This is a genomic window from Ralstonia pickettii (assembly GCF_000607165.1).
GTDB lineage: Bacteria > Pseudomonadota > Gammaproteobacteria > Burkholderiales > Burkholderiaceae > Ralstonia > Ralstonia holmesii.
Genome location: NZ_JFZG01000020.1, coordinates 112,921 through 169,336 on the forward strand (window position 1 = coordinate 112,921; position 56,416 = coordinate 169,336).

A 56,416-nucleotide genomic window follows, 5' to 3' on the forward strand; every position below is an offset into this window, starting at 1 on the left:
ACAGCAGGATGAATCGCCTGCAGCACGCGGTTGTCGGGGGCGAGCGTCTCCAGCCGGAAGCCGGTATCGCGATTGTTCGGCATGCGCCGCAACTGTACGGAGATACGCGTACCGCCTGGCCCCTCATACATCAGCATGGCCGTAGGCGCATCAGCCACCACCGTCTGGCGCCCGCCGATGAGCCGGTAGCCGAGCGACGTCAGGTCGGGAACACGCAACTGCGCATCCAGGCGCCGCGACAACCATGTGACGAGATGCGCCTCTTCATCGGCCGGCACCTCCACCATGTGTTTCGACTCGGGAGAAAAGACGACGTGCGATACGAGCGCATCGTTGGCGAAACGCTGCATGGGCATGGTGCGCTCGACGGCACCTCGGCCAAGCCAACCGGCGCCCGAGCCAATGGCCAGGCACGCAACACCCAGCGCCACGACACTCCAGCCACGCACCGCGCCAAAGCCGCTGGCCGTGGGGCGACGTGCTGCCGCGAGGATCTCCGCCGGAATGCGGCGCTGCGGCACCGGTTCGTTGAGCAGCGGATCGAGCGCGTGGTGCAATTGCGCGTCCGTCTTGCGCCAGCCCGCGACCTCGGCCGCTGCGACCGGGTGCGCGGCAAGATAGGCCTCCACGGCAGCGCGTCGCGCCGCGGGCAAGCGGCCGTCGGCATAGGCGTGGAGTTCGTCGATATGAATGGAATTGGAGGACATGGCGAGCCTCACTTCACGCGGTGCAGCGCTGCGCTGCTCCCGTCGCCAGATGCCGCCGATGCCCGCGCCGCCTCGGGCGAACCGTCGAGCGCCACACGCATCCGCTCACGCGCCCGCGACAGCCGCGACATCACCGTGCCCACCGGCACGCCCAGCACGTCGGCGGCTTCCTTATAGGCGAACTGCTCCAGGCCGACGAGCAGCAATACCGCCCGCTGGTCTTCGGGCAGCGTCGCCAGCGCACGCAGCAGATCACGGCGCAAGCCGGGGTCTTCGTCGACGGGGATATCGGGGGGCGAGTCGCTCAGCTCGAGCCGATCGGGCCGGCGCACGGCGTTCAGATGCAACCGATGCATGATGGTGAGCAGCCAGGCAAACAAGCCGTCGCCCTCGCCCTGCGCGCCAATCTGCCCGATGGGCCCGAGCCTGGGCCGCAACTGGAAGCGCCAGCGGTAACGCCAGGCGCGTTCCAGCGTGTCCTGGACAAGATCGTCTGCACGGCTGGCATCCCGCATCAGGCCGCGCGCGTGTCGGCGCAGGCGTGGCGTAAGCGCGATCAGCCGGCTGGCCAGGTCGGACATATGGGCGCGAGCGAAGGCGGCGTGCTTACGGCTTGGCGATGTGCCACGCGTTCATGAAGCCGTCTCCGGTCTGGTCGCCCGGCATTTTGTCCTTGGTCCAGAGGTAAAGCGGCTTGCCGCGATAGGCCCACTGCTTCTTGCCATCGTCGCGCGTGATGATGGTGTAGTCGCCAGACGGCTTGTCGGCGTCATTGGCTGCCAGCGGCGGCCAGTTCTCAGCGCACTTGCCGTTGCAGGCGCTCTTGCCGGCCGTGGCGTCACGGTCAAACGTGTAAAGCGCCATGCCGTGCTGATCCGTAAGCGTGCCGTTGGTCACCTTGACGGCCGACGGCGTAGACGACGCGCCCATGCCCATGCCCATGCCGCTGCAGCCTGCCAAACCCAATGCGGCAAGCAGCGCGGCGCCGGCCAACGCGGCGCGCGGATTGAACAACTTCTGGGAAGCTGCAGACTGGCTCATCTTGTTCTCCTTGGATGGAGGGGCGCGCCGATCGCGCCCTCACTGAGCAGTAAACACGCTAGGCGCGTCTTTATTCCAGTCTGCAGAAAGTTTTTTGTGACTGACGACTTACAGTTCACCGTAGCTGTGCAGCCCCGAGAGGAACATGTTCACGCCCAGGAAGGCGAACGTCGTGACCAAAAGGCCAATCAGCGCCCACCATGCCGCCATGCGACCACGCAAGCCCTTCATCAGGCGCATGTGCAGCCACGCGGCGTAGTTCAGCCAGACGATCAGCGCCCAGGTTTCCTTCGGGTCCCAGCTCCAATAGCCGCCCCAGGCGTCAGCCGCCCACAGCGCACCGAGAATCGTGGCGATGGTGAAGAACGCAAAGCCCACGGTGATGGCCTTGTACATCACGTCGTCCAGCACTTCGAGCGACGGGAGGCGATCGGCCAGCACGCCGCGCTCCTTCAGCAGATAAGCCGCGCCCACCATAGCCGATAGCGCGAACGTGCCGTAACCGATGAAATTGGCCGGTACGTGGATCTTCATCCACCAGCTTTGCAGTGCCGGCACCAGCGGCTGGATCTCCTGCGCGCTGCGCGACACCGTGTACCACAGCAGAAAGCCGACCGCCGCCGACACCACCAGCATCACGAACGGCCCCAGCGCGCGCGTCTTGTAACGCTGCTCGTAGTACAAATAGAACAGCGACGTGATCAGCGTAAAGAGGATGAACACCTCGTACAGATTCGAGATGGGGATGTGGCCAATGTCTGCGCCCACCAGGTACGACTCATACCACCGCACCAGCATGCCGGTCAGGCCGAGCACCACGGCTGCCCAGCACAGCTTGCTGCCGATCGACCCACCCGCTTCCCAGCGCAGCAGAAAACCCGTCCAGAAAAACAGCGTGGACAGGAAGATCAGCGCACTCATCCACAGGATGGCCGACTGGCTGGCAAGGAAATACTTGAGGAAGAAGGCGTGCTCGGCGCGGGCGAGATCCGGGCCATTGGCGCCGGCGTATTGCGAGATACCGAACAACGACAACACGGCGATGCCAATCATCAGCACGCGCACCGGCTTCCACGTCCAGCCCAGCCATGCGAAGGCGGGCACGGCGGCGACGAGAATGCCGCGCTCGTAGCCATCCATGTAAGCGCCATAGCGGGAAAAGGCATAACCAGCGCCGGCCGCCAGCATTGCAGCAAACAGCCAGTCAAACCAGCCTAGGCGGCGGAAATACGATGGGCGTTGCAGCGCGCCCAGATCGGCGCTCGCCATGGTCGTTTGGGGATTGCTCGCTTCCATCACCGGCTCACTTCGTTGGTTTGGGGTCGACGCTCGCTGCACCGGCGGCATCGGGGGCGCCTGGGGCTCCAGCCGCGGCGCGGATATCGTGCTTGAGGCGCTCGAACTCGCGGTCAAAGTCGAGCGTACGGCGCATGGTCGACATGGCGGTCAGCACATGTGCGCCGGAGGCGCTTTCGTTGGCCTGACCGGATTGCGGTCGGATCCACAGCCACCAGCGGCGCTCTCGCACGTAGAACATCGAGAAAACGCCCAGCACCAGCAGCAACGACCCAAGATACACGATGTTTTTGCCCGGCGCACGTGTGAGCTGGAAGACGCTGGCTTGCACCTGCTGGAAGTCGGTCAACTGCAAATACACGGGTGCGCCGTAGAAGACATTGTCCGACAGCGCGTTGATGGCGCTCTGCAACCACTGGCTGCTGGCGGCATCCACAGTGGGTGCCGGTTGGCCGTCCTGCGCGCGGGCCAGTTGCCACAACTCCCACATGGAGCTGTTGATGATCTTCATCAGTACATCGGCGGCCTTCTCGCGCTCGCCTTCGGGCACCGATTTCTGCAGGAATGTAGCGACTGCGGCAAAACCGCCCTCTGCACCGGCGGCCCCATCCTTCACATCGGCAGCGCCAGCAAAGAGGTCGAGCGCGCGACGCGCACTTTCCATCAGCTGATTGCGCAGTTCCGCACGCTGCTCGCCAGGCATGGAGAGCAGCGCGAACCGGCGCGCCGCTTCGCCCCGCATCGCCGGATTTTGCAGCGCAGCGCGCAGGCGCATCCAGTCACGGACGGTGCCTTGTGCATCGGCAGGAATGCGCAGATAGCGGAACGGCTCGTCGGGCTGAGAGCGCATGCCGGCCAGGAATACCGATTGCCCGTCCAGCGTGACCGGCAGCATGTAATTGCTGAATTCGTGCGCTTGGCCGTTGGCGTCGCGCAGCTTGTACTGCACGGAAGGGCCGACGTTGCGCAGATCGCGGTCGCGCGTCATCTTGGTGACGTTGCCAAGCTCCGCGCGCAGACCAGTTTCCGCCCCGCCCTTCTTGCCCACGCCGCGTGCGTCCTGCTTGCCCGAGGCGTCCGTCACGGTTTCGACATTCATCAGGCGGAAGTCAGAGAACTCGACCGTGTAGTCGCCCCCCTTGCCGGTGAGCTTCGAGCTCTCGCCCACGACGCCCGACATATCGAACGTCTTGGCGTTGTCACCGTGCATCGGGAAGCCGGTCAGCTTGAGTTTCGAGCCGCCATCTTCGAAGCTCGACTGGTAGATCGCCACGCCGTCATACACGAAAGGCTTGTTCACCTCCACGCGCGCAGCGGTCTGCTTGCCGGTACGGCGGTCGGTCACGACGATGTCGCTGGCGAACAGCTTTGGCATGCCGGTCGAATAATGCTCAACAGTGAACTTCTTGAGCGTGATCATGAACGGTAAGTCTTGGATCAGCGCGCCGTCAGCGATGTTCAGGATCGCCGTGCTGACGCTCGAACCTTCCGGCACGAACGCGTTACCGCGGAAGCCCGGGTTCGACGCCGAGAGCCGATGCTCCGACCCGATGTCGCTGATGACCGCATTGCCTTTGATGGGCGACTTGCCGCCAAACCACATCTGCGCGCGGATCATCATGTCGCCGTCCAGCAACCCGCCGATACAGATCACGACGATGGCCGTGTGCGCCAGGATGTAGCCGATCTTGTTGCCCGCCCCCGCCTTTGCGGTAATCAGCGTCGCACCACCCTCGCGCGCGAATGCCTTGATGCGGAAACCACGGTTCTGCGCGAGCGCCGCCAGGCGTGCGGTCACGGTTGCGGTATCGGCGGGGGAATCAAATTCGTCGCGGTGATGGAACGCGCGCAGGCTGCCTTCGCGCACGTTCTCGCGCCAGGAGCGCATGTCGGCCAGCATCTTGGGGGCATTGCGCACGATGCACAGCGAGGTCGACACCACCAGGAACGCCAGGATCAGCAGAAACCACCAAGCGCTATAGACCGTGGGCAGCGTCAGCGAGCGGAACACATCGGCCCAGAAAGGCCCGAACTGGTTGACGTAGTTCGGGTACGGATCGTTCTGCTTGAGCACCGTGCCGATCACGCTGGCAATGGCGATCACCGTCAGCAGGCTGATGGCAAAGCGCATCGACGACAGCAGCTCGACCGTTTCGCGCAGCGCGCGGCGGCGGGAGCGAATCTGGACGCCGGAAGTGGAGACCGAAGACATGCGGGAAGACAACCTGTTCAGAAATGAAAACAGGGTGGCGATGCCAGGCGCATTGCCACCCTGTTCTTCTTGTTGATTGTGCGACCGTCACATGACGGCCAGGTGCGGCAGATTAGCGCAGGCCCGCAATGTAGTCGGCCACCGCCTTGATCTGCTGGGCCGTCATGCGACCCGCCAGATCGCGCATCTGTACGCTGTTCTTGCGGGTGCCGCTTTGGAACGCAACTAGTTGAGCTTCTGTGTATTCAGAGAATTGACCTGCGATACGCGGATACTGCGCCGGAATGCCGGCACCCGTCGGGCCGTGACAGCCTGCACACGCTGCGATACCGCGCTTGGCGTCGCCGCCGCGATACAGCTTCTGGCCCAGCTCGATGGTGTCCTTGCTCTTGGCCGAACCAGGCTTCCAGGCCGCTTGCTTGCCCAGGTAGGCGCCAATATCCTTCATGTCCTGATCCGACAGCGCGCCGGCGTACAGCGACATGACCGGCTGGTTACGGTCGGTCTTGGCCTTGAAATCCTTGAGCTGCTTTTCGATGTATTCGGCGTGCTGGCCAGCCAGCTTCGGGTTGACGTTCATGGCGCTGTTGCCGCCGGCGCCGTGACAACTGGCACACGCGGGCACGCCATTGGCGGGCACACCGTTGTTGAAGATCGTCTCGCCGCGCGCGGCGTCGCCCTTGGCGACTTTTTGCTCTTCGGCATGGGCTATGGAGAAGACCGATGCCAGGGACAGCGCTGCGACAGCAAAAACGTTCGCGATGCGGTTCATTCGCACACCTTGTTTAGATTGTTTTCGAATGCTGCGTGCGCCGCCCAATGTGGGACCCTGCGGCGCGGGGCGCCCCCTTCTCCTCGTGCCAGACCAGCGCATGAAAACGGACCGGCCCGGGCCTCGGGGCGGTCCTGCGACGGATCTGGTGGGGACGTCCGTAAACCGGCGTATTGTACAATAACACCTCTGCAATGCGACCTCGCGGCGCAGCAACCACGCAGTTCTGAACTGCAGTTTACAGGTACTGCCGCGCATGTCGCTCCTGCATCAAGCCCGTTTCTTCATCACCGTCAATCATCTGCGTGATTTACCGGCGACCGCCGTGCCGGAAGTTGCGTTTGCGGGCCGCTCCAACGCAGGCAAATCCACCGCGATCAACATCCTGTGCAATCAGAAGCGGCTGGCGTTTTCCAGTAAGACGCCCGGCCGCACGCAGCACATCAACTATTTCTCGGTGATGCCCGCCAAGGCGGAAGACCCGCTCGGCTTCCTGGTCGACCTGCCCGGTTACGGCTATGCCGAAGCACCCGGCGAAACCAAATCGCACTGGGTTCACCTTTTGGGCGACTACGTCAAGGCACGCCAACAGCTCGCCGGCCTCGTCATCATGATGGACGCGCGCCGGCCGTTTACAGACCTCGATTGCCAGATGGTCGAGTGGTTCCTGCCGACAGGCAAGCCGATCCATGTGCTGCTCACGAAAGCGGACAAGCTGACCAACAACGACGCCTCGCGCGCGCTCATGGCGGCACGCAAGGTGCTGGCCGATTACCGCGCGCAGATCGACGGCGATGTGTCGCTCACGGTGCAGTTGTTCTCCAGCCTGAAGCGCCGCGGCATCGAAGAGGCGCAGCGAATTGTCGCAGGCTGGCTGTGCCTGCCGGAGGCGCTGGAACCGGAGCCGCACGCCGAGCAGGCAAAAAAAACCCCGTCGCCAAACACGCAACGGGGGTAACGACCCCATCGAGCCATCGATGGGAACCCGCGTCAGGGAGGAGCCGCGGGGGACGCTGCATCAGCGTCGCTGGCGCATTGTCCGTGCATAGGATGGATAATCGCGACAAAGGTTTCGAAACTTCACAGTGTGTTCTTAGGGTCTGCTGAAATGATCGCGAGCTTCCCCGACCATCGTCCGCGCCGCATGCGCCGCGACGATTTCTCCCGCCGCATGATGCGCGAATCGCGCCTCACTCCCGACGACCTGATCTACCCCGTCTTCATCCTCGAAGGCACCAATGTGCGACAGGCCGTGCCGTCGATGCCAGGTGTCGAGCGCGTGTCAATCGATGTATTGCTGAGCGTGGCCGAGCAGTGCGTGCAGCTTGGCGTTCCGGTGCTTGCGCTCTTCCCCGTTATCGAGCCCTCGCTCAAAACGCCGGATGGTATCGAGGCCACCAATGCCGATGGCTTGATCCCGCGCGCGGTAAAGGCGCTCAAGGCGCGCTTCCCTGAATTGGGCATCCTGACCGATGTGGCGCTCGATCCGTACACGAGCCATGGCCAGGACGGTGTGCTCGACGCCAACGGCTACGTGCTTAACGAAGAGACGGTGGATATCCTGATGCGCCAGGCCCTGGTGCAAGCCGAGGCTGGCGTGGACATCGTCGCGCCGTCGGACATGATGGACGGCCGCATCGGAGCGATTCGCCTGGCGCTGGAGAATGACGACCACATCCACACGCGCATCATGGCCTACGCGGCGAAGTACGCTTCGGCGTTCTACGGCCCGTTCCGTGATGCGGTGGGCTCGGCGGCCAATCTGGGCAAGAGCAACAAGATGACTTACCAGATGGACCCGGCCAACTCGGACGAAGCACTGCGCGAAGTGGCGCTCGACATCGCCGAAGGGGCCGACATGGTGATGGTCAAGCCCGGCATGCCATATCTCGACATCGTGCGCCGCGTGAAAGATGAGTTCCGCTTCCCGACCTACGTCTATCAGGTCAGCGGTGAATACGCGATGCTGAAAGCCGCCGCGCAGAACGGCTGGCTGGATCACGACAAGGTCGTGCTGGAATCGCTGCTGGCATTCAAGCGCGCCGGCGCGAACGGCATCCTGACGTATTTCGCATTGGACGCCGCACGCCTGCTGCGCGCGTAATCAGGCCGTCGGCTTGACTGCCTGCGTCGTGCCGATCGCGCGGCGCAGGCTTTCCAGGAAAGTGTCGGCGCGCTCAAAACCAACCACACGCGCTTTCAGTTCGCGACCCTGCGCATCGAAGAAGATCGTGCCGGGCGGACCGAACAGGCCAAAGCGCTTGAGCAGCGCTTGGTCATCAGCGTTGTTAGCCGTCACGTCAGCCTGCAGCAGCACCACATCTGCAAGCGCCTTGCGCACCCGCGCATCGGTAAAGGTCAGGCGCTCCATCTCTTTGCAGCTTACGCACCAGTCGGCGTAGAAATCGAGCATCACCGCACGACCCGATGCGCTCGCGTTGCGCACTTCGGCATCGAGTTCGGCGATGCTCTTCACGCGCTTGAATGTCACGCCGTGTGCTTCGGCTTGCGCGGACGTGCCCGCCGATGCGCGAATCAATCCGCTCAGCGGTTGCAGCGGATCGCGGCCCCCAGCGGCGACGCCAACCAGTTGCGCCGCACCCGCCAGCGCGAGCAGCACACCCGCGACCTTGCCCAAGCGCTGCACGTTGCCCGCGCCATCCGGCAGCGAATCGAATGTCCGCAGAAACACGGCCGCACCGATCAGCAACCCACCCCACGCGACCATCACCGCCCAAGCCGGCAACACCGGCTGCACGATCCACAGCGCCACAGCCAGCAGGATGAATCCGAACACCGCCTTGGTGACGATCAACCAATGACCAGCGCGCGGTAGCAAGTTGCCCGCCCCCACACCTACGAGCACGAGCGGCACGCCCATGCCGACCGACATCGCAAACAACGCCATACCGCCGACCGCGGCGTTGCCGGTCTGCGCGATATAGGCCAGCGCGCCCGCCAATGCCGGCGTCACACACGGGGACACAATCAACGCCGACAGCGCACCCATCACGACGGCTCCCACAATCTCGCCGCCGCCATGCTTGCTGGAGGCTTTTGTCAGGTGATCGCGCCAAGCTGCCGGCAATTGCAGTTCATACAGCCCGAACATCGACAGCGACAGCGCCACCATCAAGACAGCAAACGCGCCCAGCACCCACGCGTTCTGTAGCGCAGCTTGCAGGCCCTGCCCGGCCAAGCCGGCTGCCACACCCACGGCGGTATAGACGACTGCCATACCGAGCACGTAAGCAACCGACACGATGGCTGCGCGCGAACGCGTCGCGTGCTCGCCAACCACGATCGCCGACAGGATCGGCAGCATCGGCAGCACGCACGGCGTAAAGGTCAGCAGCAGCCCGAGTCCAAAAAACAACGCCGCAATCGCTCCCAGATTGCCGCTGCCGAGCGTGCTGGCGATGCGGCCGAGGGCGTCACCGGAGCTGGCGTCGCCACCGCCTGCGGAAGACGCGCCCGGCAACGAGGCGGCGGGCTCCACCAGGAAACGGCTCTTCATCGGCGGATAGCACAGGCCCCGATCCGCACACCCTTGCGACGTGACGATCAGCGTGAAAGGCGCCGTGGCGTTCTGCGCTTTCACTCGGAATGCAACGTCATGCCGATAGGTCTCTACGTCCTTGTTGAACGTCTCGTCAAACTTGACCTTGCCTGCCGGCATGTCAGGGGGTGCCAGCGTGACGGTCGCCGGGTCCGCCGCCACCGCGAAGCGTTCGCGGTACATGTAGTAGCCGTCGGCAATGGCGAACTTGACTTCGACAGTCTGGCCGTCGACCTGCGTGGCGGAGAAGCGGAATGCCTGCTCGGGTGGCAGGAAATCGTCAGCAGCATGCACGCGCATGGGCAGCGTCGCCACTGCGACGAACAGCATCACCAACTGCACCACACGTCGCACGGACACGAACGAAGAGAAGGTCATATCAACGGCAATCAAACATCAATTGGAAGGCAGGCACGTTTCGTCGGCCACCCACGCAAGATACGCCGGCAAGCCCGCAGCCACCGGCACAGCGATGATCTCAGGGACCTCGTACGGATGCGCCTTGCGTAGCGCGACTTCCAGCGCGGGGTAGGCTGCACGCGTTGTCTTGATCAGCAGCGGGATCTCGGCGGCGTGCTCGATCGCACCATTCCACCAGTACGCCGACGCGCAAACCGGCAAACGGTTGACGCACGCTGCGGCTCTGGATTCCAGCACGGCCTTTGTTATGCGATCCGCACTGTCAGCGTCGGGCAGGTTTGTCAGCACCAGCAGCACTTCGGTTCCGTCAGACATAGATACTCCACGGTTGCGCGCCAACTGCTAGAGCACCGAAAGCGGACAACAAAAAAGCCAGGATACGAATCCTGGCTTCATTGTAATGCGCGCGACAGCACGCATTCTCTAGCTTGCCCGGCGCGACGCCATGTCGCACCGGCAAACCTAGGCTGACCTTACTCGGCAGCGCCGTCGACTTCCACAGCCTCGGCAACTTCCGGACGGTCGAGCAGCTCGACCAGAGCCATCGGCGCATTGTCGCCCTGACGGAAGCCGAACTTCAGGATACGGGTGTAGCCGCCCGGACGGGTCGCGAAACGCGGGCCCAGTTCGTTGAACAGCTTGGTGACCATGTCGCGATCGCGCAGGCGGGCGAATGCCAGACGGCGGTTGGCTACGGTGTCCTTCTTGGCCAGCGTAATCAGCGGCTCAACAACCTTGCGCAGTTCCTTGGCCTTCGGCAGCGTGGTCTTGATCAGCTCGTGCTGCAGCAGCGAGTTGGACATGTTGCGCAGCATCGCGAGACGGTGCGACGAGGTGCGGTTCAGTTTCCGCAAACCATGACGGTGACGCATGATGATTCCTTCTTAAGAGTGTTTGACCAGCTCTTCTATCGCCGCCGCTCGTACAACGCTGCGTGGCGCGGGCCGGTAGCTTTAACAATAAGCCACCCAAACAGCGATGGCAGGAAGACCGGCCGATACTTGCGCACCGGCCGACAATTGCAACTTACTTCTCGAGACCTGCCGGCGGCCAGTTCTCGAGCTTCATGCCGAGCGTCAGGCCACGCGATGCGAGGACTTCCTTGATCTCGTTGAGCGACTTGCGACCCAGGTTCGGGGTCTTGAGCAGTTCGTTCTCGGTACGCTGAATCAGGTCGCCGATGTAATAGATGTTTTCGGCCTTCAGGCAGTTGGCCGAACGCACCGTCAGCTCCAGATCGTCGACCGGACGCAGCAGGATCGGATCGATCTGCGGCGCGCGGGCGGCGGCGGCCTCGGCGGCGCTCTCGGTACCTTCCAGCGCGGCGAACACCGACAGTTGATCAACCAGGATGCGAGCCGACTGGCGGATCGCTTCTTCCGGCGAGATCACGCCATTGGTCTCGATGTTCATCACCAGCTTGTCGAGATCGGTACGCTGCTCAACACGTGCAGACTCAACCGCATACGACACACGGCGCACCGGCGCGAACGAGGCGTCCAGCACGATGCGGCCGATAACCTTGCTCGACTCATCGCCGAACTTGCGCACGTTGCCCGGCACATAGCCGCGGCCTTGCTCGACCTTCAACTGCAGATCAAGCTTGCCGCCAGCCGACAGGTTGGCGATCACGTGACCAGGATTGATGATCTCGACATCATGCGGCAGCTCGATATCAGCGGCCGTCACCACACCTTCGCCTTCCTTGCGCAGCGACACCGTGACTTCATCACGGTTGTGCAGCTTGAACACCACGCCCTTCAGATTGAGCAGCAGGTTGACGACGTCTTCCTGCACGCCATCGATGGTGGAATATTCGTGGACGACCCCTGCGATCGTGACTTCTGTCGGGGCATAGCCGACCATCGACGACAGCAGCACGCGGCGCAGCGCGTTACCGAGCGTGTGGCCGTAGCCTCGCTCGAACGGTTCCATGACGACCTTCGCGTGATGATCGCCAAGCGGCTCAACCGCAATAATTTTGGGCTTCAGGAGTGCTGTTTGCATTAGGTTGTCCTATTTCAATACCCTCGGCTCGTTACACCGATAAGGCTGACGGATTGGACTGGAAAGGTTCCATCGCAGAACGTTGCGACGGAAGACGCACATGCCGCAATCGCGTTGCGGCACGTAACGATTCGGATTGGATCGGCACCTGAGTACTGTTGGCGCACGAACACAATGTCGTTGATGATGGGCGCCCCAAAAGGCGCACGAGCCCGCACCTGAGGTACGGGCGCCGTCATTAACGCGAATACAGTTCGACGATCAGGCTTTCGTTGATATCGCCAGCGATATCTGCGCGATCCGGGGCTTGCTTGAAGGTGCCTTCCATCTTCTTGGCGTCCACAGCAACCCAGATCGGGAAGCCAGTCTGTTCAGCCAGCGTCAGCGATTCGGCAATACGCACTTGCTTCTTCGACTTCTCGCGGATAGCAATCACGTCGCCCGACTTGACTTGAGCCGACGGCACGTTCAGAGCTTGACCGTTCACCAGGATCGCCTTGTGCGACACCAGCTGGCGCGCTTCAGCGCGGGTCGAGCCAAAGCCCATGCGGTAGACGACGTTGTCCAGGCGCGATTCCAGCAGTTGCAGCAGGGTTTCACCCGTGTTGCCCTTGCGGCGATCGGCTTCAGCGAAGTAACGGCGGAATTGACGCTCCAGCACGCCATAGATGCGCTTGACCTTCTGCTTTTCACGCAGTTGGTTGCCGTAGTCGGAGGTGCGAGCACCGGACGTGCGGCCGTGCTGACCAGGCTTGCTGTCCAGCTTGCACTTGTCGGCGAGCGAGCGGCGTGCGCTCTTCAGGAAAAGGTCAGTACCTTCGCGGCGAGACAGTTTCGCCTTGGGACCGGTATAGCGTGCCACGTTATGTTCCTTCGTTATCAGTCATCCGTGGCACACGGCCGCGGATGGTCCGCCTGCTCAGCCCTAGCAACAGGGCCGCAGCGAACAGTGGGCTTATGAAAAGACGAAACCCGCCTTCCGGAGAACCCGGAAGACAGGCAAGCGGGCAAGTATAGCACCCGCAGACCGACCTCGCCAGCAACTGGCGCGGCCGGTCGAATCACTTAGATACGACGACGCTTCGGCGGACGGCAGCCGTTGTGCGGAACCGGCGTCACATCCTCGATCAACTGGATCTTGATACCCAGATTGTTCAGTGCACGCACAGCCGATTCACGACCCGGGCCCGGGCCCTTGATGCGCACTTCCAGGTTTTTAATGCCTTGGTCCTGCGCCACGCGACCAGCACTCTCAGCTGCCACCTGAGCGGCAAACGGCGTCGACTTACGCGAGCCCTTGAAGCCTTGGCCACCCGACGTCGCCCACGACAGAGCATTGCCCTGGCGGTCGGTGATCGTGATGATCGTGTTGTTGAACGACGCGTGAACGTGCGCGATGCCGTCGGCGACGTTCTTGCGAACCTTCTTGCGCGCGCGCTGGGCGGCGGTATTCGCTGCTTTTGCCATAGTTCTTATCCTTTACCCGACGGATTACTTCTTGAGCGCGACGCCGGCCTTGCGCGGACCCTTACGGGTACGGGCATTCGTGCGAGTACGCTGACCACGCATCGGCAGGCCCTTGCGATGGCGCACGCCACGGTAGCAGCCCAGATCCATCAGGCGCTTGATGTTCATCGTCGTCTCACGGCGCAGATCGCCTTCGACGAGGAACTTCTCAATTTCCTTACGCAGCGCGTCCTGGTCCGGATCCGTCAGGTCCTTGACCTTCTTATCGGTCGGGATGCCAGTAGCCTCGCAAATCTTCTGAGCGCGCGAGCGGCCGATACCGTAGATCGCCGTCAGGCCAATCACGGTATGTTTGTGGTTGGGGATGTTGACCCCTGCGATACGTGCCATTCGTCAATCCTCTTTGCGAAATTAGCCTTGGCGCTGCTTATGACGCGGGTCCGACGAGCAGATCACACGCACCACGCCCTTGCGCTTGATGATTTTGCAGTTGCGGCAAATGCGCTTAACAGAAGCCAGCACTTTCATGATTTTCCTCTTCCTTCAATTCCAGTCCGCTCACTTCGCCCGGAATACGATGCGCGCGCGGGACAGATCATACGGGGTCAATTCGACCGTCACCTTGTCCCCGGGCAAGATGCGGATGTAATGCATACGCATCTTGCCGGAAATATGGCCTAACACTACGTGGCCGTTCTCTAGCTTGACGCGAAACGTTGCGTTGGGGAGGTTTTCCAGCACCTCGCCCTGCATCTGGATCACGTCATCTTTAGCCATGTCCCTTCAGGTTCGTGCGATCACTCCTAGCGGAGTGTCAGGTTTCCCTTGAAATTCGCCTTCTTCATCAAAGACTCGTACTGCTGAGACATCACGTAGGACTGCACTTGCGCCATGAAGTCCATCGTGACAACTACGATGATCAACAGGGACGTCCCACCGAAGTAGAACGGCACGTTCCAGCGCAGCACCAAGAACTCCGGCAACAGACACACTAGCGTGATGTAGATCGCACCTGCCAGGGTCAAACGCACCAGAATCTTGTCGATATACCGCGTGGTTTGCTCGCCCGGACGGATGCCCGGAATGAACGCCCCACTCTTCTTCAGGTTATCCGCCACTTCCCGGCTGTTATAGACCAGCGCGGTGTAGAAGAAACAGAAGAAGATGATCGCCGCCGCATACAGCAGGATGTACACCGGCTGACCCGGCGACAGCGTTGCCGCTAGGTCCTTGACGACCCGTGCAACCGGATTCGTCGAGTTGCCAGCTGTAAACCAGCCCGCGATCGTGGCCGGGAACAGAATGATCGACGATGCAAAAATCGGCGGAATCACCCCAGCCATATTCAACTTCAGCGGCAGATGCGACGACTGTCCGCCATAAATCTTGTTACCAACCTGCCGCTTGGCGTAGTTGACGAGGATTTTGCGCTGGCCGCGTTCAATGAACACGACCACAAACGTCACCGCACCAATAATCGCCACCACCAGGATCGCGGAGAAAATCCCCATCGAGCCCGTACGCACCAGCTCGAACAAGCCGCCGATCGCGTTCGGGAGTCCTGCAGCAATTCCGCCAAAAATAATGATCGAGATACCGTTGCCCAGACCACGCTCGGTGATTTGCTCACCCAGCCACATCAGGAACATCGTGCCCGTCACCAGCGTAATCACTGCAGTGGCCCGGAACATCAGACCAGGATCCAGCACCAGACCCGGCTGCGCCTCGAGCGCCACTGCAATCCCCAGCGCCTGGAATGTTGCCAGGACGACCGTACCGTAGCGCGTGTACTGCGTAATCTTGCGCTGGCCGGCTTGGCCTTCCTTCTTCAACGATTCCAGCTGCGGCAGCACGATCGTCAGCAGTTGCATGATGATCGACGCCGAGATGTACGGCATGATCCCCAGCGCAAACACCGTGAAACGCGACAGCGCGCCGCCGGAGAACAGGTTGAACATCCCGAGGATGCCGCCCGACTGCCGTTGGAAAAGCTGCGCCAGTTGATCCGGATCGATACCCGGCACAGGAATGTGCGCGCCGATCCGGTACACCAGCAATGCCAGAACCAGGAACACCAGCCGACGGCGAAGATCGCCGTACTTGGCCGTGTTCTTGGCCTGGGCCATCACATTAGGTTTCGCCGTGGCCAAACGGATGCTCCGTCAGTGTGAAACAGCAGGCTATTAGGCCAGCGAGCCACCAGCCGCTTCGATTGCAGCTTTCGCTCCAGCCGTCGCGCCGATGCCCTTTAGGGTCACCTTCTTGTCGATTTCGCCCGACAGGATCACCTTGGCGCTCTTGACCATCTCGCCAACGAGGCCGGCTTGCTTGAGGGACAGCAGATCGATTTCTTCGATCGGCAAGCCCGCCAGGTCGCCCAGACGCACTTCAGCGGTGAATTCCTTGGTCAGCGAGGTGAAACCACGCTTGGGCAGACGACGATGCAGGGGCATCTGGCCGCCTTCGAAGCCGACCTTGTGGAAACCACCCGAACGCGACTTCTGACCCTTGTGACCACGACCAGCCGTCTTGCCCAGGCCCGAACCAATACCGCGACCAACGCGGCGCTTGGCGTGCTTGGAGCCGGCTGCCGGCTTCAGGTTATTCAGTTGCATGCTCTTCTCCGTCTTGCCTTAGCCGATGACCTTGACCAGGTAGGACACCTTGTTGATCATGCCGCGCACTGCGGGCGTGTCCTGCAATTCGGACACCGAGTTCATGCGGCGCAGGCCCAGGCCGCGCACCGTGGCGCGGTGGTCTTCGCGCGTACCGATCAGGCTGCGCACGAGTTGGACTTTCACGGTTTTCTGCGACATATCGTTCACCTATCCCTTCGGCTTAGCCGAGGATCTCTTCGACCGACTTGCCACGCTTGGCGGCAACTTCGGCCGGGGTGCTCATCTTGCGCAGGCCATCCAGCGTTGCGCGCACCATGTTGTAAGGATTGGTCGAACCGTGCGACTTGGTCACGATGTTCGTCACGCCCATCACTTCGAAGATGGCGCGCATCGGACCACCGGCGATCACGCCAGTACCGTCCTTCGCGGGCATCATCTGCACCTTTGCGGCGCCATGCTTGCCAACCACTTCGTGCTGCAGCGTACCGTTCTTCAGCGGAACCTTGACCATCTTGCGACGGGCTTCGTCCATTGCCTTCTGCACGGCCACGGGCACTTCCTTAGCCTTACCCTTGCCCATGCCGATACGGCCGTCGCCGTCGCCGACCACAGTCAGAGCAGCGAAACCGAGAATCCGGCCGCCCTTGACCACCTTGGTCACACGGTTGACCGCGATCATCTTCTCGCGAAGACCGTCGTCGCGTTCGTCCCCTTGGACCTTAGGTTGAATTTTTGCCATGACGATATCCTCTATGCCGGCTTAGAACTTCAGGCCAGCTTCGCGTGCCGCGTCGGCCAGAGCCTTCACGCGACCGTGATAACGGAAACCCGAGCGATCGAACGCCACGGCTTCGATGCCGGCAGCCTTCGCCTTCTCAGCGATACGCTTACCCACCAGGGTGGCAGCAGCGGTGTTGCCACCGTTGCCGTTCAGTTCCTTGCGGACTTCGGCTTCCGCAGTCGAGGCCGAAGCCAGGACCTTGGTGCCATCTTCCGAGAAGACCTGCGCATAAATGTGCAAGTTCGTACGGTGCACAGCCAGACGGGCGACGCTCAGTTCCGCAATTTTCAGGCGGGTCTGACGTGCACGGCGCAGACGCGAGTCATTTTTGTTCATGATGTGCACCCTTACTTCTTCTTGGTTTCCTTCAGGATCACACGCTCATCGGCGTAGCGTACACCCTTGCCCTTGTAGGGCTCCGGCGGACGATAACCACGCACTTCAGCGGCGACCTGACCAACTTTTTGCTTGTCCGAACCCTTGATGATGATCTCGGTCTGCGTCGGCGTTTCCGCCTTCACGCCTTCCGGCATCTCATGGATCACGTCGTGCGAGAAACCGAGTTGCAGTTTCAGAGCGGTGCCCTGAACCGATGCACGGTAACCCACACCGACCAGGTTCAGCTTGCGCTCGAAGCCCGTCGTCACACCCTTGACCATGTTGGCCGTCAGGGCGCGCATCGTACCTTGCAACGCATTGGCTTCACGCGACTCATCTGCCGGCGCGAACGTGATCGTGCCGTTGTCGGTGGTGACCTTGACCAGCGAGTGAATCGGCTGCGTCAGGCTGCCCAGCGGGCCCTTAACGGTCAGCAGACCACCAGCAAAATTGACTTCCGCGCCCTTGGGCAGCGCGATGGGAGCCTTACCTACGCGAGACATGGTTCCCCTCCCTTAGGCGACGTAGCAAATGACTTCGCCACCGACACCGGTTGCGCGGGCACGGCGGTCCGTCATCAGACCCTGCGGGGTCGAGATGATGGCGACACCCAGGCCGTTCATCACTTGCGGAATTTCATTACGGCCCTTGTACACACGCAGGCCAGGCTTCGAGACGCGCTCCAGGCGCTCGATGACCGGGCGGCCAGCGTAGTACTTCAGACCAATCGTCAGCGTGGACTTACCACCCTGCTCGGTCACGGCGAATTCGTCGATGTAGCCTTCGTCCTTCAGGACTTTGGCGATTGCCACCTTCAGCTTCGACGACGGCATGACCACCGACGCTTTTTCCACCGCTTGCGCGTTGCGGATACGCGTCAGCATATCGGCGATCGGATCGCTCATGCTCATACTGTTTCTCCTGTAGCCTGTGCGTGATTACCAGCTGGCTTTCGTCAGACCCGGGATCTCGCCCTTGAAGGCGATCTCGCGGAGCTTGTTACGCGCCAGGCCGAACTTACGGAACGTACCGCGGGGACGACCGGTGATCGAGCAGCGGTTGCGCTGACGAGTCGGATTTGCGTTGCGCGGCAGCGCTTGCAATTTCAGACGCGCTTCGTAGCGCTCTTCTTCCGACTTGCTTTGGTCGGCCACGATGGCTTCGAGAGCGGCGCGCTTCTCAGCGTACTTGGCCACGAGCTTGGCACGCTTCTTCTCGCGTTCGATCAGAGACAATTTAGCCACGGTAACCCCTTAATTACGGAACGGGAACTTGAACGCGTTGAGGAGCGCCTTCGCTTCCTCGTCGTTCTTCGCAGTCGTCGTGATGCTGATGTTCAGACCACGGAGTGCGTCGATCTTGTCGTATTCGATCTCGGGGAAAATGATCTGCTCTTTCACACCGATGTTGTAGTTGCCACGACCGTCGAACGCCTTGCCAGACACACCACGAAAGTCGCGCACGCGGGGCAGCGACACAGTGATGAAGCGATCTAGGAATTCGTACATACGTTGGCCACGCAGCGTGACCATCGTGCCGATCGGGTAACCCTGGCGGATCTTGAAGCCAGCGATAGCCTTGCGGGCCTTCGTCACGATGGGCTTCTGGCCAGCGATCTTGATCAGGTCGCCCGTGGCGTGCTCAATGACCTTCTTGTCATTGATGGCTTCGCCAAGACCCATGTTCAGGGTGATCTTGGTGATGCGCGGCACTTCCATCACGGACTTGTAGCCAAACTGTTTGATCAGCTCGGGCACAACCTTTTCTTTGTAAAACTCTTGCAGACGTGCAGTCATGCTCAACTCCTCTCTATTGCCCAGAATCAAGCGCCGACGGCAGCACCGGTGGTCTTCAGCACGCGCGTCTTCACGCCGCCTTCAACCTTGATGCCGACGCGCGACGGCTTGCCATTGGCATCCACGAGCGCAACGTTCGAAATATGGATGGGCATGACCTTGTCGACCACACCACCCGTTGTACCCAGCATCGGGTTCGGGCGCACGTGCTTCTTGGCAACGTTCACGCCTTCAACCGTCACATGCTCGGCTAGCACGGCCAGCACGGTACCTTGCTTGCCCTTGTCTTTACCGGTACGGACGATGACGCGATCGCCCTTGCGAATCTTGTTCATGCGGCCTCCGATTACAGCACTTCCGGCGCGAGCGACACGATCTTCATGAAGCGCTCGGTACGGAGTTCGCGAGTGACCGGCCCGAAAATGCGGGTGCCGATCGGCTCAAGCTTGGTGTTCAGCAGCACGGCGGCATTGCCGTCGAACTTGATGAGCGAGCCGTCAGGACGGCGCACGCCCTTGGCGGTACGCACCACCACGGCGTTGTAGATATCGCCCTTCTTCACGCGACCACGCGGGGCAGCATCCTTGACGCTGACCTTGATGATGTCGCCGACGCTGGCGTAGCGGCGCTTCGAACCGCCCAGCACCTTGATGCACATGACTTCACGCGCACCCGTGTTATCGGCCACTTCGAGCCGGCTTTCTGTCTGAATCATGGTGTTCTCGTCCCAACTTAATTCGCCAAACGCACAATGCGCAGAGGCGATCAGTCTTGGTCCCGCCGGCTGCTGGCATTGCGCCAACTGCGATTGGGTTGATCAACTTGAAGTCGGTAGCTGCCCGACGGCGATTGCCGCCTGGCCCATTCGCTTTTCCCCTCACCCGAGCCACCAGCAGATTTGCCGGCCACCCTCTCAAAGGGAAAGACCGAGACTATATCACATAATCTCGGCCTTGCAACAGCAAACTACTCCGCTGTTGTTTTAGATCACGCGTGCAGCTTCAAGCAGACGCGACACCACCCACGACTTAGTGCGGGAGAGCGGACGCGATTCCGTGATCTCAACCTTGTCGCCTTCGTTGTACTGGTTGGCTTCGTCGTGCGCATGGTACTTCTTCGAGCGCACCACGTACTTGCCGTACAGCGGATGCTTGACGCGGTTTTCGATCAGGACCGTGACGGTCTTGTCCATCTTGTTGCTGACAACGCGACCGACGAGCGTGCGCTTCAGGGACGTTGCGGCTTCAGTCATTTCTGGTTCCCCTTCTGGCCCAGCACGGTGCGGACACGCGCAATGTCACGACGCACCTTCTTCAGCTGGCTGGTGTTCTGCAGCTGTTGCGTCGCTTTTTGCATGCGCAGGCCAAATTGGGCCTTCAGCAGCTCGGAGAGCTCCTGGTTCAGCCCGGCGACATCTTTGTCGCGCAGTTCGGATGCTTTCATGGTGTGTGCTCCTTACGTTCCGACCTGACGCACCACGAAGCTGGTCGCGATCGGCAACTTGGCAGCGGCCAGGCGAAATGCCTCGCGTGCCAGTTCTTCGCCAACGCCGTCCATTTCGTACAGCATCTTGCCCGGCTGAATTTCAGCCACGTAGTATTCCGGGTTGCCCTTACCGTTACCCATACGGACTTCGGCAGGCTTCTTCGAGATCGGCTTGTCCGGGAAAATCCGGATCCAAATGCGGCCACCACGCTTGATGTGACGGGTCATCGCACGACGCGCCGACTCAATCTGACGCGCGGTCAGACGGCCACGGCCCATCGCCTTCAGACCGAATTCGCCGAACGAGACTGCGTTGCCACGCGTCGCGATACCGGTGTTACGGCCCTTCTGCTCCTTGCGGTACTTCCTGCGCTTAGGTTGCAGCATGTTTATTCTCCAGTCTTGGCGTCGGCGCCACGACGGGCACCCGCACCAGCACCGCGGCGCTGACCGGCCGGGCGACCTTCGCCCTCACGGCGACGACCTTCCGGGCGACCCGGACGCTTGCGACGCTCTTCTTGCGGCTCTTCCACGACGGGTGCGTCGTTGCGACCAAGGTGGTCACCCTTGTACACCCACACCTTGACACCGATGATGCCGTAGGTGGTTTCCGCTTCGGAGAAGCCGTAGTCGATATCGGCGCGCAGCGTGTGCAGGGGCACACGGCCTTCGCGGTACCACTCGGTACGGGCGATTTCGATGCCGTTCAGACGGCCCGAGCTCATGATCTTGATGCCCTGGGCACCCAGACGCATCGCGTTCTGCATCGCGCGCTTCATTGCGCGACGGAACATGATGCGGCGCTCGAGCTGTTGCGTGATCGAATCTGCGATCAGCTGTGCATCGACTTCCGGCTTGCGGATTTCTTCGATGTTCACGTGCACGGGCACGCCCATGCGACGCTGCAGTTCAGCCTTCAGCAGCTCGATGTCCTCGCCCTTCTTGCCGATCACCACGCCCGGACGCGAGCTGTAAATGGTGATACGAGCATTCTTGGCCGGACGCTCGATGACCACGCGGCCCACCGACGCGTTCTTCAGCTTCTTCTTCAGAAACTCGCGAACCTCGATGTCTTCCTTGAGCATGCCGGCAAACTGGGTGTTGCTCGCGTACCAACGCGATGCCCAGTTACGGCTGACAGCCAGACGGAAGCCAGTCGGATGAATCTTCTGTCCCATCGTGACCCCTTAGTTGCCCAGCGTCACAGTGATGTGACAGGTTTGTTTCTCGATGCGGTTGCCACGGCCCTTCGCACGCGCCGTGAAGCGCTTGAGCGACGTGGCCTTGTCGATGTAGATCGACTTGACCTTCAGCTCGTCGATATCGGCGCCTTCATTGTGCTCGGCGTTCGCGATGGCGGACTCAACCACCTTCTTCACGATGCCAGCCGCCTTCTTCGGGCTGAACGTCAGCACGTTGAGCGCGCGCTCGATCGACAGGCCGCGAATCTGGTCAGCAACCAGGCGCGTCTTCTGTGCGGAGATACGGGCGCCGCGATGAATCGCTTTAACTTCCATGATTGCCCCTTATCGCTTCGCTTTCTTGTCGGCAGCGTGGCCCTTGAACGTACGCGTGAGCGCAAATTCGCCGAGCTTGTGGCCAACCATGTTTTCCGTGACATACACGGGCACGTGCTGACGACCGTTGTGAACAGCGATCGTCAAGCCGATGAAGTCCGGCAGAATGGTCGAACGACGCGACCAAGTCTTAATGGGCTTCTTGTCCTTCGTTTGCACCGCCGCCTCAACCTTCTTCAGCAGGTGGGCGTCAATGAAAGGACCCTTTTTTACGGAACGAGTCATATCTAAGCTCCTACCTACCGATTAACGCTTGTGACGGCGCTGAACGATCATGCTGTCAGTGCGCTTGTTACGACGGGTGCGGTAGCCCTTGGTCGGCGTGCCCCACGGGGACACCGGATCACGGCCAGCAGCAGTCTTACCTTCACCACCACCATGCGGGTGATCGACCGGGTTCATCACCACACCGCGAACGGTCGGGCGAATACCGCGCCAACGGGTTGCACCGGCCTTGCCAATCTGGCGCAGGCTGTGCTCTTCGTTGCCGACTTCACCGATGGTCGCGCGGCACTCGATGTGCACGCGGCGCACTTCACCCGAGCGCAGACGCACTTGAGCGTAGATGCCTTCGCGAGCCAGCAGTACAGCAGACGTGCCGGCCGAACGGGCAACTTGAGCACCCTTGCCCGGCAGGATTTCCACGCAGTGGATCGTCGTACCGACCGGAATGTTGCGGATCGGCAGGTTGTTACCGGCCTTGATCGGCGCTTCCGAGCCGTTAGCGATGGCTTGGCCAACCACAGCGCCCTTCGGGGCGATGATGTAGCGGCGCTCGCCGTCAGCGAACAACACGAGCGCGATGTTGGCGCTACGGTTCGGGTCGTACTCCAGGCGTTCGATCTTGGCCGGAATACCGTCCTTATCGTTACGCTTGAAATCGACGACGCGGTAGTGATGCTTGTGACCACCGCCCTTGTGACGGGTGGTGATGTGGCCGTTGTTGTTACGGCCCGACTTCTGGATTTGCTTTTCCAGCAGCGGAGCGTGCGGCGCGCCCTTGTGAAGGTCGGGGTTAACGACCTTCACCATCGAGCGGCGGCCCGGCGATGTCGGCTTGGTTTTGACGAGTGCCATGATTACTTGGCCTCCGCTTCAAAATTGATTTCCTGGCCCGGCTTCAGCGAAACATAGGCCTTCTTCACGTGGTCACGACGACCCATGAAGCGACCGAAGCGCTTTTGCTTGCCCTTCTGGTTCAGGATCTGGACAGACTCGACTTCGACCTTGAACAGCAGTTCGACAGCTGCCTTCACTTCGCCCTTGTTGGCGTCGCGAGCCACTTCGAACACGACCTGTTCGTTCTTCTCGGCCACCAGGGTTGCCTTTTCAGACACCACAGGCGCCAGCAGCACCTGCATCAGGCGATGGTCGTTCTTGGCAACTTGCGTCATTTCAGCAACTCCTCGATCTGCGCGACGGCTGCCTTGGTCACGAGCACCTTCTTGTAGTGCACGAGCGACAGCGGGTCGGCGTGACGCGGCTCAACCACGAGCACATGCGCCAGGTTGCGCGATGCCAGGAAGAGGTTTTCGTCCAGGTTATCGGTAATCACGAGCACCGAATCCAGGCCCATGGCGCGGAACTTGTCGGCCAGCAGCTTGGTTTTGGGCGCGTCGACAGACAGGCTGTCAACGACGTTGATGCGACCTTCACGGGCAAGCTGCGAATAAATCGAGCGCATGCCGGCGCGGTACATCTTCTTGTTGACCTTCTGCGAGAAGTTTTCTTCCGGGCTGTTCGGGAAGATACGACCACCCCCGCGCCACAGCGGGGAGGAGCTCATACCTGCACGGGCGCGGCCCGTACCCTTTTGGCGCCACGGCTTCTTGGTCGTGTGCTTGACCTCTTCACGATCCTTCTGCTTACGGTCACCGCTGCGAGCGTTGGCCTGATAAGCGACGACGACTTGGTGAACGAGGGCTTCGTTGTAGTCACGGCCGAACACTTCCGGCGAGGCAGCAACGCCAGCGCCGAGTTGACCGTTGTCCTGGAGCAGCTTCAGTTCCATGCGTTTGCTCCTTATGCCTTCTTGGCGCGGGCCTTCACGGCCGGCGTGACGATGACTTGACCGCCCTTGGCGCCCGGAATCGCACCCTTGACCAGCAGCAGCTTGCGCTCTGCGTCGATCTTGGCGATTTCCAGATTCTGAACGGTACGGGTGACGTCACCCATGTGACCAGTCATGCGCTTACCCGGGAACACGCGACCCGGATCCTGCGCCATACCGATCGAGCCCGGCACGTTGTGCGAGCGCGAGTTACCGTGCGAGGCGCGGCCCGACGAGAAGTGGTAACGCTTGATGGTACCGGCGTAGCCCTTACCAATCGTCACACCCTGGACGTCGATCTTCTGACCGACTTCGAAGAGGTCGACGCTGATGTTCGCGCCAGGCTGGAATTCAGCGGCACGAGCGGCATCCACTCGGAATTCTTTGATGACTTCGCCCGCTTCCACGCCGGCTTTGGCGAGATGACCCGCCAGCGGCTTGGTGACGCGGCTGGCGCGTCGGGTGCCGAAGGTGACTTGAACCGCGGTGTAACCGTCGGTCTCGTCCGTCTTGATTTGCGTCACGCGGTTGTCGCCGACCTCGAGCACGGTGACGGGAATCGAATCGCCGTCGTCCGTGAAAATACGGGTCATGCCAACCTTGCGACCTACAAGGCCAAGGCTCATGGTTTGCTCCATTCCCAGCTGCGATTGGCCGGGGCTGATTGATACTACGAATCTTGAACTGGACTGCGCCTAAAGAGACAGCGCGAGGCCAAAACGGCCAGCCCACTCCCCTGACTAAAGGGGTAGCCCTACAATATATCCCGGTTACGGACAACATGCAAGAGCGTTTGCCGAATGATGGTCCGGACATCGTGCGCAATGCAACATTCCGCGCCCAAAAGCAAAACGGCGAGCACTTAGCTCGCCGTTTGCCCGTTACCGGAGTGATCCGGCAGCGTTGTCTTGCTTATTGCAGCTTGATCTCGACGTCCACGCCAGCCGGCAGGTCCAGCTTCATCAGCGCGTCGACGGTCTTGTCCGTCGGATCGACGATGTCCATCAGGCGCTGGTGCGTACGGATCTCGAACTGGTCGCGGCTGGTCTTGTTGACGTGCGGCGAACGCAGAACGTCGAAACGCTGGATGCGGGTCGGCAGGGGCACCGGGCCCTTAACGATCGCGCCGGTGCGCTTGGCGGTTTCAACGATTTCAGCGGCCGACTGGTCGATCAGACGATAGTCGAAAGCCTTCAGGCGGATACGGATCTTCTGGTTCTGCATGATGTTTCCTTAAAGAGCATGGCGGCCGGGCCGCCTGTAGATTGAAAGAGCGATGCAACAGGCGATGCGCCGCCCCCTTACGAGGAACAGCGCATCGATCCGCCTTTTACTTCAGGATCTTGGCAACGACGCCAGCACCCACGGTACGGCCGCCTTCACGGATAGCGAAGCGCAGACCTTCTTCCATGGCGATCGGGGCGATCAGCTTGACGGTGATCGACACGTTGTCGCCCGGCATGACCATTTCCTTGCCTTCCGGCAGGGCGATCGAGCCAGTCACGTCCGTCGTACGGAAGTAGAACTGCGGACGGTAGTTGTTGAAGAACGGCGTGTGACGGCCACCTTCGTCCTTCGACAGGATGTAGACCTCGCCCGTGAATTCCGTGTGCGGCTTGATCGAGCCCGGCTTGGCCAGCACTTGGCCGCGCTGGACGTCTTCGCGCTTCGTACCACGCAGCAGAATACCGACGTTGTCGCCTGCTTGACCTTGGTCGAGCAGCTTGCGGAACATTTCCACGCCCGTGCAGGTCGTCTTGTCGATCTTCGGCTTGTCGCCGTCCATGGCGATACCGACGATTTCGATTTCTTCGCCGACCTTGACGACGCCGCGCTCGATACGGCCGGTCACCACGGTGCCGCGACCCGAGATCGAGAACACGTCTTCCACCGGCATCAGGAACGTGCCGTCAACAGCGCGCTCCGGCGTCGGGATGTAGGTGTCCAGTGCGTCGGCCAGATTCATGATGGCCACTTCGCCCAGTTCGCCCTTGTCGCCTTCCAGCGCCAGCTTGGCCGAACCCTTGATGATCGGGGTGTCGTCGCCCGGGAAGTCGTACTTCGACAGAAGTTCGCGCACTTCCATCTCGACCAGCTCCAGCAGCTCGGCGTCGTCCACCATGTCGCACTTGTTCAGGAAGACGATGATGTACGGCACACCAACCTGACGGGCCAGCAGGATGTGCTCACGCGTTTGCGGCATCGGGCCGTCAGCGGCCGAGCACACCAGGATGGCGCCGTCCATCTGGGCGGCACCGGTGATCATGTTCTTGACGTAGTCGGCGTGGCCCGGGCAGTCAACGTGCGCGTAGTGACGGTTAGCCGTTTCGTACTCGATGTGCGCGGTGTTGATCGTGATGCCGCGCGCCTTTTCTTCCGGCGCTGCGTCGATTTCGTCGTACTTCTTCGCGGTACCACCGAACTTGCTCGACAGCACGGTTGCGATCGCTGCGGTCAGCGTCGTCTTGCCGTGGTCAACGTGACCAATCGTACCAACGTTCACGTGCGGCTTGGTCCGCTCGAACTTTTCCTTTGCCATGTCAGCTCCTCAATTCGGAATCGGCTAATTACTAGATTTGGATGCGGGCGGCACGCACACGCGCGCCGCCCAAAACACGTGGATTACTTCGTACCCTTGGCAGCCATCACAGCTTCGGCGATGTTCTTCGGTGCCTCAGCGTATTGCTTGAATTCCATGGTGTACGTGGCGCGGCCTTGCGTCTGCGAGCGCAGCGACGTCGAATAACCGAACATTTCCGACAGCGGGACTTCGGCCTTGATGATCTTGCCGCCGCCCACCATGTCGTCCATGCCCTGCACGATGCCGCGGCGGGACGACAAGTCGCCCATCACGGTACCCGTGTAGTCTTCCGGCGTTTCCACTTCCACAGCCATCATCGGCTCGAGCAGAACCGGGGTGGCGCGGCGCATGGCTTCCTTGAAAGCCATCGAGCCGGCCATGCGGAACGCGTTTTCGTTCGAGTCCACGTCGTGGTACGAACCGAACGTCAGCGTGACCTTCACGTCCACCACCGGGAAGCCCGCCAGAATACCGGCCGGCAGCGTGTCGACGATACCCTTCTCCACCGCCGGGATGTATTCGCGAGGAATCACACCGCCCTTGATGGCGTCGACGAATTCGAAGTTCTTGCCAGCCTTCTTCGCCTCGTCATCCGCCGGTTCCAGCGTGATGACAGCGTGGCCATACTGACCACGACCGCCGGACTGCTTGACGAACTTGCCTTCGACGTCTTCAACCTTCTTGCGGATGGTTTCGCGGTAGGCAACTTGCGGGGCGCCAATGTTGGCTTCCACGCCGAATTCGCGCTTCATGCGATCGACCAGAATTTCGAGGTGCAGCTCGCCCATACCCGAAATGATGGTCTGGCCCGATTCTTCATCGGTGCGCACGCGGAACGACGGATCTTCAGCAGCCAGGCGGTTCAGGGCGATGCCCATCTTTTCCTGGTCAGCCTTGGTCTTCGGCTCGACAGCCTGCGAAATCACCGGCTCCGGGAACACCATGCGCTCGAGAATGATCGGAGCGGTCGGATCGCACAGCGTGTCACCCGTGGTAGCGTCCTTCAAACCCACTGCAGCGGCGATGTCGCCTGCCAGCACTTCCTTGATTTCTTCGCGCTGGTTGGCGTGCATCTGCAGAATACGGCCCAGACGCTCCTTCTTCTGCTTCACCGGGTTGTACACGGTGTCGCCCGAGTTGATCTTGCCCGAGTAGACGCGGAAGAAGATCAGCTGACCAACGAACGGGTCGGTCATGATCTTGAACGCCAGCGCCGAGAACTTTTCGTTGTCGTCTGCCTTGCGCTCGAGCTTCTTCTCTTCGTCGTTTTCGTCAATGCCTTGAACCGGCGGAATGTCGACCGGCGACGGCAGGAAATCGATCACGGCGTCGAGCATGCGCTGCACGCCCTTGTTCTTGAACGCGGTGCCGCACAGCATCGGCTGGATTTCGCAGGCGATGGTACGGTCGCGCAGTGCCTTGACGATCTCAGCACGGGTCAGCTCTTCGCCGCCCAGGTACTTTTCCATCAGCTCTTCGCTGGCTTCAGCGGCCGACTCGACCATCTTCTCGCGCCACTCATTGCACGTGTCAACGAGTTCCGCAGGGATGTCGGTGTATTCGAACTTCACGCCTTGGCTGGCTTCGTCCCAAATGATCGCCTTCATTTCCAGCAGATCGACGACGCCTTGGAAACCATCTTCAGCGCCGATGGGCACCACGACGGGCACCGGGTTGGCCTTCAGACGGGTCTTCAGCTGGTCGTAGACCTTGAAGAAATTCGCGCCGGTACGGTCCATCTTGTTGACGAACGCCAGACGCGGCACCTTGTACTTGTTGGCCTGACGCCAGACGGTTTCCGACTGCGGCTGCACGCCACCCACTGCGCAGTACACCATGCACGCGCCGTCCAGCACACGCATGGAACGCTCCACCTCGATGGTGAAGTCCACGTGGCCCGGGGTGTCGATGATGTTGAAGCGGTGCTCAGGGTAGTTGCCGCCCATGCCCTTCCAGAAGGCGGTGGTAGCAGCAGACGTAATGGTGATGCCGCGCTCTTGCTCCTGCTCCATCCAGTCCATGGTGGCAGCGCCATCATGCACTTCACCGATCTTGTGGTTCACACCGGTATAGAACAGGATCCGCTCGGTCGTGGTGGTCTTGCCGGCGTCGATGTGAGCGGAAATACCGATGTTACGGTAGCGCTCAATGGGGGTCTTACGAGCCACGGTTAATCCTCAGATTCGTCAACGGGGCGCCGGCCCGTGGCCAAGCGCCCCTAATACAAATGGGCGAGATGTGCGCACACAGCCCGCCCAGCAACCAACAACGTCTCGCGTCGCTTAGAAGCGGAAGTGCGAGAACGCCTTGTTGGCTTCAGCCATGCGGTGCACTTCGTCGCGCTTCTTCATGGCGCCGCCGCGGCCTTCCGAGGCTTCGAGCAGCTCACCAGCCAGACGCAGGGCCATCGACTTCTCGCTGCGCTTCTTCGCAGCTTCCCGCAGCCAACGCATCGCCAATGCCAGACGACGCGACGGCCGGACTTCGACCGGCACCTGATAGTTGGCGCCACCAACACGACGGCTCTTCACTTCGACCACCGGCTTGATGTTGCCGATAGCCAGCGTGAACACCTCGATAGGCGCCTTGCCTGCTTTCTTCTCGATCTGGTCGAACGCACCGTAGACGATACGCTCAGCCACCGACTTCTTGCCGTCCAGCATCAGGACGTTCATGAACTTGGCGACTTCCACATTGCCGAACTTCGGGTCCGGCAGAATTTCCCGCTTGGGGACTTCACGACGACGTGGCATCTTCTTTCCTTCTCTGTTCAGTTGAGAACCGCTTCGGTTCTCCGGCCACCAACTAGCTTGTCTTCCAACAATCTGAGCCGGGTGACCACTTACTCGACGGTGCCAGTGCGGTCAAAAAACGCACCGTTGTACCGCCTGCTCATGACAAGACCGTGACCGCAAAAGCGGCGCGATCTCACGGACGACTTAGGCCGCCTTCGGACGCTTCGCGCCGTACTTCGAACGCGCTTGCTTACGATCCTTGACGCCTTGCAGGTCAAGGGAGCCGCGCACGATGTGGTAACGCACACCCGGCAAGTCCTTCACACGGCCGCCGCGGATCAGCACGACGCTGTGTTCTTGCAGGTTGTGGCCTTCACCGCCGATGTACGAAATGACTTCGAAACCGTTGGTCAGGCGCACCTTGGCGACCTTACGCAGTGCCGAGTTCGGCTTCTTCGGCGTCGTGGTGTACACGCGGGTGCACACGCCGCGACGCTGCGGGCAGTTCTCAAGTGCCGGGCTCTTGCTCTTCAGCTTTTCCGAGACGCGGGGCTTGCGAACCAGTTGATTGATGGTTGGCATTGTTCAATCCAGCTTGGTTTTTGAAAAATCGCCGGTTCACGTAACGTGAACGCCTCATTTGCGAGGCGGACGGCGCAATCGGGTTTTATGGAAGTGGCGAGCAGAACGCTCTGAAGGGAGGACCTGCGGGAACAGATCAAGACCAAAGAGCGCGAGCCCGTCTGGTTCAGATGTCTTGCACAGCGCTTTGCCGGGCATGGACGCGCGAAACCAGAAGCCAAAAACTCGAATCTGGCACTATAGCGGGCTGTCTTGCAAGCGTCAAGCGCGCCACCAGTCTGGCGACGCGTGAGGAAGGTCAGCAACGGCGCGGTGTGGCGCCAATGGCACGCGGCGCACTCGCCGGCCACACAAAGACGAGGGCAGCCGCCGCCACAAACGCGAGGGCGAGAACGGATACGCCGATCCATCCGCCACCCGCCCACGCCACGCCGGCCAGTCCACCGCCTGCGGCCGCACCAAAGAAGAACGCTCCGGTGTACAAACCATTCACGCGCCCGCGAATCTCCGGTGACAGCGTGTTGACCATGTAGCGGCCGAGCGCCTGGTCGCCGATGGCACCGAAGTCGAGCAGAAGCGCCGCGGCCACCAGCATCGTCAGCATGGCGGGGACGCTTAGGCCTGGCAGCAGGGCCGAAGCCAGCGCTAACAGCAAACCCGTCGCCGCACTGGCATGTGCGAGCAGCGTGCCCACGCGCACCAAGCCGCGATCCGCCAATCGTCCGGCAATCGGCGCGGCCACAACACCAGCCGCGCCGCACAGCGCGAAGATGCCGATGCCGTTTTGCGAAAGATGGAACGGCGCTGCCGCCAACCGCAGGGCCACAGCGGTCCAAAACAGCGTAAACGCCGCCATCAGCAAGGCCTGGGTGGCGGCGCGGCGGCGCAACAACGGTTCGCTCCGCAGCAGCCGACCGTACGAGCCCAGCAGCGCGCCGTACGACAGCGTGCGCGGCGGCACGAAGGTCGGCATCACGCGCGGCAGGAAGACGGCCAGCACGGCAATCGCCACCGCCGATGCGCCGTAGAACGCTCGCCAGCCCCACTGCGCCGCAATCAGGCTGGCCGCCGGGCGCGACAGCAGAATACCCAGGTTCAGGCCGATCATGATGTCGCCGAGCACGCGCCCGCGCCGGTGGTCGGCGGCCAGGCGGCCCGCCAGCGCAATCAGCATCTGAATGACAGTCGACGTGAGGCCGATGGCAAAGGCGGCGAGCATCAGCACCTGGCCACTGTGCGCGACGGTGGTCAGCGCCAGCGAAGCCACCGCGCCCCACAGCGTGCGCGAGGCGAGCGCGCGGTTGTCCTGCAGATCGGTCAGCGGCATCAGCAGCAACAGGCCAATGCCGTAGCCGATGAGCGTCGCGGTGACGAGCAGCCCGGTGGCGGCCGTGGTCCAGCCGATGCTCGCGGCGATCTCGGCAACGAGCGGCTGGATGCCGAACAGGTTGATGACGATGAGCCCGACGGCGGCGGCAAACAACGGTGTGGCACTGCGGGGCAGCCGGTCGGCGGCTAGCGGGTTGGAAACGGCAACGGCAGGAGCTTCGGTAGTCATGATGAACAGGACGTAAGATCGGAGCACCCATCGTAGCCAGCCGATTCGCGCAAATTAAGGTAGCCTCTGGCGCAATATTGTTTCCACAGGCGCGCAAATATGGACCGACTCTCTGACGTGGCGATCTTCGTGCAGGTAGTGGAACGCGGCAGCTTGTCGGCGGCGGCGGATGCGATGGGTATGTCCCGCGGTGTGATCAGCAAGGCGCTGGCGCGGCTGGAGGCTCGGTTGCAGACGCGTCTGCTGCAACGAACAACGCGGCGCCTGTCGCTCACCGAAGCGGGCGCGGCGTTCTTCGAGAAAAGCCGCGAGGGCCTGGCGCTCGTCGATGCGGCAGAGCAGGCCGTGACCGCCTTGCGCGACGAGGCGCGCGGCACGCTGCGGGTGTCCGCGCCGGCCTCGTTTGCGGTGACATTGCTGGCGCCGCTGCTGGGCGCATTCCAGGCGCGCTACCCCGCCGTGCAGATCGATCTGGACATGAACGACCGCTACGCCGATCTTGTCGCTGGGCGCATCGACGTGGCGATCCGCATCGGCATGCTGGAGGATTCTTCGCTGGTGGCGCGGCGGCTGGCGAGTTGCGCACACGCCATCTACGGGGCGCCGTCGTATTTTCGCGAGCGGGGCATTCCGCAATCGCCGGAGGATTTGCGCGACCACAACTGCCTCGTCTACGCCAACTACGACGGGCCGCACGACTGGGTGCTGACGGACGCCGCCGGCCAACGCCACATCGCCCATGTGAATGGTTCGATGCTGGCCAACAACAGCCTCGTGCTGCGAGAGGCGGCACGTTCAGGGTTGGGGGTATCGCTCGGGCCCGCGTATCTGGTGCGCGACGATATTGCGGCCGGCCGCTTGCAGGCGGTGCTGACGAACTACGCCGCGCGGGAGGTGCCGCTGCACGCCGTCTTCACGCAGCGTGTGCACCTGCTGCCGAAGGTACGGGCGTTTGTCGATTTTTTGGGTGACCACATCCGCAGCACCGGCGTGATGGGTCCATTGCCGCCGTCCGCTTAAGCCTGCTCGCGGCATTTCTCCAGCACATCGAGCAGCGCCTGGCCGTAGCGGTCCAGCTTTGCCATGCCAATGCCCGGCAGCTCGCCGAGCGCCTCGCGCGAATCCGGATCGGTCTCGGCAATGCGCGCGAGTGTGGCGTCGTGGAAGATCACATAGGCGGGCACGCTGTGCTCACGCGCGGCCTGCGTCCGCCAGGCACGCAACGCCTGCCAGCGGAGCTGCGCCTCGGAGGAAAGCTCGGCGGCCGGATCGGCGCGACGCTCCTTCTTCGTCGACGATGAGGACGAGCCACGCACCTTCTCGGCCTGACGCCGCAGGATCACCGACTGCGCGCCCTTGAGCACGGGCCGCGCCGCGTCGGTCAGGATCAGCGCGCCGTGGCCGCCGTGATCCACCGCGAACAAGCCCTGCGCGACCAACTGTCGGAACACGCCGCGCCACGCGGCTTCGGACAGATCGCTGCCGATGCCGAAGGTGGAGAGCGTCTCGTGGTGCCACTGTTTGATGCGCTCGGTCGCATTGCCGCGCAGGATATCGATGAGCTGGCCAGCGCCAAAGCTCACGCGACTGGCCTGCTGCACGCGGTATGCGCAGGACAGCGCCATCTGCGCCTCGCGCGTGGCGTCCCAGGTTTGCGGCGGAGTCAGGCACGTATCGCAGTTGCCGCACGGCTGGCTGCTTTCACCAAAGTACGCAAGCAGGGCCACACGGCGGCAGCTTGCGGCTTCGCACAGGCCGAGCAGCGCTTCGAGCTTGGCGGTTGATACGCGCTTGTGCGCATCGTCCGCATCAGACTCGTCGATCATGCGGCGCTGCTGCACCACGTCGGCCAGTCCATACGCCATCCACGCGTTGGCCGGCATGCCGTCGCGACCTGCGCGACCGGTTTCCTGGTAATAGCCTTCCAGGCTCTTGGGCAAATCCAGATGCGCAACGAAACGCACGTCGGGCTTGTCGATGCCCATGCCAAAGGCGATGGTCGCCACCATCACGACGCCCTCCTCCTTGCGGAAAATCGCCTGATGGCGGGCGCGCACTTCAGAGTCCATCCCGGCGTGATACGGCAGCGCGCGGATGCCCTGCTCGGCCAGCCACTGCGCGGTCTCCTCCACCTTCTTGCGCGACAGGCAGTAGACGATGCCGGCGTCGCAGGTGTCGCCATCCATGTGCTCGGCGCGGATGAAGCGCAGCAACTGCTGACGCGCGCTGTCCTTCTCGACGATGGTGTAGCGGATGTTCGGACGGTCGAAGCTGGAGAGGAAGACGCGCGCGTCCGTCAACGCCAGCCGCTCAACGATCTCGTCGCGCGTGACGGCATCGGCCGTGGCGGTGAGCGCAACGCGAGGCACGTGCGGGAAACGCTCGTGCAGCACGGAAAGCTGGATGTACTCAGGCCGGAAATCGTGCCCCCATTGCGACACGCAGTGCGCTTCGTCGATGGCAAACAGGCCGATGCGCGATCGCTCAAGCAAGTCGAGGAAGCGCGGCGTCATCAACCGTTCGGGCGCGACGTAGACGAGATCCAGCCGCCCAGCAGCCAGGTCTCGCTCGACCTGGGCGGCCTCGGCGCCCGTCAGCGCGGAGTTGAGGTATGCAGCGCGCACGCCGGCCTCTTCCAACGCGGCCACCTGATCCTGCATCAGCGCGATCAGCGGCGAAACCACAATGCCTGCGCCCTGCCCGCGCCGGTGCCGCACGAGCGCCGGGATCTGATAGCAGAGCGATTTGCCGCCGCCGGTAGGCATCAGCACGAGGCAATCGCCGCCGTCCGCCACATGGGTGACGATTTCCGCCTGTGGGCCGCGGAAAGCGCTGTAGCCGAACACATCGTGCAGCACCGCATGCGTAGCGGCGGCGGTGTCTTCGGGCAGCGCCTGCAGCGCGTGGTCTATGGCGGGAGAGTCGTACATCGGGGCGGCGGGTGCGCGCGGTGTCACGCGCGGGCTGGGCGAAACCGCTATTGTGACAAACCCCGCCGAGGGGTGGTCAATCAGGACACTCGGATTGTGGGCAACGCTGCGGTTAAACCTTGCGTGCAACGATGCGATGGATCGTCCGTCCCGACGACTGGCTGACAGCCGCCTCGTCAAAGACCAGTTCGGTGCCGGCCAGCGCCTGGCGCACGGGCGTCGCATCGAACGACGTGAACAGCCGGCCGCGCCCATCGCGCTGGTCGGCGTCCGGCGTGACGCGCCAGCTCAGGTACAGCGTGCCATCCGAGCGCAGCAACGACACCAGGCGCTCCACCGACGCGCCAATCTGCTCGGGCGGCAAATGCATGATGACGGTCTCGCAGAGGACGTTGTCGAACGCGCCTTCGGCAATACCGACCAACTCGGGCAGCAGCGCCTGCCGGAAAGACAGCCCTGGATACTGCTCGCGCGCCGCTTCCAGCAGCCCGGCGGACGCGTCGTAGCCGACGGCCGGATAACCGTTAGCGTTGAGCCACGCCACCTCGCGCCCTGCGCCACAGCCGATGTCGGCGGTGGCGCCGCCCGCCTTGAACTCGCGGCGCAGCAACGCGTACAGGTCTTCAGGCGCGGGCTGCTCGCGCCACTCCTGCGCGAAGGTCTCGGCTAGGGTGTCGTAGACGGCAACGGTCTGCGTATCCATGGCGACTCCGAAATCGTGTGGGCTACTTCATCGTGAAACTGCGTAACAGCGTCAGATCGCCGGCTTTGCGCATCGGCACGACAAACGTCTGCTGGCGCTCGGATGGCGTGTTCTCGTCGGTGATGATGGTGACGGTGGCGGTCGTGATCGCGCTGCGGTCATTGCCGCTGCCGTAGTAATTCACGTAGACGAGATACGTGCCGGGCACGGGGGCCGGGTTCGAATAGATCTCCGGACCATAGCCGGTCGTCACGTCCACGTCGAGCGCGCCGCCGTTTTCGACCACGCGGTTGCCGTACCACGCGTGCTGCCCATCGGGCGAAATGACGTGCAAGTCGAGATCGGTGCCGTCGGTGTCCCACGACAGGACCACGCGCAAACGCGGACGCTGCTTGCCGGAGTAGCTGTCGTAGAACTGCACGCGCTTGGCGTCGCCGCGCGCGCTGCGCACCTCGACGCTGTTGCTGCCCGCGCCAAATGCATACGGGCGCGAGAACGTACCGTCGGCCTCGATGCGCTGCGGCATGGCCACGCCGTTGACGATCAGCGTGCCCACCGACGAGCCATCGGCTCCGCGACGGCGGCGCGGCTTGCTTTCGTCCGCTGCTGCGGCAGTCTTCGGCTGATTGCGGATGCGCCCCGCAATCATCGACGCGATGCCCTGCCCTTGCGGCGTCGAGACCGACACCGCCGGGTAATGCACGTCCTGCGTGTAGCGGGATTCGTCGCCCGCCGAATTGCGCCAGCCGTTGAGCGGCGCGGTGATCTCGATATTCCCGGCGTCGGTTTGCGCAAGCACGCCGCCGGCGGCCACAGACGCGGCAAGCGCGATGGCAACGGCAAGACGGAAAGTGGAAGGCATCATGTGCGTCACGTCAGAAGCGGATCGATTTCATCAGCGCCAGCTCGCCGATCTTGCGCAGCGGCACGCTGACGAACTCGCGCCGCTCGTTGGGCGTGTTCTCGTTATAGATCAGCGTCAGTTGCGCGGTGATGAGATCGCGATCGTGCGCCTTTTCGTCGAAGTTGTAGCCGCCGGCGTTGAAGTTGCCCCAGTAGTTCACATAGAACAACCACACGCCCGGACGCGGCGCGGCAGTCGAGAAAATCTCCGGCCCGGCACCGTCGACGCTGTCCACGTCGAGGCCGCCACCGTCGGACAGCAGTGGCTGCGCCCAGAACGCGTGATCGCCAATCGGCGAAATGACGTGCATGTCGACCTCGGCGCGCGGGTCGTCCCACGTGAGGATGGCGCGCAGCTTGGCCGATGTCTTGGTGGTGTCGGCCTCGTAAAACTGCAGGCGCTGGCGCGACTGGCCGTCGGGGCTCACGATTTCGACGCTGTTCGAGCCGGGGCCGAACGCCCAGGGGCGCGCGAAGCGGCCTTCGCCATCCCCATACAGCGGCATGGCGTTGCCGTTGACAACGAGCACCGGCGGGCGACGCTGCTTGCCAGCCGCGCGGATGCGCCCGGCGATGAGCGTGCGGTATTTTTGCGCACCACGGTCCACGGGCGGTTTCGGATACGCCGCGGTGTATTGCTCCAGCTCGTTGGTCAGCTTGCTGTTGCGCCAGCCGCCGATGGGTCCTTCCAGATCGGCCACAGGCTCAGCCAGCGCCGAAGCGGCCCGCAGCAGCACAGCGGCCCCCAGCGCCAAGCGCGTCATCCCACTCTTCACAGCAAACCCTCCCCTCGGATCAGGCGACGCGCCATCGCCTCGACAAACTGTTCGTCCTGCCCACGCGGGTGCCGCGCAAAGGCCAGATGCAAATATTCGTGCGTCAGCGCGATGCGGTCTTCCTCGGTGGCAAGCCGGTGCACGTAGAGCCGGTTGCGGCGCGCATCAGCGTACGGCCGGCCCTCTTGTACGACGCACACCGCGGGCAGCGGCGGTGTCTCATAACCGGGCTCGGCACTCAGGCGCGCGGACCAACGCGGTGCGTGCGCCTGCAGCCACTGCTGTGCGCCTGCCACCGGCGAACAATCCCCCGCCACCGGGCTCTGGAACGACGTAAGCGTCGCCTGCGGCCACCACTGCGCGAGGATGGCATCAAACCCCTGACCGCGCTGTGCGGCGGCACGCGCAGCGGTCCAGCTCATCTGGCCGCGCGCGCTGATGGTGCCGTGGTACTGCACGGACTGGCCGGTCAGGACCAGCGTGTCGGTAAATTCGGCGGCGTTGCGTGCAGCGGCCAGCGGCGGGCGCGGCAGCACGCGCTGCGTGCGCGAGCTGTCGGCGATGCGGTAGCAGCCCTTGTCGCGCGAGGCGTGCTGCACAAGGTAGCTGCGCGCCGCCACGGCCAACGCACGCGCGGCCTGTGGCTCGGCAAGTTCGCCTTCGCGCTCGACCACGCGCGCCACGTAATCGTTCATGCCCAGGCGGCCCGTGATGACCGGCGTGTTGTTCTGGCGTGCGAGCGTCAACTCGCCTTTGCTTTCGATCGGCAGGGTGTTGCCGTTGGCGAAGCGCACGGCGTAGCGGCCTTCGAGACGCCCGGGGGCAACCGGTTTGCCGCTGCCATCGCGCACCTCGCGAATCGGGTAACGCGCGAAGAAGTCCACCGCGACGCAGGCATCATCGTCGGGCACAGGCGTCTGCTCGATCAACGGCGTGAGGCGCGGTGCGGCGGCGGCCAGCACCTGGTTGCTCGACCCAGCGCCGCCCAACCAGACGGGCGTGCCATCGGCCAGCCAGCCAGCCGCGCCGCCAATCGACGCGCCGGGGCGCTGCGGGTCGGGCATCGTCCACGTCTTGGCACGCAGCAGGCCGCCGAAATCCGATACCGTGCCCTCGCCGCGCCCGACGGTCAGCACGGAGACGAGCGTCTGCGCGGCAGTCTCGCGACCATCGGCCGGGACGGACCGCAACGCGGTGAGCAGATCGGCGACCGGCACGCGATGCGTCGGTTGCATGGCACGCAGGTCGCGCAGCCATGCGGGCGATCCGGCTTGCTGCCAGAAGCGGCGCCAATCCGCGCGATCCAGGCCCAGACGTGCGGGTTCGAAATAGCGTCCGCACGATTGGATGAGCGCGCGCTCACGGTCGATGCTGTTGCCGGCAGTGCAGCAGTAGACTTCCTCGGCGTCGTTGCCGTGGCACGTGTAGTCGGGCGTGTTGATGCGGCGAGAGACGAGGTAGCTGTAGACGAAGAGCTTCCAGACGCTGCCGAGCGGCGTTTCGGCGTCGCGCGGCAACACGGTGGCTTGCGGCACGCCGCCGGCCGGGTCAGCGCTGAATTGCCAGAGCCTGGCTTCGTCGCCTTGCAAAGCGGCATATCGCAGTTGCGGAAGGGGCTGGCCAACCGGCGCGGCGGTGGCGTGCCCAGCCTGCCCGGCAAGCGCGCAGGCGCTAGCAGCCCAGAACAGGCCGGTCAGCACACCACGCGCGAGCAGGCGGGAGCGCATCGCCAGATCACTCCACCTTGAACGGATAGCTAGCCGTCTTGCCGTCGCCCTGGAACGCCTTCGCTTCCGGCTGGTACATGCGGAAGTAGCGCACCGGCGGCAGCGCAAAGCGGCCCGGCAGCGAGAAGCGCACAAGCTGGCGCAGCACGGTCGGGCGCTCCAGCGCGGGCACCGGCTGGTTGTACGAGAGCTGACCCATTTCATACGCGGCCTTGCGCTCGAACGCCTGCGCACCGTTGCCTTCGTTCGGCTCGCCTTTCAGGCCGTCGATCTGGATGCCCCAGGTGGTGGCTTCCACTTCGGCGCCCGGCGGCAGCGGCACTTCGACCAGGCCGTAGCGGTACGTGCCTTGGCGCGGCGTCAGCACCACCTCGTCAACGTAGAGGGCGTTGCTGTCGAGCGTGTCGCCTGGCTTGACGGGCTTGGCGGTAAAGGCAATGCCGCTGCTGGTAGCGTCGGCCGCCGGCTGCTTGAGCGCCTTCGGATCGGCCTTGGCGGGCGCGCTGTCGATCGGCTCAAGACGGTACAACTTGCGCTCCACCGTGATCGGCAGCTTGGAGGCCTCGGCCGCGCGGCTGCGGTACGACACGATGGCCGATTGTGTGGTCACGTCGGTCGGAGCCGCCGTCAGGTCCAGCGCGGCGGGCACTTGCGCGCCGGTCCAGCGCCACGTCGGCACACCCACCGGCGAGCGCGTCGCCTGCCAGCCGCCGGCCGAAACGGCCGGCTGGACGGTGGCAGCGCTCGCGCCCTGCAGGCCGCCCAACCCCTTCTGCAGCCAGACCAGCGCGACAGCGCGATCCATCGTCGGCATGGCGGCACTCGCGCGGGCCAGCAACGGCGCCGGGTCGGCTGCCGAGCGGCCACCGCCCATCAGCAACAGGCTCTGCACCAGCGGCGAGTTGTTGGCAGCGAGCGCGTTGCGTGCAGCAATGTCGGCGGAGACCAGCGCTTCCGGCACCGGCTGACCGATTTGGCGCATCAGTTGTGCCGTCAGCACCGTCGCAACCTGACGGCCACGCGTGGAATCCGGTGCCACGAAGATCAGGCTGTCGCCCCCTGCAGGATCGGCATCGGCCGGGGCCTTGGCCGCCTTGCCGCCACTAGGCGCAAGCTCGTTGGCCACCCCCGACAGCGGCGTTGCCACCGGCAGGCCCATCTCGTTGGCAAACCACAGCGCGAGCGCGCGATGCAGCAGCGGCTCGTTCTGACTGGTGCGCTTGTAGGCTTCGAGCACCTGCTTCCAGTTGTCTGCCGGCAGGCTGATGCCGACCGAGCGGCTGGCGAGCCAATCCGCGTAATACGCATACGACGTGATCAGCGCGCTGCTGGTCGTCAGCTCGCCCCACCAGCCGAAGGTGCCGTTGGTGCCGGCCAGCAGTGCCAAACGCTGGCGCTGCGTGCGCAGCAGCGCGTCGACGCCTTGCGTGCCTGCGGGGCCACCGTCACCCAGACGCGTGCCGGTGGCAGCCAGACTCTGCTGGGCAAGCGCCAGCGGGATCAAGCGGCTGGCGGTCTGCTCGGCGCAGCCGTACGGATACTCGATCAGGTCATCCGCCACGCGGGCGAACTGGCTGGCCGTGTTACCGACCACGCGCAGGCGCACGTCGCGCGCATCAGCCGGCAGCCCAAGCGGCAGGCGCGTGCCCTGTAACTGCGTGAGCGGGACGACGTTTTCACGGTCGGCCAGCCAGCCCGCGGCATCCAGCTTGAGCGTGGTCTGCAGGCGGTCCGACACATTGTCGTCCTGCTTCAGCTCGGCATTCACGACACCCGCCTGCAGCGCCGTGACGGGCGCGCGCAGGTAGTTGGCGCCGCGCTTGAGCGTCACGCGCTGGTTGATGTTCAAGCCTGCGCCCGAGACGATCCAGTCGGCGGTGATGTCCTTGTCGGTCTGGTTGAAGGCGACCATGTCCAGACGCGGCTGATCGCTTTCGCGGAAGCGTTGCGGGCCGGTCCACTTCAGGTAGAGCGGCTTGTCGGAGCGGATGCTCGCGGTGCGCTGGCCGACGATGCCGTCCGATGCGCCGGTGGTGGACACCGCGCGCACGGTAATGCGCCAGCGCGCCAGCGAATCCGGCATCTTGAACGTCATGCGGGCACGGCCATCGGCGCCGGTCTGCAGGTTGGCGACCCAGGCGGCGGTGTCCTGCTCGTCGCGGCGGGGCCGCTCCAGCACCTTCACGCCGCGCTCGTTGTGGCGGCCATACGTGCCACCCGGTTTGCCCGGCAGCGAGGCGAGCGCCAGGTCATAGCTGATGAAGCTCTGGCTCGATGTGGTGCGCACGCTGTTGCGGCGCGGGTGATAGAAGAAGTCGACGATGCTGGGGGCCACTTCTGGCTGCAGCACGTAGATCATTTCGTCGACCACCGAGACGGTCAGGTTGGCCGGCACGGGCTTGCCCGCCAGCGCGCTGGTCAGGTCCAGCGTGACGGTCTCGCCCGGGGCGTAGACGGCCTTGTCGGCATGCACGCTCAAGTCCAGGGTGGGTTGCGTGACGACGATGCCGGCGTTCTGGAACACCATGTCGCCGTCGCGAACGTACAGCACCGAGAACGTCATGTTGGGCGCGAACTCTGCGCCGATCTTGATGCGCGCGCGGTATTGCGACGGCGTGACCTTCTGCAGGCTCAGCCATTCGCCGCCGCGCGTGAGCAACGCATGGCGCTCGACTTTGTCGCGCTCCAGCGTAAGCAACGCGTCGTCCACCGGTTGCGGGAACGTGATCAGCGCTTCGGCCGTGTCGCCAATCTGATAGCGGTCGCGGTCGAACACCATTTCGATATTGCCCGGCACGGTCTGCACGCCATCGCCAGCCACCCAGTGGCTCGATGCGGCAAGCAGGTTGCCGGCAGCATCGCGCACCGACAGCGTGTACGAGCCCGGTTGGTCAAACTTGACCGGGAACGTGGCGTTGCCCTTGGCATCCGGCGCGAGCGTGCCTTCGGTGCGCGTGCGCGTTTCCAGGCGCACCAGATCCCACTTGGCGGGCGGGGCGCTTGCACCGCTTGTGCCACCGACAACCGGCATCGGCGTGAGCGTGAACGAGACGTTCTGCCCCGGCGTGGTGAAGTTCGACGTGGTCGACAGCTTGTACGGCGTGGCGCCACGTGCGATCAGCAATTCGCGCGTGACCTTCACGCGATACGCCGCACCGTCGTTGGCGAACACGGTCACGACGTAGCGGCTCGGCTCCTTGGCGGCGGGCAGTTCCAGCTTGGCGTTGCCGTCCCCATCGGTGGTCAGCTCCTGCTGTTCGAGCTTGACGGGGAACAGGCCCGCGTAACGCAGCTCGCCCTCCACCATCGTCACCTGTTGCGCGCGCAGGCTGACCGATACCTTGCCGTTCTTGACCGGCTTGCCATCCGGATAGCGCAGGCTGATCTTGCCCTTGACCGCTTCGCCCGTGCCGTAGCTCGCCTTGTCCAGCGACAGGTTCACGTCAAAGTGTGGCTTGATGTATTCGGCCACGCGGAAAGCGCCACCATAGGTGCCTCCGTTGTAATCGAAGCGCAGCGAGTAGCCGCCTGCCGGTGCGTTGGACGGCAGCGTAAAGCGCGCGTCCGCCCCGGTCTCACCCGCCAGACGCGTGGTGGACGTGGCTACCGGCGCGCCATTCGGGTCGAGCACTTGCAGCTTGATGTCGCCGGCAGCCGGCACAGTCGATTCGGTCGCGTTCTTGAAGTTGCGGCCGATGAACTTGACGTTCACTTCGTCGCCCGGGCGATACAAGGGACGATCAGTGAAGGCGTACAGCTTGGTGTTGTAGATCTCGCTGTCGTAATAGAAATTCTCGGAGATGAACACGCCGCCCGCGCGGTCGTTGCCGATCACGTAGCTGCGTTCGGGCGAGACGTGGCGCAGGTCGGCCGTGCCGTCCGCCTCGGTGGTGCCCGAGGCGAGCACGCCCACACCGTCGGTCCAGCTCACCGACGCGCCGGCAACGGGCTTACCGCTCTTGCGCTCGGCCGTCCACACCATCATCCCTTGCGAGGTGCCCTTGGTAACGGCCACGGTGTCCGACACGAACAGCAGCGTGTGCGCACGGTATGCGCCAATCACTGCTTCAACGATGTACAAACCCGCCGGCAGCTTGCCGACCGGAATCATCACGTTGCCGGCGTTCTGCGGCATCCATTCGCTGCTGCTGCCCTCGAGCTTTACGTCCTTGGGCGGTGCGATGGGCTTGGCGTCCCAGATCGGGTAGCGGAAGCGGCCCAGCAGTTCGTAGCCCTTGAGCGGCGCATATTGCGGGTTGTGCGAGAAGCGCGTGGGCGCGGTCATCTGATCGCCCATGCTGAACTGCGGCGCGGTCTCCACGGCCTTGCTGCGCGTGGCGAACGACAGCACGCGTTGCCAGGCGCGGCGGGCCTGGCGCGTCCAGTTGTCCCACAAATAGGCGAGCGTGTTGGCCAGGCCTTCACCCGTGTAGTTAGCCTTGACGTCGATGCGGTGCAGGTTCTTCTGCGCCTTCAGAAATTCCAGCGGCTGTGGCACGCGGTAGACGAGGATGTCTGCACCGCCGTAGCGGGACAGTTCGTCCTTGTACTCGCGGCCCGGCGCTTCAAGGCGGACCATCGCTTCCTGATCGGTGCCGTAGCTCGCATCCGACAACAGAAAGAATGGCTGCCCCTTGAACGGCTCGTAGCCGCTGCCTGGCACGTCGAACAGCGTGGGGTTGGGCTTCTCCGGCGCATCGGCCGCGTGCGCTGCCGGTACCGAAGCGACCAACGCCAGCACCGTCAGGCAGACGGTGGCAACGAGATTGAACGACAGCCAACGGTTGCGCATGAGTTTTTCTACCGTGTCAAAAAGGCCAGACGAAACACGCCGATGAAGTTGGGGTTGCCGCTCTGCGGCTGCCAGCGCGAGTCTTTCCATTGCATCAGTTCAGAGACCGGGACCGCGCGCAGGCCGTTGTCGGTGCGGGTGACGGTGCCGGTGTGGTAAGCGATGTAGCGATCCATCCAGATCATCAGATGCTGGTCGTCGCCTTGATCGAAGAAGAGCAGATCGCCTGGGAGCGCTTGGTTGACATCCTTGGCGATGAATCGGCTGTTCTGCTGGATGAGCCCTAGCGCCGAAACGTACGCTCCAGTACTGCCATCGAAGCGCGCCCACCGCTGCGTCAGCGTGCGCTGGGCAGGCGTGAGATTCAGTTCAGGCGGCAGGTGTCGCGCGGATTCCGCGTCGCGCATGCCGTTGGCACGCAGCCACCGAGCGTCGTGCGTGCGCAGCGCCTCGCCAGCGGCGAAGCGCACGAGGCCGGCGCAGTCGCGATGCGTCCAGCGCGGCGTCGGGCCTTGTCGAAGCTGCTCGTTGACGATGCGAACGAACCACGCACGGAACACACTGGATTGATCCGGCGTCAGTGCATCGGCGTCCGCCGGCGCCGTGTCGGCCCAGCCCGACAACGCATGCACAGACGGAGCGAGCAGGCAGGCGCCCGCCGCCGTCAACCAACGGCGGCGGTTCAGCGCGGCGGCCTGGGCGCGCAGCGTCATTGCGTGCTTGTGTTGTCTTCGGAAGCGGCAGCCGCAGCCGCTGCGATCGGCGCATCGGCCGACGGGACTGACGCTGCAGCGGCGTCAGCCGGCGGCGGCGTGCCATCGCCACCGGCAGGCAGACCGCGTCCGCTTGAGAGCCACGTCACCGGCACCCAGCCACGCGACGACGGCACACCGCCATCCAACGCCAGTGACACCGGCGCATACCGCGACAACGCCTTGAGCTTCGGAAACAGATGCGTCTGCGCAGCGTTCAGGAACACCGCTTCCTGGTCGGCCGGCAGCGCGGCACCGGCTTCGCGGCGGACGAGCGGCGCGAGCGATGCGGGCGTCATCGTCAGGACGATGCGGTCAGTCTTGTCCTTCGGCAAGCTATCCGCCACCGCCGGGAAGCGCTTGGCGAGCACTGCCAATGCGTCATCGACGAGGCGCGCATCCGGCGAGAACACCACCACGTCTCCCGCAATCGCCAGCGTGACGGGGAAGTAGCGATCCGAGGACAGCTGCGCGGCAAACGGAGCATCCGCCGATTGCGCCGTACCGTAGGGTGCGCTCACCGGGCGCTGCCACAGCGTGGCGTTGGCGGGCCCCGGCTTCGTGGTCACCGGCAGGCGCTTGTAAGGGCCGGACTTGTCGTCGGCCTGCGCCTTGGCTTCGTACGACCCAACGATCTGAGCGAACAGCGCTGCCAGGGCCGGCTTGACCGCCTCGGCCTGCGACGCCGACGACAGCTTCGCTACGAACAGCGGCGCGACCAGCGACGACTTGCCGTACCAGCACGCTGCAGCCGGGCCCGCAAACGCATCGCCAACGTGCGCGGCGGCTTCACTGATCTCCTTCGCGTCGCCGGCCACGGATCGCAGCAGCGTGCCGGCGGCCTTCCAGTCGACCGGCAGCGTGGCGCACGCGGCCGGATCAGACGGGAGCGCGCGCCACAGGCCTGCGTTGTCCCACTTGCCGGTCAGGCGGCTCGGGTCGATAAGCGCGGCGCTCTGCCAGCCGTTGCCCCCGCCGTCCTTGCCCGAACCGAAGTCGAAGCGCAGCGCTTCAATGCCGGGAAAGTACTGCTGATAACCGAACGACAGATAGTTCGCGCTCACCACAACGTGATGGCCCGTCGGCTCCTGCGCGGGCAGCGCGTACGCTGTGCCCTGCACGTTGCGCCTGCCGGTATCGTCCGACAGCAGCGCCGCCAGCGCGCTCGCCTGCTTGGAAATCGGCTTGCCGTCCTTGTCCAGCAGGATGCCCGGTTCGGACAGCGCGATCAGCCGATCGCCCTTGCTGGCAACCAGGATCGAACGCGTGGCCGAGAGCCTGAGCGCGTACACCGGCGCGCCGGAATCGCCGAGCCCATCGGCGACTTTGCTGAGCTGCGCGTCGCTCGTAGCCACGGTGGCCACGGCTTCCAGCGCCTTGGCCAAGCCATTGCGCTGCATCGAGAGCACCCAGTAGCGCAGCTTGTCGTCCGGACCACGCCACAGCATCACGCGGGCGGGCTCGTCAAACACGTGCTTGAGCACCGTCTCGGCCAGGTCGAGCTTCTGCTCGTACGCCAGGCGGCGCAGCGCACCGGCCACCGAGAGGCGGTCTTCGTTGCCTTCGTAATAGGCGACGAAATCTTCGGTCAACACATCGCGCAGCAGCGGCACGCGCAGCACGTCGCGCGGCAGTTGCGACAGGCTTTGGCTGTCGATCAGGGCGTCGGGATATGTCAGGTCGAGCTGGACCTGGCGAGCGTGCAGCGCGCGTGTGCGGCCAAACGGGTGCCAGACCATCTGCACCACCGCCGCACCGGCAACGACCAGGGCGACCGCACCAACGGCGATCTGCTTGCGTGTGAGCTTCATGGAGGAATCGTCGGCAAGACTGGAGGGGCCGGCGACTTGCTGGAACCTGCTTCGCTGGAGGGCGAGCAGATTGTAAAAAGTGCCGGTCTATAACCGCGAAATCATAGCGGTTGGCATGTTAAGGCGGGTTAACGTCTCAAGAAAATACGAATCGGGCGACGCCGGTGTTGTTTTTGGTGTCCGCACAAAGCGCCGGAGAAGAACGCGGGCAAAAAAAAAGCCCGGCACATGGCCGGGCTTTGATGGTGTTGCTTGCGTTCGCTTACGCGTCGCCTTCTTGCTGGACGGCAGGCGTTTCGAAGATCGAAGCGGCTTCCTCTTCGGCAATCGCTGCAGCGCGGTCGCGGTCGGCCACTTCCTTCGCCTTGCGGGCGCGGTGGTAGGCCAGGCCGGTACCGGCCGGGATCAGACGGCCAACGATGACGTTTTCCTTCAGACCACGCAGGTCGTCGACCTTGCCCATGATGGCGGCTTCGGTCAGCACGCGCGTGGTTTCCTGGAACGACGCCGCCGAGATGAAGCTGTCGGTCGACAACGATGCCTTCGTAATACCCAGCAGCAGGTTCTCGTAGGTCGCCGGACGCTTGCCCAGCGCGATCACCTTGTCGTTTTCGTCGAGCAGGTCCGAACGCTCCACCTGTTCACCCGGGATGAAGCGGGTGTCGCCGGTATCGACGATCTGCACGCGGCGCAGCATCTGACGAACAATCACTTCGATGTGCTTGTCGTTGATCTTCACACCTTGCAGACGGTACACGTCCTGCACTTCGTCGACGATGTAGGTCGCCAGTTCTTCCACGCCCTTCAGACGCAGGATGTCGTGCGGGTCAGCCGGGCCTTCAACGATCATTTCGCCCTTGTTGACCACTTGGCCGTCGTGCACCAGCACCTGCTTTTCCTTGGCGATCAGGAACTCGTGGGCATTGCCGTCGAGATCCGTAATCACCAGGCGCTGCTTGCCCTTGGTGTCCTTACCGAACGAAGTCGTACCGGTGACTTCCGCCAGCACGGCGGCGTCCTTCGGCGAACGGGCTTCGAACAGCTCGGCCACACGCGGCAGACCACCGGTAATGTCACGCGTCTTCTGCGATTCGGTCGGGATACGTGCGAGCACTTCACCCACGTGCACTTGCTGACCGTCCTTCACGGTGATCAGCGCGCCCACCTGGAAGCCGATGGTCACGGAGTGGTCCGTGCCCGGGATCTTCACTTCAGCGCCCGACGAGTCGAGCAGCTTCACCTGCGGACGGATGCCCTTGGTGGCAGCGGTACGACGCTTCGCATCGATGACCACCAGCGTCGACAGACCGGTCACTTCGTCCATCTGCTTGGCGACGGTCACGCCTTCTTCGACGTTCTCGAACTTGATGGTGCCCGAGTACTCCGAGATGATCGGACGCGTCAGCGGATCCCACGTGGCGAGCTGCGTGCCGGCCTTGATGGACTGACCATCCTTGACCAGCAGCGTTGCGCCGTACACGATCTTGTGGCGCTCACGCTCACGGCCGTGGTCGTCGGTGATCAGCGCTTCGCCCGAACGCGAGATGACGATCTGCTCGCCCTTCGCGTTGGTGACGTAACGCATGGTCGCCGTGAAACGCACGGTACCGGTTGCCTTCGCTTCCACGCTCGATGCCACTGCCGCACGCGATGCCGCACCACCGATGTGGAACGTACGCATCGTCAGCTGCGTGCCCGGCTCGCCGATCGACTGCGCAGCGATCACACCCACGGCTTCGCCCGAGTTCACCAGCACACCGCGGCCGAGGTCGCGACCGTAGCACTTGGCGCACAGGCCGTAGCGCGTATCGCAGGACAGCGGCGTGCGAACCTTCACTTCGTCCACGCCCAGCGCGTCGATCAGGTCCACCATGTCTTCGTCGAGCAGCGTGCCGGCTTCGATCGCGGTTTCCTGCGTTTCCGGGTTCACCACGTCGTTGACGACCACGCGGCCCAGGATACGGTCGCGCAGGGCTTCAATCACTTCACCGCCTTCGACCAGGGCCTTCATGGCCACGCCGTTGGAGGTGCCGCAATCGTCTTCCACCACCACCAGATCCTGCGTCACGTCGACCAGACGACGGGTCAGGTAACCCGAGTTCGCGGTCTTCAGTGCCGTATCAGCCAGACCCTTACGTGCACCGTGGGTCGAGATGAAGTACTGCAGAACGTTCAGGCCTTCGCGGAAGTTCGCGGTAATCGGCGTCTCGATAATCGAGCCGTCCGGCTTGGCCATCAGGCCACGCATACCTGCCAGCTGACGGATCTGCGCCGCGGAACCCCGTGCACCCGAGTCGGCCATCATGTAGATGGAGTTGAACGACTCTTGCTTGACGGTGTTGCCGTTGCGGTCGATCACGTCTTCGGTCTGGAGCTGCTCCATCATCGCCTTGCCCACCTGGTCACCAGCGGCACCCCAGATGTCCACGACGTTGTTGTAACGCTCCTGGTCCGTCACCAGACCCGACATGTACTGCTTGTCGTATTCCTTCACCTTGGCGGCAGCCTCGGAGATGATCTTCTCCTTGGCCGGCGGCACCAGCATGTCGTCGATGGCGATCGAGATACCGGCGCGCGTTGCCAGGCGGAAGCCCGACTGCAGCAGCTTGTCAGCGAAGATCACGGTTTCGCGCAGACCGCACTTGCGGAACGCCGTGTTGATCAGGCGCGAGATTTCCTTCTTCTTCAGCGGCTTGTTCAGCACCGAGAACGGCAGACCCTTCGGCAGAATCTCCGACAGGATCGCGCGACCGACCGTGGTCGATTGCAGCGTGATCTTCGGCGCGAAGCGGGCGTCGCCGTCGGCTTCCGGGTTCACCAGGTCGTACTCGGTGATCCGCACGTTCACGCGCGAAGCCAGTTCGACTTCCTTGTTCTCGTAGGCGCGGATCACTTCCGAGATGTCGGCGAACGTCATGCCTTCACCGCGGCCGTTGATCTTGTCGCGGGTCGTGTAGTACAGACCCAGCACCACGTCTTGCGACGGCACGATCGACGGATCACCGTTGGCCGGGAACAGCACGTTGTTCGACGCCAGCATCAGCGTGCGCGCTTCCATCTGCGCTTCGAGCGACAGCGGAACGTGAACAGCCATCTGGTCACCGTCGAAGTCGGCGTTGAACGCCGCGCAGACCAGCGGGTGCAGCTGGATCGCCTTGCCTTCGATCAGCACCGGCTCGAACGCCTGGATACCCAGACGGTGCAGCGTCGGCGCGCGGTTCAGCATCACCGGATGCTCGCGGATCACCTCTTCGAGGATGTCCCACACCACCGGCGTCTGGCTTTCCACTTCCTTCTTCGCCGCCTTGATCGTGGTGGCGATGCCCATCGTTTCCAGCTTGTGGAAGATGAAGGGCTTGAAGAGTTCGAGCGCCATCAGCTTGGGCAGGCCGCACTGGTGCAGCTTCAGCGTCGGGCCCACCACGATGACCGAACGGCCCGAGTAGTCCACGCGCTTGCCCAGCAGGTTCTGACGGAAACGGCCGCCCTTACCCTTGATCATTTCAGCCAGCGACTTCAGCGGACGCTTGTTGGCACCGGTCATCGCCTTGCCGCGACGGCCGTTGTCCAGCAGCGAGTCCACCGCTTCCTGCAGCATGCGCTTTTCGTTGCGCACGATGATTTCCGGCGCCTTCAGCTCAAGCAGACGCTTCAGACGGTTGTTCCGGTTGATCACGCGGCGATACAGGTCGTTCAGGTCCGACGTGGCGAAACGACCGCCATCCAGCGGCACCAGCGGACGCAGCTCGGGCGGCAGCACCGGCAGCACTTCGAGGATCATCCAGTCCGGCTTGATGCCCGAACGCTGGAATGCCTCGAGCACCTTCAGGCGCTTGGCGAACTTCTTGATCTTGGCTTCCGAGCCCGTGGCCTGCAGCTCAGCACGGATCGTCTCGATCTGCTTCTCGATGTCGATGCCGCGCAGCAGCTCGCGAATGCCTTCGGCGCCCATCATGGCGACGAATTCGCCTTCGCCGTACTCGTCGCACTTGGCCAGATAATCGTCTTCCGACATGATCTGGCTCTTCTTGAGCGCGGTCATGCCCGGCTCAACCACGACGAATGCTTCGAAGTACAGCACGCGCTCGATGTCGCGCAGCGTCATGTCGAGCACCATGCCCAGACGCGACGGCAGCGACTTCAGGAACCAGATGTGCGCGGTCGGCGCAGCCAGTTCAATGTGGCCCATGCGCTCACGGCGCACCTTGGCCAGCGTCACTTCAACGCCGCACTTCTCGCAGATCACGCCACGGTGCTTCAGGCGCTTGTACTTGCCGCACAGGCACTCGTAATCCTTGATCGGGCCGAAGATCTTGGCGCAGAACAGACCGTCACGCTCAGGCTTGAACGTACGGTAGTTGATGGTCTCGGGCTTCTTGACTTCGCCGAAGGACCACGAACGGATTTTCTCAGGCGACGCGAGGCCGATCTTGATCGCGTCAAACTGCTCTTCTTGCTGTACCTGACGGAATAGGTCGAGCAATGCTTTCATTCCAAACTCCTTGAGTTTGAGGCTGGCGTCTTGGTGTGACCCAAAGTCGCCGACCCTAAATCTTCGTCAATGGCTGCTGTTACCAGGGCATGGCGATGCTGCCGCCACGCCCTCACCGCATCGGCGCTCAGTTGCGCTCGAGGTCGATGTCGATACCCAGCGAGCGGATTTCCTTCACCAGCACGTTGAACGATTCCGGCATGCCGGCATCGATCGAGTGCTCGCCCTTGACGATGTTCTCGTACACCTTGGTCCGGCCATTCACGTCATCCGACTTCACGGTCAGCATTTCCTGCAGCACGTAGGACGCGCCGTACGCTTCGAGTGCCCACACTTCCATTTCACCGAAACGCTGGCCACCGAACTGGGCCTTACCGCCCAGCGGCTGCTGCGTCACCAGCGAGTACGGACCGGTCGAACGCGCGTGCATCTTGTCGTCGACCAAGTGGTGCAGCTTCAGCATGTGCATCACGCCCAGCGTGACCGGACGCTCGAAGGCTTCACCGGTGCGACCGTCGAACAGCGTGACCTGTTGCTTGGAAGCCGTCAGGCCCTTCTCCTTCGCGATGTCTGCCGGATAGGCGAGGTCCAGCATGCGGCGGATTTCGTCCTCATGCGCACCATCGAACACCGGCGTCGCGAACGGCACGCCCTTCTTCAGGTTCTCGGCCAACTCGAGGATTTCAGCGTCCGACAGGCTGTCCAGATCTTCAACCTTGCCGCTCTCGTTGTAGATCTGACCCAGCAGCTTGCGGATCTCGGCAGCCTTGGCTTGCGCCTTGAGCATGTTGCCGATGCGCTCGCCCAGACCGCGTGCGGCCCAGCCCAGGTGGGTTTCGAGAATCTGACCCACGTTCATCCGCGAAGGCACGCCCAGCGGGTTCAGCACGATGTCAGCAGGTGTGCCGTCGGCCATGTAGGGCATGTCTTCGATCGGGGTGATCTTCGACACAACACCCTTGTTACCGTGACGGCCGGCCATCTTGTCGCCAGGCTGCAGGCGACGCTTCACGGCCAGGTACACCTTGACCATCTTGATCACGCCCGGCGGCAGTTCGTCGCCTTGCGTGAGCTTCTTGCGCTTCTCTTCGAACGCGAGGTCGAAGTCGTGGCGCTTCTGCTCGATGGCGACCTTCACGGCTTCCAGTTGCAGCGCGACTTCGTCTTCCGCCGGGCGGATGTCGAACCAGTGCCACTTGTCCAGATCGGCCAGGTATTCCTTCGTGAGCGCGGTGCCCTTGGCCAGCTTCTTCGGGCCGCCGTTGGCAACCTTGCCCACCAGCAGGCGCTCCAGACGCTGGAAGGCATCGCCTTCCACGATACGCAGCTGGTCGTTCAGGTCCAGGCGGTAGCGCTTCAGTTCTTCGTCGATGATCGACTGGGCGCGCTTGTCACGCACCACGCCTTCACGCGTGAAGACCTGCACGTCGATCACGGTACCGCTCATGCCCGAAGGCACGCGCAGCGAGGTGTCCTTCACGTCGGACGCCTTCTCACCGAAGATCGCACGCAGCAGCTTCTCTTCCGGCGTCAGCTGGGTCTCGCCCTTGGGCGTGACCTTGCCGACCATCACGTCGCCGGCTTCCACTTCTGCGCCGATGTACGTGATGCCCGATTCGTCCAGGCGAGCCAGTTGGGCTTCGGCCAGGTTCGAGATGTCGCGCGTGATTTCTTCCGGTCCGAGCTTGGTGTCGCGAGCTACGACCGACAGCTCCTCGATGTGGATCGAGGTGTAGCGGTCTTCAGCCACGATGCGCTCCGAGATCAGGATCGAATCCTCGAAGTTGTAGCCGTTCCAGGGCATGAACGCGACCAGCATGTTCTGGCCGAGCGCCAGCTCGCCCATGTCGGTCGAGGCGCCGTCAGCGATCACGTCGCCGCGGGCAACGACGTCGCCCACCTTGACCATCGGACGCTGGTTGATGTTCGTGTTCTGGTTCGAACGCGTGTACTTGATCAGGTTGTAGATGTCCACGCCGACTTCACCAGCGACAGCTTCGGCATCGTTCACGCGGATCACCACGCGGTTCGCATCAACGTAGTCGACCACGCCACCACGGGTTGCCTGCACGGCGGTACCCGAGTCCACTGCCACGGTGCGCTCGACGCCGGTACCCACCAGCGGCTTGTCTGCACGCAGGCAAGGCACGGCCTGACGCTGCATGTTTGCGCCCATCAGTGCACGGTTTGCATCATCGTGCTCGAGGAACGGCACCAGCGAAGCTGCAGCCGACACGATCTGCGACGGTGCCACGTCGATGTACTGCACGCGGTCCGGCGTGACCATACGGGTTTCACGCTCGCTACCTTCACGCGCGGAGACCAGTTCGTCGATCAGGTTGCCGTCCTTGTCCAGCGTCGCGTTGGCCTGCGCCACCACGTACTTGCCTTCCTCGATGGCCGACAGGTAATCCACCTGATCGGTCAGCTTGCCGTTTTCAACCTTGCGGTACGGCGTTTCGAGGAAGCCGTAGTCGTTCAGTTGTGCGTACAGCGCCAGCGAGTTGATCAGACCAATGTTCGGACCTTCCGGCGTTTCGATCGGGCAGACGCGGCCGTAGTGGGTCGGGTGCACGTCACGGACTTCAAAGCCCGCACGCTCGCGCGTCAGACCGCCCGGGCCCAGGGCCGAAATACGGCGCTTGTGCGTGACTTCCGACAGCGGGTTGGTCTGGTCCATGAACTGCGACAGCTGCGACGAACCGAAGAACTCGCGAATCGCCGACGAAATCGGCTTCGAGTTGATCAGGTCGTGCGGCATCAGGTTTTCCGTCTCGGCCTGGCCCAGACGCTCCTTCACGGCACGCTCAACGCGCGACAGACCGGCGCGGAACTGGTTTTCCGCCAGTTCGCCGACGCAACGCACACGGCGATTGCCGAGGTGGTCGATATCGTCCACTTCGCCCTTGCCGTTACGCAGGTTCACCAGCAGCTTGATCGTGTCGAGGATGTCCTCGTCCGTCAGCACCATCGGGCCGGTACCAGCCGAACGGTTCAAGCGGCTGTTGACCTTCATGCGGCCAACGCGCGACAGGTCGTACGAGTCTTCGTTGTAGAACAGACGTTGGAACAGCGCTTCAACGGCGTCTTCGGTCGGCGGCTCGCCGGGGCGCATCATGCGGTAGATAGCGATACGCGCGGCGGTCTGGTCGGCCGTGTCATCCGTGCGCAGCGTCGCCGACATGTACGGACCTTGATCGAGGTCGTTCGTGTACAGCGTCTGGATTTCCTTCACGTCGGCGTCGCGAAGCTTCTCGAGCACGCCTTCGGTCAGTTCGTCGTTGGCATTGGCCAGGACTTCACCGGTGTCCGGATCGACGATGTTCTTCGCCAGCACGCGGCCCAGCAGGTAGTCTTCCGGCACGCTGATCAGCTTGGTGCCGGCGGAATCCAGGTCACGGATGTGCTTGGCGTTGATGCGCTTGTCCTTCTCGACCACGACCTTGCCGTTCTTGTCGGAAATGTCGAAGCGAGCGACTTCGCCGCGCAGACGCTCGGGCACGAATTCCATCAGTGCGCCTTCGGTCTTGAGCGTGAAGTTGTCGAACACGAAGAAGTGCGCCAGGATCTGCTCCGGCGTCAGGCCGATCGACTTCAGCAGGATCGTCACCGGCATCTTGCGGCGGCGGTCAACGCGGAAGTACAGGATGTCCTTCGGGTCGAATTCGAAATCGAGCCACGAGCCACGGTACGGAATGATCCGCGCCGAGAACAGCAGCTTGCCCGAGCTGTGCGTCTTGCCCTTGTCGTGCTCGAAGAACACGCCCGGCGAACGGTGCAGCTGGGACACGATCACACGTTCCGTACCGTTGATCACGAACGAACCGGTGGAGGTCATGAGCGGAATTTCGCCCATGTAGACTTCCTGCTCCTTGATCTCCTTGACCTTGGTGGGATTCTCGCGGTCGTTGATGATCAAGCGCACTTTTGCGCGCAGCGCCGAGTGGAAGGTCAGACCACGCTGCTGACATTCCTTGACGTCAAACGGCGGGTTGGACAGGTGGTACGACACGAACTCCATGCGTGCCAGACCATTGTGCGACACGATGGGGAAAATGGCGTTGAACGCCGCTTGCAGACCTTCGCTCTTGCGTTGTGCAACAGGAGCGTTCTCCTGCAAGAACTGGGCATACGATTGAATCTGGGTGGCAAGCAGGAAGGGAACCTGATGAACCGTTGCGCGTTTCGCGAAACTCTTGCGAATACGCTTCTTCTCGGTAAAGCTGTACGCCATGGGATCTCCGAATCATCGCAAGTGCGCGCGACGGACTTAAGGCGATAAAGCACGCCTGACACTTGAGGTGTTCAGCGACTGGTGACGGGATTTGGCGGTTGGCCGCTACCAACCTCTGGCTGACGGTACTGCGCGCGCCACCCGCACATGGGCCCATGGAGCCCATGCTACGGACGGGGGAGTACCCGACCAAACTTGCCTTCTGCAGTCGGTTCAGAAGACAAACATCAGCGGACTGCGAACAGCCTAGTGTGCCACTGATGTTTGGCCTCTGCTGGCCTTGTCCTGGCCGGCTGCCGGAAAAACCCGGCAAAGAGACTTCAACGATACTTAAAGCGTGATTGCGGAATCGCTCAACAATCGGCCCTACAAGCGCAAAAAGGCTGGCGCCGGGAAATATCCCTTTGCCAGCCTCTATCGCGTACCGAGTACGGCACGCGAGACCTGCACTTACTTGGCTTCGGCTTCCGCGCCGGCTTCCACCAGCTTCTTCACCAGCTCGTCGGCGGTCTTCTTGTCGACGCCTTCCTTCACGGGCTTCGGTGCGCCATCGACCAGGTCCTTGGCTTCCTTCAGGCCCAGACCGGTGATTTCACGCACGGCCTTGATGACGCCAACCTTGTTCGCGCCGGCGCTCTTCAGCGTCACGGTGAATTCGGTTTGCTCTTCAGCAGCAGCAGCGCCACCAGCAGCAGCCGGACCGGCCACGGCCACGGCAGCAGCCGACACGCCAAACTTCTCTTCGAACGCCTTGACCAGGTCGTTCAGTTCCATCACGGACATCGCGCCAACGGCTTCCAGGATGTCGTCTTTGGTGATTGCCATTTGAATAACTCCAGAATGTGATTCGGTATCGATCGTGCGATCTGTACGCGGTGCTGCAGCCTATTAGGCCGCTGCAGTCTCGCCTTCGCCTTGCTTGGCAGCCAGGGCACCCAGGGCGCGGGCAAAGCCCGACACCGGAGCCTGCATGACGAACAGCAGCTTGCTGAGCAGTTCTTCGCGGCTCGGAATCGTTGCCAGCGCCTTCACGGCGTCGACGTCGAGAACCTTGCCATCGTACGAACCGGCGCGCAGCACCAGCTTGTCATTGCCCTTGGCGAAATCGTTCAGCACCTTGGCCGGGGCCACTGCGTCTTCGGAAATACCGTAGATCAGCGGGCCAGTCAGTTGCTCGGCGAGTTCGGCAAACGGCGTGCCTTCAACAGCGCGGCGTGCCAGCGTGTTCTTCAGAACGCGCAGGTAGACGCCTTGCTGGCGCGCTTGCGCGCGCAGCTTGGTCAGATCGCCAACCGTGATACCGCGATATTCAGCAACGACGATGGTCGAGGCCTTGGCGACTTGCGCCGTTACCTCGGCCACGACGGCCTTCTTATCTTCGAGATTGAGTGCCACGGTTAAGCTCCAAAACGACTTCGGTTTCCACAGTCACTGCGGTCACCTCGGTCAGTCCAAAAGTACGGCGTCCGATTGGCACAAATCACTTCGGCAATACCAAAGTCACTTATTCCCTTCGGGGGCGCCATCTGCGTTGGCCGAGCATCGCCGCCGTTTCCGGAGGGAGCCGCGATTAAGGCGTTGGCCCCAAGGAGCCCTTCACCGCCAACGGTCTTTGATAACCAGCGGCGTCGGCTTGCTCGCGCAAACGTCTACCACTGCCCAAAGTCTGGTCCC

General features: G+C 62.9%; 57 protein-coding genes (1 of these 57 cut by a window edge). 3 read left to right on the forward strand and 54 right to left on the reverse strand.

What is annotated here, in order from left to right:
* From BG83_RS0117155 to BG83_RS0117180, 6 genes are all read right to left on the reverse strand, one after another.
* Positions 1–707: the 5' portion of an anti-sigma factor family protein gene (locus BG83_RS0117155; protein ID WP_024977868.1), read on the reverse strand. It extends 154 nt beyond the left edge of the window; the window shows 707 of its 861 coding nt (coding positions 1–707); it begins with the start codon at positions 705–707; its stop codon lies beyond the left edge, outside the window.
* Between the two features lie 8 nt (positions 708–715).
* On the reverse strand, positions 716–1,288 hold the full coding sequence (locus tag BG83_RS0117160) for an RNA polymerase sigma factor (RefSeq protein WP_024977869.1): 573 nt from the start codon (positions 1,286–1,288) through the stop codon (positions 716–718).
* A 25-nt stretch (positions 1,289–1,313) separates the two neighbouring features.
* A complete protein-coding gene (locus tag BG83_RS0117165; RefSeq protein WP_024977870.1) occupies positions 1,314–1,748 on the reverse strand; it encodes an ATP-binding protein in 435 nt (144 codons plus the stop codon).
* Positions 1,749–1,856: 108 nt separating this feature from the next.
* Complete coding sequence (gene ccsB, locus BG83_RS0117170; RefSeq protein WP_024977871.1) at positions 1,857–3,044, reverse strand: c-type cytochrome biogenesis protein CcsB; 1,188 nt, start codon at positions 3,042–3,044, stop codon at positions 1,857–1,859.
* 7 nt (positions 3,045–3,051) lie between these two features.
* Positions 3,052–5,256, reverse strand: a complete 2,205-nt coding sequence (locus BG83_RS0117175; protein ID WP_024977872.1) for a cytochrome c biogenesis protein ResB — start codon at positions 5,254–5,256, stop codon at positions 3,052–3,054.
* 112 nt (positions 5,257–5,368) lie between these two features.
* A complete protein-coding gene (locus tag BG83_RS0117180; RefSeq protein ID WP_024977873.1) occupies positions 5,369–6,028 on the reverse strand; it encodes a c-type cytochrome in 660 nt (219 codons plus the stop codon).
* 256 nt (positions 6,029–6,284) lie between these two features.
* Here BG83_RS0117180 and yihA point away from each other — a divergent pair, with 256 nt between their 5' ends.
* A complete protein-coding gene (gene yihA, locus BG83_RS0117185) occupies positions 6,285–6,986 on the forward strand; it encodes a ribosome biogenesis GTP-binding protein YihA/YsxC (protein ID WP_024977874.1) in 702 nt (233 codons plus the stop codon).
* 150 nt (positions 6,987–7,136) lie between these two features.
* Positions 7,137–8,132 (forward strand): porphobilinogen synthase, encoded by a 996-nt coding sequence (gene hemB / locus BG83_RS0117190; protein ID WP_024977875.1) that lies wholly within the window; start codon positions 7,137–7,139, stop codon positions 8,130–8,132.
* Here hemB and dsbD read toward each other — a convergent pair whose 3' ends face one another.
* The 36 genes from dsbD to BG83_RS0117370 form a co-directional block, all read right to left on the reverse strand.
* Complete coding sequence (gene dsbD, locus BG83_RS0117195; RefSeq protein WP_024977876.1) at positions 8,133–9,965, reverse strand: protein-disulfide reductase DsbD; 1,833 nt, start codon at positions 9,963–9,965, stop codon at positions 8,133–8,135.
* An 18-nt stretch (positions 9,966–9,983) separates the two neighbouring features.
* Entirely contained in the window at positions 9,984–10,322 is a 339-nt protein-coding gene (gene cutA / locus BG83_RS0117200) for a divalent-cation tolerance protein CutA (protein ID WP_024977877.1), read from the reverse strand.
* 158 nt (positions 10,323–10,480) lie between these two features.
* Positions 10,481–10,879, reverse strand: a complete 399-nt coding sequence (rplQ, locus tag BG83_RS0117205) for a 50S ribosomal protein L17 (protein ID WP_024977878.1) — start codon at positions 10,877–10,879, stop codon at positions 10,481–10,483.
* A 154-nt stretch (positions 10,880–11,033) separates the two neighbouring features.
* Complete coding sequence (locus BG83_RS0117210; protein ID WP_004634508.1) at positions 11,034–12,014, reverse strand: DNA-directed RNA polymerase subunit alpha; 981 nt, start codon at positions 12,012–12,014, stop codon at positions 11,034–11,036.
* A 238-nt stretch (positions 12,015–12,252) separates the two neighbouring features.
* Complete coding sequence (gene rpsD / locus BG83_RS0117215; protein ID WP_024977879.1) at positions 12,253–12,876, reverse strand: 30S ribosomal protein S4; 624 nt, start codon at positions 12,874–12,876, stop codon at positions 12,253–12,255.
* Between the two features lie 203 nt (positions 12,877–13,079).
* Entirely contained in the window at positions 13,080–13,481 is a 402-nt protein-coding gene (gene rpsK / locus BG83_RS0117220; RefSeq protein WP_003264143.1) for a 30S ribosomal protein S11, read from the reverse strand.
* A 24-nt stretch (positions 13,482–13,505) separates the two neighbouring features.
* Positions 13,506–13,871 (reverse strand): 30S ribosomal protein S13, encoded by a 366-nt coding sequence (rpsM, locus tag BG83_RS0117225; protein ID WP_004634501.1) that lies wholly within the window; start codon positions 13,869–13,871, stop codon positions 13,506–13,508.
* A gap of 21 nt (positions 13,872–13,892) precedes the next feature.
* Entirely contained in the window at positions 13,893–14,009 is a 117-nt protein-coding gene (gene rpmJ, locus BG83_RS0117230) for a 50S ribosomal protein L36 (RefSeq protein ID WP_003264141.1), read from the reverse strand.
* A gap of 30 nt (positions 14,010–14,039) precedes the next feature.
* Positions 14,040–14,258 (reverse strand): translation initiation factor IF-1, encoded by a 219-nt coding sequence (gene infA, locus BG83_RS0117235; protein ID WP_003264140.1) that lies wholly within the window; start codon positions 14,256–14,258, stop codon positions 14,040–14,042.
* Between the two features lie 26 nt (positions 14,259–14,284).
* Positions 14,285–15,607: a preprotein translocase subunit SecY gene (gene secY / locus BG83_RS0117240; RefSeq protein ID WP_009277656.1), complete on the reverse strand. Its 1,323-nt coding sequence runs from the start codon at positions 15,605–15,607 to the stop codon at positions 14,285–14,287.
* Between the two features lie 57 nt (positions 15,608–15,664).
* A complete protein-coding gene (rplO, locus tag BG83_RS0117245) occupies positions 15,665–16,096 on the reverse strand; it encodes a 50S ribosomal protein L15 (protein WP_024977880.1) in 432 nt (143 codons plus the stop codon).
* Positions 16,097–16,114: 18 nt separating this feature from the next.
* Positions 16,115–16,297, reverse strand: coding sequence for a 50S ribosomal protein L30 (rpmD, locus tag BG83_RS0117250; protein ID WP_003264137.1), 183 nt, complete (start codon positions 16,295–16,297; stop codon positions 16,115–16,117).
* Positions 16,298–16,319: 22 nt separating this feature from the next.
* The gene (gene rpsE, locus BG83_RS0117255; protein ID WP_004634493.1) at positions 16,320–16,838 is read right to left on the reverse strand and encodes a 30S ribosomal protein S5; all 519 of its coding nucleotides are present in this window, start codon (positions 16,836–16,838) and stop codon (positions 16,320–16,322) included.
* Between the two features lie 21 nt (positions 16,839–16,859).
* Complete coding sequence (gene rplR, locus BG83_RS0117260) at positions 16,860–17,216, reverse strand: 50S ribosomal protein L18 (RefSeq protein ID WP_004634492.1); 357 nt, start codon at positions 17,214–17,216, stop codon at positions 16,860–16,862.
* Between the two features lie 11 nt (positions 17,217–17,227).
* On the reverse strand, positions 17,228–17,761 hold the full coding sequence (rplF, locus tag BG83_RS0117265) for a 50S ribosomal protein L6 (RefSeq protein WP_024977881.1): 534 nt from the start codon (positions 17,759–17,761) through the stop codon (positions 17,228–17,230).
* A gap of 12 nt (positions 17,762–17,773) precedes the next feature.
* Positions 17,774–18,169 (reverse strand): 30S ribosomal protein S8, encoded by a 396-nt coding sequence (gene rpsH / locus BG83_RS0117270; RefSeq protein ID WP_004634489.1) that lies wholly within the window; start codon positions 18,167–18,169, stop codon positions 17,774–17,776.
* Between the two features lie 27 nt (positions 18,170–18,196).
* Positions 18,197–18,502: a 30S ribosomal protein S14 gene (rpsN, locus tag BG83_RS0117275; protein ID WP_004634486.1), complete on the reverse strand. Its 306-nt coding sequence runs from the start codon at positions 18,500–18,502 to the stop codon at positions 18,197–18,199.
* Between the two features lie 9 nt (positions 18,503–18,511).
* Positions 18,512–19,054 (reverse strand): 50S ribosomal protein L5, encoded by a 543-nt coding sequence (rplE, locus tag BG83_RS0117280; RefSeq protein ID WP_009241894.1) that lies wholly within the window; start codon positions 19,052–19,054, stop codon positions 18,512–18,514.
* Positions 19,055–19,080: 26 nt separating this feature from the next.
* Positions 19,081–19,389: a 50S ribosomal protein L24 gene (rplX, locus tag BG83_RS0117285; protein WP_009241893.1), complete on the reverse strand. Its 309-nt coding sequence runs from the start codon at positions 19,387–19,389 to the stop codon at positions 19,081–19,083.
* A gap of 11 nt (positions 19,390–19,400) precedes the next feature.
* On the reverse strand, positions 19,401–19,769 hold the full coding sequence (gene rplN / locus BG83_RS0117290; RefSeq protein WP_003264129.1) for a 50S ribosomal protein L14: 369 nt from the start codon (positions 19,767–19,769) through the stop codon (positions 19,401–19,403).
* Between the two features lie 267 nt (positions 19,770–20,036).
* Complete coding sequence (gene rpsQ, locus BG83_RS0117295) at positions 20,037–20,306, reverse strand: 30S ribosomal protein S17 (protein ID WP_004634482.1); 270 nt, start codon at positions 20,304–20,306, stop codon at positions 20,037–20,039.
* Positions 20,303–20,497, reverse strand: a complete 195-nt coding sequence (gene rpmC, locus BG83_RS0117300; RefSeq protein ID WP_004634481.1) for a 50S ribosomal protein L29 — start codon at positions 20,495–20,497, stop codon at positions 20,303–20,305. The genes rpsQ and rpmC overlap by 4 nt, the downstream gene beginning before the upstream one ends.
* 12 nt (positions 20,498–20,509) lie before the next feature.
* Complete coding sequence (gene rplP, locus BG83_RS0117305) at positions 20,510–20,926, reverse strand: 50S ribosomal protein L16 (RefSeq protein ID WP_003264123.1); 417 nt, start codon at positions 20,924–20,926, stop codon at positions 20,510–20,512.
* Between the two features lie 2 nt (positions 20,927–20,928).
* Positions 20,929–21,717, reverse strand: a complete 789-nt coding sequence (gene rpsC, locus BG83_RS0117310; protein WP_009241892.1) for a 30S ribosomal protein S3 — start codon at positions 21,715–21,717, stop codon at positions 20,929–20,931.
* Between the two features lie 9 nt (positions 21,718–21,726).
* A complete protein-coding gene (gene rplV, locus BG83_RS0117315) occupies positions 21,727–22,056 on the reverse strand; it encodes a 50S ribosomal protein L22 (RefSeq protein WP_004634479.1) in 330 nt (109 codons plus the stop codon).
* A 9-nt stretch (positions 22,057–22,065) separates the two neighbouring features.
* On the reverse strand, positions 22,066–22,341 hold the full coding sequence (rpsS, locus tag BG83_RS0117320) for a 30S ribosomal protein S19 (RefSeq protein WP_004634478.1): 276 nt from the start codon (positions 22,339–22,341) through the stop codon (positions 22,066–22,068).
* Positions 22,342–22,362: 21 nt separating this feature from the next.
* A complete protein-coding gene (gene rplB / locus BG83_RS0117325) occupies positions 22,363–23,193 on the reverse strand; it encodes a 50S ribosomal protein L2 (protein ID WP_004634477.1) in 831 nt (276 codons plus the stop codon).
* Positions 23,194–23,195: 2 nt separating this feature from the next.
* Positions 23,196–23,510, reverse strand: coding sequence for a 50S ribosomal protein L23 (rplW, locus tag BG83_RS0117330; RefSeq protein WP_004634476.1), 315 nt, complete (start codon positions 23,508–23,510; stop codon positions 23,196–23,198).
* On the reverse strand, positions 23,507–24,127 hold the full coding sequence (rplD, locus tag BG83_RS0117335) for a 50S ribosomal protein L4 (protein WP_024977882.1): 621 nt from the start codon (positions 24,125–24,127) through the stop codon (positions 23,507–23,509). The genes rplW and rplD overlap by 4 nt, the downstream gene beginning before the upstream one ends.
* Before the next feature lie 11 nt (positions 24,128–24,138).
* Positions 24,139–24,792 carry a 50S ribosomal protein L3 gene (rplC, locus tag BG83_RS0117340; RefSeq protein WP_024977883.1) on the reverse strand — a complete coding sequence of 218 codons (654 nt, stop codon included), beginning with the start codon at positions 24,790–24,792 and terminating at the stop codon, positions 24,139–24,141.
* A 286-nt stretch (positions 24,793–25,078) separates the two neighbouring features.
* A complete protein-coding gene (gene rpsJ / locus BG83_RS0117345) occupies positions 25,079–25,390 on the reverse strand; it encodes a 30S ribosomal protein S10 (RefSeq protein WP_004634473.1) in 312 nt (103 codons plus the stop codon).
* A 106-nt stretch (positions 25,391–25,496) separates the two neighbouring features.
* Positions 25,497–26,705: an elongation factor Tu gene (gene tuf / locus BG83_RS0117350; RefSeq protein ID WP_024977884.1), complete on the reverse strand. Its 1,209-nt coding sequence runs from the start codon at positions 26,703–26,705 to the stop codon at positions 25,497–25,499.
* Positions 26,706–26,788: 83 nt separating this feature from the next.
* Entirely contained in the window at positions 26,789–28,915 is a 2,127-nt protein-coding gene (gene fusA / locus BG83_RS0117355; protein ID WP_024977885.1) for an elongation factor G, read from the reverse strand.
* A gap of 114 nt (positions 28,916–29,029) precedes the next feature.
* Complete coding sequence (gene rpsG / locus BG83_RS0117360) at positions 29,030–29,500, reverse strand: 30S ribosomal protein S7 (protein ID WP_004634470.1); 471 nt, start codon at positions 29,498–29,500, stop codon at positions 29,030–29,032.
* 186 nt (positions 29,501–29,686) lie between these two features.
* Positions 29,687–30,064: a 30S ribosomal protein S12 gene (gene rpsL, locus BG83_RS0117365; protein WP_003265519.1), complete on the reverse strand. Its 378-nt coding sequence runs from the start codon at positions 30,062–30,064 to the stop codon at positions 29,687–29,689.
* Between the two features lie 298 nt (positions 30,065–30,362).
* Positions 30,363–31,622, reverse strand: a complete 1,260-nt coding sequence (locus tag BG83_RS0117370) for an MFS transporter (protein WP_024977886.1) — start codon at positions 31,620–31,622, stop codon at positions 30,363–30,365.
* A gap of 99 nt (positions 31,623–31,721) precedes the next feature.
* On the opposite strand from BG83_RS0117370, the gene BG83_RS0117375 reads away from it, so the two are divergent.
* Complete coding sequence (locus BG83_RS0117375) at positions 31,722–32,642, forward strand: LysR family transcriptional regulator (RefSeq protein ID WP_024977887.1); 921 nt, start codon at positions 31,722–31,724, stop codon at positions 32,640–32,642.
* On the opposite strand, the gene recQ is transcribed toward BG83_RS0117375, so the two are convergent.
* From recQ to rplJ, 12 genes are all read right to left on the reverse strand, one after another.
* Positions 32,639–34,552 (reverse strand): DNA helicase RecQ, encoded by a 1,914-nt coding sequence (recQ, locus tag BG83_RS0117380; RefSeq protein WP_024977888.1) that lies wholly within the window; start codon positions 34,550–34,552, stop codon positions 32,639–32,641. The genes BG83_RS0117375 and recQ overlap by 4 nt on opposite strands.
* A gap of 112 nt (positions 34,553–34,664) precedes the next feature.
* The gene (locus tag BG83_RS0117385; RefSeq protein WP_024977889.1) at positions 34,665–35,255 is read right to left on the reverse strand and encodes a class I SAM-dependent methyltransferase; all 591 of its coding nucleotides are present in this window, start codon (positions 35,253–35,255) and stop codon (positions 34,665–34,667) included.
* Positions 35,256–35,277: 22 nt separating this feature from the next.
* Positions 35,278–36,120, reverse strand: a complete 843-nt coding sequence (locus tag BG83_RS0117390; RefSeq protein WP_024977890.1) for a YfaP family protein — start codon at positions 36,118–36,120, stop codon at positions 35,278–35,280.
* Positions 36,121–36,130: 10 nt separating this feature from the next.
* Positions 36,131–36,922: a YfaP family protein gene (locus BG83_RS0117395; protein WP_037032064.1), complete on the reverse strand. Its 792-nt coding sequence runs from the start codon at positions 36,920–36,922 to the stop codon at positions 36,131–36,133.
* An 8-nt stretch (positions 36,923–36,930) separates the two neighbouring features.
* Positions 36,931–38,661 (reverse strand): YfaQ family protein, encoded by a 1,731-nt coding sequence (locus BG83_RS0117400; RefSeq protein WP_024977892.1) that lies wholly within the window; start codon positions 38,659–38,661, stop codon positions 36,931–36,933.
* 7 nt (positions 38,662–38,668) lie between these two features.
* Complete coding sequence (locus BG83_RS0117405) at positions 38,669–43,453, reverse strand: alpha-2-macroglobulin family protein (RefSeq protein ID WP_024977893.1); 4,785 nt, start codon at positions 43,451–43,453, stop codon at positions 38,669–38,671.
* A gap of 8 nt (positions 43,454–43,461) precedes the next feature.
* A complete protein-coding gene (locus BG83_RS0117410; RefSeq protein ID WP_024977894.1) occupies positions 43,462–44,166 on the reverse strand; it encodes a DUF1175 domain-containing protein in 705 nt (234 codons plus the stop codon).
* Entirely contained in the window at positions 44,163–46,016 is a 1,854-nt protein-coding gene (locus tag BG83_RS0117415) for a DUF2138 domain-containing protein (protein ID WP_024977895.1), read from the reverse strand. The genes BG83_RS0117410 and BG83_RS0117415 overlap by 4 nt, the downstream gene beginning before the upstream one ends.
* A gap of 262 nt (positions 46,017–46,278) precedes the next feature.
* Positions 46,279–50,508, reverse strand: a complete 4,230-nt coding sequence (gene rpoC, locus BG83_RS0117420; RefSeq protein ID WP_024977896.1) for a DNA-directed RNA polymerase subunit beta' — start codon at positions 50,506–50,508, stop codon at positions 46,279–46,281.
* A gap of 127 nt (positions 50,509–50,635) precedes the next feature.
* Positions 50,636–54,742: a DNA-directed RNA polymerase subunit beta gene (gene rpoB, locus BG83_RS0117425; RefSeq protein ID WP_024977897.1), complete on the reverse strand. Its 4,107-nt coding sequence runs from the start codon at positions 54,740–54,742 to the stop codon at positions 50,636–50,638.
* A gap of 450 nt (positions 54,743–55,192) precedes the next feature.
* Positions 55,193–55,567 (reverse strand): 50S ribosomal protein L7/L12, encoded by a 375-nt coding sequence (gene rplL / locus BG83_RS0117430; protein ID WP_004634456.1) that lies wholly within the window; start codon positions 55,565–55,567, stop codon positions 55,193–55,195.
* A 63-nt stretch (positions 55,568–55,630) separates the two neighbouring features.
* Positions 55,631–56,137, reverse strand: coding sequence for a 50S ribosomal protein L10 (rplJ, locus tag BG83_RS0117435; protein WP_024977898.1), 507 nt, complete (start codon positions 56,135–56,137; stop codon positions 55,631–55,633).
* Between the last annotated feature and the right edge of the window lie 279 nt (positions 56,138–56,416).

What these genes read in the sequence shown, in the direction of transcription:
- BG83_RS0117160 (WP_024977869.1), bottom strand. Translation starts at nt 1,288, where the DNA reads ATGTCCGACCTGGCCAGCCGGCTGATCGCGCTTACGCCACGCCTGCGC.
- BG83_RS0117165 (WP_024977870.1), bottom strand. Translation starts at nt 1,748, where the DNA reads ATGAGCCAGTCTGCAGCTTCCCAGAAGTTGTTCAATCCGCGCGCCGCG.
- ccsB (WP_024977871.1), bottom strand. Translation starts at nt 3,044, where the DNA reads ATGGAAGCGAGCAATCCCCAAACGACCATGGCGAGCGCCGATCTGGGC.
- BG83_RS0117175 (WP_024977872.1), bottom strand. Translation starts at nt 5,256, where the DNA reads ATGTCTTCGGTCTCCACTTCCGGCGTCCAGATTCGCTCCCGCCGCCGC.
- BG83_RS0117180 (WP_024977873.1), bottom strand. Translation starts at nt 6,028, where the DNA reads ATGAACCGCATCGCGAACGTTTTTGCTGTCGCAGCGCTGTCCCTGGCA.
- yihA (WP_024977874.1), top strand. Translation starts at nt 6,285, where the DNA reads ATGTCGCTCCTGCATCAAGCCCGTTTCTTCATCACCGTCAATCATCTG.
- hemB (WP_024977875.1), top strand. Translation starts at nt 7,137, where the DNA reads ATGATCGCGAGCTTCCCCGACCATCGTCCGCGCCGCATGCGCCGCGAC.
- dsbD (WP_024977876.1), bottom strand. Translation starts at nt 9,965, where the DNA reads ATGACCTTCTCTTCGTTCGTGTCCGTGCGACGTGTGGTGCAGTTGGTG.
- cutA (WP_024977877.1), bottom strand. Translation starts at nt 10,322, where the DNA reads ATGTCTGACGGAACCGAAGTGCTGCTGGTGCTGACAAACCTGCCCGAC.
- rplQ (WP_024977878.1), bottom strand. Translation starts at nt 10,879, where the DNA reads ATGCGTCACCGTCATGGTTTGCGGAAACTGAACCGCACCTCGTCGCAC.
- BG83_RS0117210 (WP_004634508.1), bottom strand. Translation starts at nt 12,014, where the DNA reads ATGCAAACAGCACTCCTGAAGCCCAAAATTATTGCGGTTGAGCCGCTT.
- rpsK (WP_003264143.1), bottom strand. Translation starts at nt 13,481, where the DNA reads ATGGCAAAAGCAGCGAATACCGCCGCCCAGCGCGCGCGCAAGAAGGTT.
- rpsM (WP_004634501.1), bottom strand. Translation starts at nt 13,871, where the DNA reads ATGGCACGTATCGCAGGGGTCAACATCCCCAACCACAAACATACCGTG.
- rpmJ (WP_003264141.1), bottom strand. Translation starts at nt 14,009, where the DNA reads ATGAAAGTGCTGGCTTCTGTTAAGCGCATTTGCCGCAACTGCAAAATC.
- infA (WP_003264140.1), bottom strand. Translation starts at nt 14,258, where the DNA reads ATGGCTAAAGATGACGTGATCCAGATGCAGGGCGAGGTGCTGGAAAAC.
- secY (WP_009277656.1), bottom strand. Translation starts at nt 15,607, where the DNA reads ATGGCCCAGGCCAAGAACACGGCCAAGTACGGCGATCTTCGCCGTCGG.
- rplO (WP_024977880.1), bottom strand. Translation starts at nt 16,096, where the DNA reads ATGCAACTGAATAACCTGAAGCCGGCAGCCGGCTCCAAGCACGCCAAG.
- rpmD (WP_003264137.1), bottom strand. Translation starts at nt 16,297, where the DNA reads ATGTCGCAGAAAACCGTGAAAGTCCAACTCGTGCGCAGCCTGATCGGT.
- rpsE (WP_004634493.1), bottom strand. Translation starts at nt 16,838, where the DNA reads ATGGCAAAAATTCAACCTAAGGTCCAAGGGGACGAACGCGACGACGGT.
- rplR (WP_004634492.1), bottom strand. Translation starts at nt 17,216, where the DNA reads ATGAACAAAAATGACTCGCGTCTGCGCCGTGCACGTCAGACCCGCCTG.
- rplF (WP_024977881.1), bottom strand. Translation starts at nt 17,761, where the DNA reads ATGTCTCGCGTAGGTAAGGCTCCCATCGCGCTGCCCAAGGGCGCGGAA.
- rpsH (WP_004634489.1), bottom strand. Translation starts at nt 18,169, where the DNA reads ATGAGCATGAGCGATCCGATCGCCGATATGCTGACGCGTATCCGCAAC.
- rplE (WP_009241894.1), bottom strand. Translation starts at nt 19,054, where the DNA reads ATGACTGCACGTCTGCAAGAGTTTTACAAAGAAAAGGTTGTGCCCGAG.
- rplX (WP_009241893.1), bottom strand. Translation starts at nt 19,389, where the DNA reads ATGAACAAGATTCGCAAGGGCGATCGCGTCATCGTCCGTACCGGTAAA.
- rplN (WP_003264129.1), bottom strand. Translation starts at nt 19,769, where the DNA reads ATGATTCAGACAGAAAGCCGGCTCGAAGTGGCCGATAACACGGGTGCG.
- rpsQ (WP_004634482.1), bottom strand. Translation starts at nt 20,306, where the DNA reads ATGACTGAAGCCGCAACGTCCCTGAAGCGCACGCTCGTCGGTCGCGTT.
- rpmC (WP_004634481.1), bottom strand. Translation starts at nt 20,497, where the DNA reads ATGAAAGCATCCGAACTGCGCGACAAAGATGTCGCCGGGCTGAACCAG.
- rplP (WP_003264123.1), bottom strand. Translation starts at nt 20,926, where the DNA reads ATGCTGCAACCTAAGCGCAGGAAGTACCGCAAGGAGCAGAAGGGCCGT.
- rpsC (WP_009241892.1), bottom strand. Translation starts at nt 21,717, where the DNA reads ATGGGACAGAAGATTCATCCGACTGGCTTCCGTCTGGCTGTCAGCCGT.
- rplV (WP_004634479.1), bottom strand. Translation starts at nt 22,056, where the DNA reads ATGGAAGTTAAAGCGATTCATCGCGGCGCCCGTATCTCCGCACAGAAG.
- rpsS (WP_004634478.1), bottom strand. Translation starts at nt 22,341, where the DNA reads ATGACTCGTTCCGTAAAAAAGGGTCCTTTCATTGACGCCCACCTGCTG.
- rplB (WP_004634477.1), bottom strand. Translation starts at nt 23,193, where the DNA reads ATGGCACTCGTCAAAACCAAGCCGACATCGCCGGGCCGCCGCTCGATG.
- rplW (WP_004634476.1), bottom strand. Translation starts at nt 23,510, where the DNA reads ATGACGCAAGTTGCCAAGAACGACCATCGCCTGATGCAGGTGCTGCTG.
- rplD (WP_024977882.1), bottom strand. Translation starts at nt 24,127, where the DNA reads ATGGAACTGAAGCTGCTCCAGGACAACGGTCAACTCGGCGCTGGCGTT.
- rplC (WP_024977883.1), bottom strand. Translation starts at nt 24,792, where the DNA reads ATGAGCCTTGGCCTTGTAGGTCGCAAGGTTGGCATGACCCGTATTTTC.
- rpsJ (WP_004634473.1), bottom strand. Translation starts at nt 25,390, where the DNA reads ATGCAGAACCAGAAGATCCGTATCCGCCTGAAGGCTTTCGACTATCGT.
- tuf (WP_024977884.1), bottom strand. Translation starts at nt 26,705, where the DNA reads ATGGCAAAGGAAAAGTTCGAGCGGACCAAGCCGCACGTGAACGTTGGT.
- rpsG (WP_004634470.1), bottom strand. Translation starts at nt 29,500, where the DNA reads ATGCCACGTCGTCGTGAAGTCCCCAAGCGGGAAATTCTGCCGGACCCG.
- rpsL (WP_003265519.1), bottom strand. Translation starts at nt 30,064, where the DNA reads ATGCCAACCATCAATCAACTGGTTCGCAAGCCCCGCGTCTCGGAAAAG.
- BG83_RS0117370 (WP_024977886.1), bottom strand. Translation starts at nt 31,622, where the DNA reads ATGACTACCGAAGCTCCTGCCGTTGCCGTTTCCAACCCGCTAGCCGCC.
- BG83_RS0117375 (WP_024977887.1), top strand. Translation starts at nt 31,722, where the DNA reads ATGGACCGACTCTCTGACGTGGCGATCTTCGTGCAGGTAGTGGAACGC.
- recQ (WP_024977888.1), bottom strand. Translation starts at nt 34,552, where the DNA reads ATGTACGACTCTCCCGCCATAGACCACGCGCTGCAGGCGCTGCCCGAA.
- BG83_RS0117385 (WP_024977889.1), bottom strand. Translation starts at nt 35,255, where the DNA reads ATGGATACGCAGACCGTTGCCGTCTACGACACCCTAGCCGAGACCTTC.
- BG83_RS0117390 (WP_024977890.1), bottom strand. Translation starts at nt 36,120, where the DNA reads ATGATGCCTTCCACTTTCCGTCTTGCCGTTGCCATCGCGCTTGCCGCG.
- BG83_RS0117395 (WP_037032064.1), bottom strand. Translation starts at nt 36,922, where the DNA reads ATGACGCGCTTGGCGCTGGGGGCCGCTGTGCTGCTGCGGGCCGCTTCG.
- BG83_RS0117400 (WP_024977892.1), bottom strand. Translation starts at nt 38,661, where the DNA reads ATGCGCTCCCGCCTGCTCGCGCGTGGTGTGCTGACCGGCCTGTTCTGG.
- BG83_RS0117405 (WP_024977893.1), bottom strand. Translation starts at nt 43,453, where the DNA reads ATGCGCAACCGTTGGCTGTCGTTCAATCTCGTTGCCACCGTCTGCCTG.
- BG83_RS0117410 (WP_024977894.1), bottom strand. Translation starts at nt 44,166, where the DNA reads ATGACGCTGCGCGCCCAGGCCGCCGCGCTGAACCGCCGCCGTTGGTTG.
- BG83_RS0117415 (WP_024977895.1), bottom strand. Translation starts at nt 46,016, where the DNA reads ATGAAGCTCACACGCAAGCAGATCGCCGTTGGTGCGGTCGCCCTGGTC.
- rpoC (WP_024977896.1), bottom strand. Translation starts at nt 50,508, where the DNA reads ATGAAAGCATTGCTCGACCTATTCCGTCAGGTACAGCAAGAAGAGCAG.
- rpoB (WP_024977897.1), bottom strand. Translation starts at nt 54,742, where the DNA reads ATGGCGTACAGCTTTACCGAGAAGAAGCGTATTCGCAAGAGTTTCGCG.
- rplL (WP_004634456.1), bottom strand. Translation starts at nt 55,567, where the DNA reads ATGGCAATCACCAAAGACGACATCCTGGAAGCCGTTGGCGCGATGTCC.